Origin of the sequence: Rhodococcus sp. NPDC060086 (assembly GCF_042730275.1) — a bacterium.
Lineage (GTDB): Bacteria > Actinomycetota > Actinomycetes > Mycobacteriales > Mycobacteriaceae > Rhodococcus.
In genome coordinates this window covers 1-57,321 of the sequence record NZ_JBHWWZ010000020.1, presented here as the reverse complement: position 1 = coordinate 57,321, position 57,321 = coordinate 1, and the positions used below count along the sequence as shown (strand labels likewise).

At 66.4% G+C, this 57,321-nt stretch carries 53 protein-coding genes and 2 pseudogenes (1 of these 55 only partly in view); 19 read left to right on the top strand and 36 right to left on the bottom strand.

Translation table 11 applies throughout. From position 1 onward, the window contains the following. From ACFWB0_RS13695 to ACFWB0_RS13675, 5 genes are all read right to left on the bottom strand, one after another. A protein-coding gene (locus tag ACFWB0_RS13695; protein ID WP_378490987.1) for a cysteine desulfurase family protein crosses the window boundary here: on the bottom strand, positions 1–218 show its 5' portion. 1,018 nt of this gene lie to the left of the window's left edge; the window shows 218 of its 1,236 coding nt (coding positions 1–218); the start codon lies at positions 216–218; its stop codon lies beyond the left edge, outside the window. A 42-nt stretch (positions 219–260) separates the two neighbouring features. Beyond that, positions 261–1,139, bottom strand: coding sequence for a lysophospholipid acyltransferase family protein (locus ACFWB0_RS13690; RefSeq protein WP_378490986.1), 879 nt, complete (start codon positions 1,137–1,139; stop codon positions 261–263). After that, positions 1,136–1,999, bottom strand: a complete 864-nt coding sequence (locus tag ACFWB0_RS13685) for a GNAT family N-acetyltransferase (RefSeq protein WP_378490985.1) — start codon at positions 1,997–1,999, stop codon at positions 1,136–1,138. Before ACFWB0_RS13685 ends, ACFWB0_RS13690 begins: the two co-directional genes overlap by 4 nt. Before the next feature lie 132 nt (positions 2,000–2,131). Continuing rightward, on the bottom strand, positions 2,132–3,088 hold the full coding sequence (locus ACFWB0_RS13680; RefSeq protein WP_378490984.1) for an electron transfer flavoprotein subunit alpha/FixB family protein: 957 nt from the start codon (positions 3,086–3,088) through the stop codon (positions 2,132–2,134). Between the two features lie 48 nt (positions 3,089–3,136). Beyond that, positions 3,137–3,922, bottom strand: a complete 786-nt coding sequence (locus tag ACFWB0_RS13675) for an electron transfer flavoprotein subunit beta/FixA family protein (protein WP_378490983.1) — start codon at positions 3,920–3,922, stop codon at positions 3,137–3,139. A 175-nt stretch (positions 3,923–4,097) separates the two neighbouring features. Between ACFWB0_RS13675 and ACFWB0_RS13670 the strand changes: the two genes are divergently transcribed. The 3 genes from ACFWB0_RS13670 to ACFWB0_RS13660 are packed head-to-tail and all read left to right on the top strand — an operon-like array spanning position 4,098 to position 7,749. Beyond that, positions 4,098–4,931, top strand: a complete 834-nt coding sequence (locus ACFWB0_RS13670) for a class I SAM-dependent methyltransferase (RefSeq protein ID WP_378491015.1) — start codon at positions 4,098–4,100, stop codon at positions 4,929–4,931. A 26-nt stretch (positions 4,932–4,957) separates the two neighbouring features. Next, positions 4,958–6,481, top strand: coding sequence for a 1,4-alpha-glucan branching protein domain-containing protein (locus tag ACFWB0_RS13665; RefSeq protein WP_378491014.1), 1,524 nt, complete (start codon positions 4,958–4,960; stop codon positions 6,479–6,481). A 20-nt stretch (positions 6,482–6,501) separates the two neighbouring features. Continuing rightward, complete coding sequence (locus ACFWB0_RS13660) at positions 6,502–7,749, top strand: glycosyltransferase family 4 protein (protein WP_378491013.1); 1,248 nt, start codon at positions 6,502–6,504, stop codon at positions 7,747–7,749. Position 7,750: 1 nt separating this feature from the next. On the opposite strand, the gene ACFWB0_RS13655 is transcribed toward ACFWB0_RS13660, so the two are convergent. From ACFWB0_RS13655 to ACFWB0_RS13645, 3 genes are read right to left on the bottom strand one after another with little or no spacing between them, the layout of a single operon-like run. Continuing rightward, positions 7,751–8,317: a GNAT family N-acetyltransferase gene (locus ACFWB0_RS13655; protein ID WP_378490982.1), complete on the bottom strand. Its 567-nt coding sequence runs from the start codon at positions 8,315–8,317 to the stop codon at positions 7,751–7,753. A 31-nt stretch (positions 8,318–8,348) separates the two neighbouring features. Beyond that, positions 8,349–9,854 carry an amidase gene (locus ACFWB0_RS13650; protein ID WP_378490981.1) on the bottom strand — a complete coding sequence of 502 codons (1,506 nt, stop codon included), beginning with the start codon at positions 9,852–9,854 and terminating at the stop codon, positions 8,349–8,351. A gap of 23 nt (positions 9,855–9,877) precedes the next feature. Further along, positions 9,878–10,642: an acyltransferase gene (locus ACFWB0_RS13645; RefSeq protein ID WP_378490980.1), complete on the bottom strand. Its 765-nt coding sequence runs from the start codon at positions 10,640–10,642 to the stop codon at positions 9,878–9,880. 117 nt (positions 10,643–10,759) lie between these two features. Here ACFWB0_RS13645 and ACFWB0_RS13640 point away from each other — a divergent pair, with 117 nt between their 5' ends. After that, positions 10,760–12,076, top strand: coding sequence for a PQQ-binding-like beta-propeller repeat protein (locus tag ACFWB0_RS13640; RefSeq protein WP_378490979.1), 1,317 nt, complete (start codon positions 10,760–10,762; stop codon positions 12,074–12,076). A gap of 9 nt (positions 12,077–12,085) precedes the next feature. Here ACFWB0_RS13640 and ACFWB0_RS13635 read toward each other — a convergent pair whose 3' ends face one another. From ACFWB0_RS13635 to ACFWB0_RS13615, 5 genes are all read right to left on the bottom strand, one after another. Further along, the gene (locus ACFWB0_RS13635; protein WP_378490978.1) at positions 12,086–13,243 is read right to left on the bottom strand and encodes a class I SAM-dependent methyltransferase; all 1,158 of its coding nucleotides are present in this window, start codon (positions 13,241–13,243) and stop codon (positions 12,086–12,088) included. Beyond that, positions 13,244–14,221 (bottom strand): class I SAM-dependent methyltransferase, encoded by a 978-nt coding sequence (locus tag ACFWB0_RS13630; RefSeq protein WP_378490977.1) that lies wholly within the window; start codon positions 14,219–14,221, stop codon positions 13,244–13,246. A 52-nt stretch (positions 14,222–14,273) separates the two neighbouring features. Continuing rightward, a complete protein-coding gene (locus ACFWB0_RS13625) occupies positions 14,274–15,053 on the bottom strand; it encodes an enoyl-CoA hydratase-related protein (RefSeq protein WP_378490976.1) in 780 nt (259 codons plus the stop codon). A 66-nt stretch (positions 15,054–15,119) separates the two neighbouring features. After that, positions 15,120–15,956: an NUDIX hydrolase gene (locus tag ACFWB0_RS13620; protein WP_378490975.1), complete on the bottom strand. Its 837-nt coding sequence runs from the start codon at positions 15,954–15,956 to the stop codon at positions 15,120–15,122. Between the two features lie 43 nt (positions 15,957–15,999). After that, a complete protein-coding gene (locus ACFWB0_RS13615) occupies positions 16,000–16,833 on the bottom strand; it encodes an ABC transporter ATP-binding protein (RefSeq protein ID WP_378490974.1) in 834 nt (277 codons plus the stop codon). Positions 16,834–16,875: 42 nt separating this feature from the next. Between ACFWB0_RS13615 and glgX the strand changes: the two genes are divergently transcribed. Beyond that, complete coding sequence (glgX, locus tag ACFWB0_RS13610; RefSeq protein WP_378490973.1) at positions 16,876–19,035, top strand: glycogen debranching protein GlgX; 2,160 nt, start codon at positions 16,876–16,878, stop codon at positions 19,033–19,035. Positions 19,036–19,078: 43 nt separating this feature from the next. Here glgX and ACFWB0_RS13605 read toward each other — a convergent pair whose 3' ends face one another. The 3 genes from ACFWB0_RS13605 to ctaD form a co-directional block, all read right to left on the bottom strand. Next, positions 19,079–19,843, bottom strand: coding sequence for a peptidyl-tRNA hydrolase (locus tag ACFWB0_RS13605; RefSeq protein WP_378490972.1), 765 nt, complete (start codon positions 19,841–19,843; stop codon positions 19,079–19,081). Continuing rightward, positions 19,836–21,125 (bottom strand): phosphoserine phosphatase SerB, encoded by a 1,290-nt coding sequence (serB, locus tag ACFWB0_RS13600; RefSeq protein WP_378490971.1) that lies wholly within the window; start codon positions 21,123–21,125, stop codon positions 19,836–19,838. The genes ACFWB0_RS13605 and serB overlap by 8 nt, the downstream gene beginning before the upstream one ends. 127 nt (positions 21,126–21,252) lie before the next feature. Next, a complete protein-coding gene (gene ctaD, locus ACFWB0_RS13595) occupies positions 21,253–23,022 on the bottom strand; it encodes a cytochrome c oxidase subunit I (RefSeq protein ID WP_378490970.1) in 1,770 nt (589 codons plus the stop codon). A 322-nt stretch (positions 23,023–23,344) separates the two neighbouring features. Between ctaD and ACFWB0_RS13590 the strand changes: the two genes are divergently transcribed. From ACFWB0_RS13590 to ACFWB0_RS13580, 3 genes are read left to right on the top strand one after another with little or no spacing between them, the layout of a single operon-like run. Continuing rightward, a complete protein-coding gene (locus ACFWB0_RS13590) occupies positions 23,345–24,403 on the top strand; it encodes an ABC transporter substrate-binding protein (RefSeq protein ID WP_378490969.1) in 1,059 nt (352 codons plus the stop codon). Continuing rightward, positions 24,387–25,490 carry an HtaA domain-containing protein gene (locus tag ACFWB0_RS13585; protein WP_378490968.1) on the top strand — a complete coding sequence of 368 codons (1,104 nt, stop codon included), beginning with the start codon at positions 24,387–24,389 and terminating at the stop codon, positions 25,488–25,490. Before ACFWB0_RS13590 ends, ACFWB0_RS13585 begins: the two co-directional genes overlap by 17 nt. Before the next feature lie 20 nt (positions 25,491–25,510). Further along, entirely contained in the window at positions 25,511–25,987 is a 477-nt protein-coding gene (locus ACFWB0_RS13580; RefSeq protein ID WP_378490967.1) for an NUDIX domain-containing protein, read from the top strand. Positions 25,988–26,080: 93 nt separating this feature from the next. Here the strand turns inward: ACFWB0_RS13580 and nrdF are convergent, their stop codons facing one another. The 7 genes from nrdF to ACFWB0_RS13545 form a co-directional block, all read right to left on the bottom strand. Next, positions 26,081–27,082, bottom strand: coding sequence for a class 1b ribonucleoside-diphosphate reductase subunit beta (gene nrdF / locus ACFWB0_RS13575; protein WP_378490966.1), 1,002 nt, complete (start codon positions 27,080–27,082; stop codon positions 26,081–26,083). A 55-nt stretch (positions 27,083–27,137) separates the two neighbouring features. Then, entirely contained in the window at positions 27,138–29,219 is a 2,082-nt protein-coding gene (nrdE, locus tag ACFWB0_RS13570; RefSeq protein ID WP_378491012.1) for a class 1b ribonucleoside-diphosphate reductase subunit alpha, read from the bottom strand. Between the two features lie 169 nt (positions 29,220–29,388). Continuing rightward, positions 29,389–29,853 (bottom strand): class Ib ribonucleoside-diphosphate reductase assembly flavoprotein NrdI, encoded by a 465-nt coding sequence (gene nrdI / locus ACFWB0_RS13565; protein WP_378490965.1) that lies wholly within the window; start codon positions 29,851–29,853, stop codon positions 29,389–29,391. An 80-nt stretch (positions 29,854–29,933) separates the two neighbouring features. Further along, a complete protein-coding gene (locus tag ACFWB0_RS13560; RefSeq protein WP_378490964.1) occupies positions 29,934–30,164 on the bottom strand; it encodes a redoxin NrdH in 231 nt (76 codons plus the stop codon). A gap of 328 nt (positions 30,165–30,492) precedes the next feature. Further along, positions 30,493–32,583 (bottom strand): xanthine dehydrogenase family protein molybdopterin-binding subunit, encoded by a 2,091-nt coding sequence (locus tag ACFWB0_RS13555; RefSeq protein ID WP_378490963.1) that lies wholly within the window; start codon positions 32,581–32,583, stop codon positions 30,493–30,495. Then, positions 32,580–33,581, bottom strand: a complete 1,002-nt coding sequence (locus tag ACFWB0_RS13550) for an FAD binding domain-containing protein (protein WP_378490962.1) — start codon at positions 33,579–33,581, stop codon at positions 32,580–32,582. The genes ACFWB0_RS13555 and ACFWB0_RS13550 overlap by 4 nt, the downstream gene beginning before the upstream one ends. Next, positions 33,578–34,156 (bottom strand): 2Fe-2S iron-sulfur cluster-binding protein, encoded by a 579-nt coding sequence (locus ACFWB0_RS13545; protein ID WP_378490961.1) that lies wholly within the window; start codon positions 34,154–34,156, stop codon positions 33,578–33,580. Before ACFWB0_RS13545 ends, ACFWB0_RS13550 begins: the two co-directional genes overlap by 4 nt. 181 nt (positions 34,157–34,337) lie before the next feature. Between ACFWB0_RS13545 and fepB the strand changes: the two genes are divergently transcribed. Next, positions 34,338–35,372, top strand: coding sequence for a Fe2+-enterobactin ABC transporter substrate-binding protein (gene fepB, locus ACFWB0_RS13540; protein WP_378490960.1), 1,035 nt, complete (start codon positions 34,338–34,340; stop codon positions 35,370–35,372). A gap of 99 nt (positions 35,373–35,471) precedes the next feature. Here fepB and ACFWB0_RS13535 read toward each other — a convergent pair whose 3' ends face one another. Further along, entirely contained in the window at positions 35,472–36,035 is a 564-nt protein-coding gene (locus tag ACFWB0_RS13535) for an NAD(P)H-dependent oxidoreductase (RefSeq protein WP_378490959.1), read from the bottom strand. 107 nt (positions 36,036–36,142) lie between these two features. Here ACFWB0_RS13535 and ACFWB0_RS13530 point away from each other — a divergent pair, with 107 nt between their 5' ends. Continuing rightward, positions 36,143–36,766: a TetR/AcrR family transcriptional regulator gene (locus ACFWB0_RS13530; RefSeq protein WP_378490958.1), complete on the top strand. Its 624-nt coding sequence runs from the start codon at positions 36,143–36,145 to the stop codon at positions 36,764–36,766. A 9-nt stretch (positions 36,767–36,775) separates the two neighbouring features. Beyond that, positions 36,776–37,570 carry an META domain-containing protein gene (locus ACFWB0_RS13525; RefSeq protein WP_378490957.1) on the top strand — a complete coding sequence of 265 codons (795 nt, stop codon included), beginning with the start codon at positions 36,776–36,778 and terminating at the stop codon, positions 37,568–37,570. A gap of 47 nt (positions 37,571–37,617) precedes the next feature. Here the strand turns inward: ACFWB0_RS13525 and ACFWB0_RS13520 are convergent, their stop codons facing one another. Beyond that, positions 37,618–38,166 (bottom strand): nucleosidase, encoded by a 549-nt coding sequence (locus ACFWB0_RS13520; protein ID WP_378490956.1) that lies wholly within the window; start codon positions 38,164–38,166, stop codon positions 37,618–37,620. A gap of 120 nt (positions 38,167–38,286) precedes the next feature. Here ACFWB0_RS13520 and nadE point away from each other — a divergent pair, with 120 nt between their 5' ends. Then, entirely contained in the window at positions 38,287–39,126 is an 840-nt protein-coding gene (nadE, locus tag ACFWB0_RS13515; RefSeq protein ID WP_378490955.1) for an ammonia-dependent NAD(+) synthetase, read from the top strand. A 3-nt stretch (positions 39,127–39,129) separates the two neighbouring features. Here nadE and ACFWB0_RS13510 read toward each other — a convergent pair whose 3' ends face one another. Beyond that, the gene (locus ACFWB0_RS13510) at positions 39,130–39,393 is read right to left on the bottom strand and encodes a MoaD/ThiS family protein (RefSeq protein WP_378490954.1); all 264 of its coding nucleotides are present in this window, start codon (positions 39,391–39,393) and stop codon (positions 39,130–39,132) included. 4 nt (positions 39,394–39,397) lie between these two features. Continuing rightward, on the bottom strand, positions 39,398–40,456 hold the full coding sequence (gene moaA / locus ACFWB0_RS13505; RefSeq protein WP_378490953.1) for a GTP 3',8-cyclase MoaA: 1,059 nt from the start codon (positions 40,454–40,456) through the stop codon (positions 39,398–39,400). 88 nt (positions 40,457–40,544) lie between these two features. Here moaA and glp point away from each other — a divergent pair, with 88 nt between their 5' ends. The 4 genes from glp (at position 40,545) to ACFWB0_RS13485 (ending at position 44,872) form a co-directional block, all read left to right on the top strand. Continuing rightward, positions 40,545–41,738, top strand: a complete 1,194-nt coding sequence (glp, locus tag ACFWB0_RS13500) for a gephyrin-like molybdotransferase Glp (RefSeq protein WP_378490952.1) — start codon at positions 40,545–40,547, stop codon at positions 41,736–41,738. Continuing rightward, the gene (gene moaCB, locus ACFWB0_RS13495; RefSeq protein ID WP_378490951.1) at positions 41,735–42,739 is read left to right on the top strand and encodes a bifunctional molybdenum cofactor biosynthesis protein MoaC/MoaB; all 1,005 of its coding nucleotides are present in this window, start codon (positions 41,735–41,737) and stop codon (positions 42,737–42,739) included. The genes glp and moaCB overlap by 4 nt, the downstream gene beginning before the upstream one ends. After that, complete coding sequence (locus ACFWB0_RS13490; protein ID WP_378490950.1) at positions 42,732–43,148, top strand: molybdenum cofactor biosynthesis protein MoaE; 417 nt, start codon at positions 42,732–42,734, stop codon at positions 43,146–43,148. The genes moaCB and ACFWB0_RS13490 overlap by 8 nt, the downstream gene beginning before the upstream one ends. A 284-nt stretch (positions 43,149–43,432) precedes the next feature. After that, positions 43,433–44,872, top strand: coding sequence for a DEAD/DEAH box helicase (locus tag ACFWB0_RS13485; protein ID WP_378490949.1), 1,440 nt, complete (start codon positions 43,433–43,435; stop codon positions 44,870–44,872). Positions 44,873–44,973: 101 nt separating this feature from the next. Here the strand turns inward: ACFWB0_RS13485 and ACFWB0_RS13480 are convergent, their stop codons facing one another. The 3 genes from ACFWB0_RS13480 to ACFWB0_RS13470 form a co-directional block, all read right to left on the bottom strand. Further along, on the bottom strand, positions 44,974–45,996 hold the full coding sequence (locus ACFWB0_RS13480; RefSeq protein ID WP_378490948.1) for a CobW family GTP-binding protein: 1,023 nt from the start codon (positions 45,994–45,996) through the stop codon (positions 44,974–44,976). Positions 45,997–46,131: 135 nt separating this feature from the next. After that, positions 46,132–46,770: an MBL fold metallo-hydrolase gene (locus ACFWB0_RS13475; RefSeq protein WP_378490947.1), complete on the bottom strand. Its 639-nt coding sequence runs from the start codon at positions 46,768–46,770 to the stop codon at positions 46,132–46,134. Next, positions 46,767–47,852 (bottom strand): S-(hydroxymethyl)mycothiol dehydrogenase, encoded by a 1,086-nt coding sequence (locus ACFWB0_RS13470; RefSeq protein WP_378490946.1) that lies wholly within the window; start codon positions 47,850–47,852, stop codon positions 46,767–46,769. The genes ACFWB0_RS13475 and ACFWB0_RS13470 overlap by 4 nt, the downstream gene beginning before the upstream one ends. 259 nt (positions 47,853–48,111) lie before the next feature. On the opposite strand from ACFWB0_RS13470, the gene ACFWB0_RS13465 reads away from it, so the two are divergent. Further along, entirely contained in the window at positions 48,112–49,911 is a 1,800-nt protein-coding gene (locus ACFWB0_RS13465) for a cutinase family protein (protein WP_378490945.1), read from the top strand. Between the two features lie 17 nt (positions 49,912–49,928). Here the strand turns inward: ACFWB0_RS13465 and ACFWB0_RS13460 are convergent, their stop codons facing one another. After that, positions 49,929–51,206 (bottom strand): LuxR C-terminal-related transcriptional regulator, encoded by a 1,278-nt coding sequence (locus ACFWB0_RS13460; protein ID WP_378490944.1) that lies wholly within the window; start codon positions 51,204–51,206, stop codon positions 49,929–49,931. A gap of 62 nt (positions 51,207–51,268) precedes the next feature. Here ACFWB0_RS13460 and ACFWB0_RS13455 point away from each other — a divergent pair, with 62 nt between their 5' ends. Continuing rightward, complete coding sequence (locus tag ACFWB0_RS13455; protein ID WP_378490943.1) at positions 51,269–52,798, top strand: AMP-dependent synthetase/ligase; 1,530 nt, start codon at positions 51,269–51,271, stop codon at positions 52,796–52,798. A 67-nt stretch (positions 52,799–52,865) separates the two neighbouring features. On the opposite strand, the gene ACFWB0_RS13450 is transcribed toward ACFWB0_RS13455, so the two are convergent. Continuing rightward, positions 52,866–53,810 carry a cupin domain-containing protein gene (locus ACFWB0_RS13450; RefSeq protein ID WP_378491011.1) on the bottom strand — a complete coding sequence of 315 codons (945 nt, stop codon included), beginning with the start codon at positions 53,808–53,810 and terminating at the stop codon, positions 52,866–52,868. Between the two features lie 135 nt (positions 53,811–53,945). Between ACFWB0_RS13450 and ACFWB0_RS13445 the strand changes: the two genes are divergently transcribed. Further along, positions 53,946–54,881 carry an SDR family NAD(P)-dependent oxidoreductase gene (locus ACFWB0_RS13445; protein ID WP_378490942.1) on the top strand — a complete coding sequence of 312 codons (936 nt, stop codon included), beginning with the start codon at positions 53,946–53,948 and terminating at the stop codon, positions 54,879–54,881. On the opposite strand, the pseudogene ACFWB0_RS13440 reads toward ACFWB0_RS13445, so the two are convergent. The 4 genes and pseudogenes from ACFWB0_RS13440 to ACFWB0_RS13425 form a co-directional block, all read right to left on the bottom strand. Then, positions 54,878–55,902: pseudogene (locus ACFWB0_RS13440) on the bottom strand (methionine synthase). The gene ACFWB0_RS13445 and the pseudogene ACFWB0_RS13440 sit on opposite strands and share 4 nt — an antisense overlap. 26 nt (positions 55,903–55,928) lie before the next feature. Next, complete coding sequence (locus tag ACFWB0_RS13435) at positions 55,929–56,540, bottom strand: putative oxygenase MesX (protein ID WP_378491010.1); 612 nt, start codon at positions 56,538–56,540, stop codon at positions 55,929–55,931. After that, a complete protein-coding gene (locus ACFWB0_RS13430; RefSeq protein WP_378491009.1) occupies positions 56,437–56,679 on the bottom strand; it encodes a putative oxygenase MesX in 243 nt (80 codons plus the stop codon). Before ACFWB0_RS13430 ends, ACFWB0_RS13435 begins: the two co-directional genes overlap by 104 nt. Positions 56,680–56,911: 232 nt before the next feature. Next, positions 56,912–57,199: pseudogene (locus ACFWB0_RS13425) on the bottom strand (LysR family transcriptional regulator); the annotation flags it as partial. Positions 57,200–57,321 lie beyond the last annotated feature (122 nt).

Sequence of the window (57,321 nt, the reverse complement as noted above, 5' to 3'; positions counted from 1 at the left end):
GAGGGCCGTGCACCGAGATCGGCCGCGATCGACTCGCGGGCCTCCTCGATTCGGCGCCTGGCTGCACGACCGGAACCGTGCAGTGAAGACGCATTACCGACGGTCGCGAACACCTGCGTCATCGCCTCGATCGCCGCAGGCAACATGGGTGTGGTCGCGGCGTGGTCGAGGTAGACGGTCTTCGAAATGCCGGACGGACCGGCGGCGGGCAAGGTCATGACCGATCCAGGATAGCGGGTCCGCTGGGGTGAGCGTCGGGGTCACCCGGGTGACGGTGCGCTCACCTCCGGAAGCCGGGTCGGCGCCGCCGCCGGACCCACATGCCGGACGGCTACTCCTTCGGTCGACCTCGCCGCCCGCTCACACCGTGCAGCGAGGTCGCGACGATCGGCACCCGGCCACTCAAGCGGGGCGAGAGTCACCGACGCGACCAACCCTCGCGAACGCACGAGCCTGGCTATCGACGCCCCGATCGCTTCCTCGCCGACGAATGCCGGACCGGTAGTCCGAACACCGGTGTGATCGAGGTAGGCGAACCCGATGGGCTGCACCGGGCATTCCGCATCTATCGCTGCCTCGAACAGTGCTGAGCGGAACCCACCGTAGGCACGGCCACACCAGGTCGTCCCTTCGGGAAAGACTGCGACGCGCTCGCCTTCCTTCAACCGTGTCCGGACGGTATCGACGACTCCGGGCAGAGCACGCAGGCGTTCACGTTCGATCGGGATCACTCGCATCCGCCGCGCCAGCGATCCGAGCGTGCCCCGGTCGAGCAGATCGGCGCGCGCGACGAATCCCGCAGGGGCCACGGCCATGATCACCAGCACATCGATCCATGACACGTGGGGAGCCACAACGAGGAGTCCTCCGTCGTATCCGCGCCGGTCGCGTAGGTCGGTGACGGCGATCCTCATCCCCACGCACCGGAGCAGACCCCGGGCACCCGCGCGCAGCAGGGCCTCCCGCGCCGGGACGGGAACGCGCCGGGCCGCGACGAGGATCGGCGCGCAGGCGAGGACGGCCACGACGGTGAGGACGCGCATGGCGACCGTCGGCCACGCGACCCGGAGCGACGTCGAGGGGAGACAGCCGTCGCCACACGGGCTCGCGGGCATCCATGCGTGCGGGCGCGTGGTCATGCCGGAACCGCGGTTCCGCTCGGAGCCGTCTCGCCGCTCACCGCTTCGCTACTCTCGGCAGCGCCGCGCAGGCGCTCCAGGTAGCGCGTGTTCGCGTCGTGCAGGCTCAGCATCGCGACGAAGTCCGCGACCCCGAATTCGGGGTCGTGGGCAGGTTCACCACAGATCCGAGCACCGAGCCGCAGGTATCCGCGCATGAGAGGCGGAACGACGAGCCGCGCGGGCCGCGCGATTTCGTCGAGGCATCTGCCGTCGACCACCACCGGGTTCAGCGGGCGGACCTGCCGTTCCTGCTCGATACCGTGGCGCGCGAGCACCATGTCGCGGACGCCGCGGACGTCGACTCCCGCAGTATCGCCGGGATGCATCCGCATCGGCACCGATACACAGCCGATGACCCGATCGTGGCCGGTCAGTTCCAGGTAGCGCAAGATTCCGGCCCACATGAGGGTCAGGACGGATCCGGAGCGGTGCGCCGAATCGACACACGCGCGACCCATCTCCACAGCACGCAGACCGTGGGGGTCGAGTGCCGAGAGGTCGAACTCGGTGTCGGTGTAATAGCCACCGGCCGCGAGCGCCGCGCTCGGCGACAACATCCGGTAGCAGCCGACGAGTTCGCCGGTACCGATCTCGTGTGCGAGCAGATGGTCGCAGAATTCGTCGAACGGGTCGGCGTCGAGGTCGCTTCCGTCCGCGGGGAGTGTGAAGCCGGGTTCGGTAGCGAACACCCGGCGGCGCAGCCGCTGCGCTGCTTCCCTGTGGTGTGCCTCGGTGGAGATGCTCAGGGAGTATCGCGGGCCGGACAGCACCGGAACCGTGAATTCTCGTGTGTGTGACAGCACCGCTGATGTGGTCATGCTGCAGGTGTAGCGCGGCGGTGCGGCACCACGGCAGCGATGCGGTGTCTCGTTCGTGAACAGGGTGGAACAACCGCGCGGCCCCACCCCGGAAGTCCGGAATGGGGCCGCGCGGAGTACGCGAAGGGCCGATCAGCCCTTGTGCTTCTTGACGGCCTCGGTGAGCTGCGGTGCGACGTTGAACAGGTCGCCCACGACGCCGTAGTCCGCGATCTCGAAGATCGGGGCCTCTTCGTCCTTGTTGACCGCGATGATGGTCTTCGAGGTCTGCATGCCTGCGCGGTGCTGGATGGCACCGGAGATGCCGAGCGCGACGTACAGCTGCGGCGAGACGGTCTTACCCGTCTGACCGACCTGGAACTGGCCCGGGTAGTAGCCGGAGTCCACGGCGGCGCGGGATGCGCCGACTGCTGCACCGAGCGAGTCTGCGAGCTCCTCGACGACCGAGAACTTGTCGGCGCTGCCGACACCGCGGCCACCGGAGACGACGATCGACGCCTCGGTGAGCTCCGGGCGGTCGCCACCGGCGACGGGCTCACGCGAGGTGACCTTGACGGCGTTCTCCTCCTGCGCCGGAACCTCGACGTCGACGCGTTCCGCGGCACCGGCCTGCGGCGCGGCCTCGATGGCACCCGGGCGAACCGAGACGACCGGAACCTCACCGTTGGCCTTGGCGTCGACGGTGAACGCGCCACCGAAGATCGAGTGGACGGCCGAGCCGTCGCTCTTGACGTCGACGACATCGACGAGCAGGCCCGAACCGATACGCGCGGCGAGACGGCCCGACACCTCCTTGCCCTCGACCGATGCTGCGGTGAGAACCGCTGCGGGGCTGGTGGACTCGACGAGGGCGGCGAGGACGTCGACCTTCGGGGTCACCAGGTAGCCGTCGATGACGTCGGACTCCGCTGCGTAGACCTTGGCGGCACCGGCCGCGGCGAGCGCGTCCTGCAGCTTGTCTGCGGTACCGGCGGGGCCTGCGACGACGGCGGACGGCTCACCGAGTGCGCGTGCAGCGGTGATGAGCTCGACGCTGACCTTCTTCAGTGCACCCTCGGCGTGCTCGACGAGCACAAGTACTTCTGCCATTGCTTGCTTCTCTCCCTAGATATGTCTGCTGTGTGCCGTGGGGCGCGATCAGATGATCTTGTGGCCGACCAGGTAGCTGGCGATCTGATTGCCGCCCTCACCCTCGTCCGCGACGCGCTCACCCGCGGTACGCGGGGGCTTCGGCGTGACACCGGTCACGGTGCTGGCGGCGTTGGCGACACCGAAGATCTCGGGGTCGAGACCGATGTCGGCAAGCGTGAGGGTCTGCACTTCCTTCTTCTTCGCGGCCATGATGCCCTTGAAGGACGGGAAGCGCGGCTCGTTGATCTTCTCGGTGACCGAGATGATGGCAGGCAGCGGCGCTTCGATGCCGAAAAGGCCCTCGTCGGTCTCACGCTCGCCGGAAGCCTTGCCGTCGGCGATGGTCAGCTTGCGCAGATGGGTCAGATGGGGCAGACCCAGGTACTCGGCAATGATCGCCGGCACGGCGCCTACGCGGCCGTCGGTGGCCTCGTTACCTGCGATGACCAGCTCGACGCCCTCGATCTGACCGAGCGCGGCAGCAAGCGCGTACGAGGTCTGGATGGCGTCCGATCCGTGGAGAGCGGGATCGTTGAGGTGGATGGCCTTGTCTGCACCCATCGACAGCGCCTTGCGGATCGCATCGGTAGCGCGGTCGGGACCGGCCGTGAGGACAGTCACCTCGCCGCCGTCGCGCTCCTTGACGAGCAGGGCTTCTTCGACGGCCCGCTCGTTGATCTCGTCGAGCACGGCATCGGCTGCTTCACGGTCGAGGGTGAAGTCGCCGTCGGTGAGCTTGCGCTCGGACCACGTGTCGGGGACCTGCTTGATCAAAACGACGATGTTCGTCATGGGTCTACGTCGACCTCCTGTGTGTAGCTGCTTCGGATCGGAGCGGCGATGCCTGAACCGACTACTCGTGCCTGTCGCACGGCGTGTGCGATAGATTACCAAACGCTAAGTTACCCATTGGTAACTTAGCGAATTTCCCGGTTCACCATAACCGCAGACGAGGAGAGAAATGGCTGTGATCTGGACCACCGAGGCCGACACCACAGGCAGTGGGTCTACTCTCGGGGCGGTGAGCGACTCCACCGTCCGCGCCGACGGCGCGCAACAGCTGCCACTTACCGGCGAACGGACCGTCCCCGGCATCGCCGAGGAGAACTACTGGTTCCGGCGCCACGAGGTGGTCTACCGCGACCTGCTGCATCGATGCGCCGGCCGCACAGTCCTCGAGGCAGGCGCCGGCGAGGGCTACGGAGCCGACATGATCGCCGACATCGCCACGCGCGTCATCGGACTCGACTACGACGAGAGCGCGGTCGCCCACATCCGCGCCCGCTACCCGCGCGTCGACATCCGCCAGGGCAACCTCGCAGCACTGCCCTTGGACGACGCGTCCGTCGACACGGTGGTGAATTTCCAAGTCATCGAACACCTCTGGGACCAAGCGCAATTCCTTCGTGAGTGCCACCGTGTCCTGACACCCGGGGGCGAACTGCTCATCAGCACCCCCAATCGCATCACCTTCTCCCCCGGACGCGACACCCCACTCAACCCGTTCCACACCCGCGAACTCAACGCTTCCGAACTCACCGAACTCCTCGTCGACGCGGGATTCCGGGTCGAGCTCGTCACCGGCGTCCACCACGGCTCCACGCTGCGTGCACTCGACGCCAAGTACGGCGGTTCATTCATCGACGCACAGATCGAGCGTGCCCTCGCGGGCGAACCGTGGCCCGATGCGCTGACTTCCGACGTCGCGGCCATCACCTCCGACGACTTCGCTCTCTTCCCCGAAAACATCGACGACAGTCTCGACCTGGTCGCGATCGCGGTGAAAGATCCCGCGCCGTGACCTCCGAATCGACACGCGAACCGGGGATGTTCGCACTGGTCCTGCACTCCCACCTCCCGTGGCTCGCGAACCACGGGAGGTGGCCGGTCGGCGAAGAATGGTTGTATCAGTCCTGGGCCGCGACCTACCTGCCCGTCGTCGACGTCCTGAACCGCCTCGCCGACGAGGGGCGCACGCGGCTGCTGACCCTCGGCATCACGCCCGTGCTCGCCGCGCAGCTCGACGATCCGCACAGCCTCACCGGTATGCACCACTGGCTCGGCAACTGGAAGCTGCGCGCACACGAGGCCGCAGGAATGACAGAACCGTCCTATCGCGCACTCGGCGCCCGTGAGCATCGGGCCGCCGACCGGGCACTCGAAACCTTCGAAACCCAGTGGCGGCACGGCGGATCGCCCGTCATCCGCACCCTCATCGATGCCGACACCATCGAACTCCTCGGCGGACCGCTCGCGCATCCGTTCCAACCGTTGCTCGATCCCCGACTGCGCGCGTTCTCGCTGTCCGAAGGACTCGCGGACGCTCACCAGCGATGGCATCACACTCCGCGTGGAATCTGGGGACCCGAATGCGGATTCACCCCGGGCATGGAAAAAGGTTACGCTGCAGCGGGTGTCGAGCATTTCATGGTCGACGGCCCGGCACTGCACGGCGACACCGCACTCGGGCGCACCGTCCACGAGTCGGACGTGGTGTGTTTCGGCCGCGACCTGAAGGTCTCGTACCGAGTGTGGTCCCCGAAGTCCGGATACCCGGGTCATTCCGCATACCGCGACTTCCACACCTATTGCCACGACACGGGGCTCAAGCCCGCGCGGGTCACCGGACGCACCGTCGCATCGGAGGACAAGGCCCCGTACGACCCCGACCTCGCGTCGGCGGCTCTCGATCGGCACGTCGCCGATTTCGTCGACACCGTACGCGGGCGCCTGCGCAGCGAATCGACCCGTATCGGGCGCGACGCTCTCGTCGTCGCCGCGTTCGACACCGAACTGTTCGGGCACTGGTGGTACGAGGGGCCGATCTTCCTCGAACGCCTGCTGCGGGCGCTACCTGAGGCGGGAATCGAGGTCGGCACGCTCTCGGACGCACGCGACCGCGGATTCGTCGGCGGACCGGTGGAGCTCGAGGACTCGTCGTGGGGTTCGGGCAAGGACTGGCGCGTGTGGGCCGGCGATCAGGTCGCCGATCTCGTCCAGCTCGACGACGAGGTCGTCGCCACCGCACTCGACACCATCGACAAGTCCCGCGAGGCACTCGGATCGAGTGCACCGATCCTGCGCAACCGGGTGCACGACCAGATTCTGCGCGAAGCACTGATGACCGTCTCGAGCGACTGGGCATTCATGGTCAGCAAGGACACCGCGGCGGGCTATGCACGCGACCGCGCCCACAAGCACGCCCACGCGACACGCGAGATCGCTGCCGCGGTCGCCGCCGGTCGCGACGCAGCAGCGACACAACTCGCCGACGCGTGGAACCGAGCCGACAATCTGTTCCCCGGGCTCGACGCACGGCGTCTTCCCGGACGACACGGAGGCCCCCTGTGACATCGACGATTGCCCCGCGTCTGAAGATCCTTCTGGTGTCCTGGGAGTACCCCCCGGTCGTGGTGGGTGGGCTCGGTAGGCACGTCCATCATCTGGCCACCGAGCTCTCCGCCGCCGGGCACGAGGTGGTGGTGCTGTCGCGGCGCCCCACCGGTACCGACGCATCGACCCACCCGACCATCACCCACATCGCCGAGGGTGTTCTCGTCGTCGCGGTCGCCGAAGACGTGCCGCACTTCGAGTTCGGCACGGATATGCTCGCCTGGACCCTCGCGATGGGACATGCGATGGTTCGCGCCGGCGTCGGGCTCAGCCGCGGCGGAATCGGCGACGGCTGGTACCCCGACGTCGTGCACGCACACGATTGGCTCGTCGCGCATCCGGCGATCGCACTCGCCGAATTCTTCGATGTCCCACTTGTTTCCACCCTCCACGCCACCGAAGCGGGCCGCCACAGCGGATGGCTGTCGGGTCGCATCAACCGGCAGGTGCACTCGGTCGAGTGGTGGCTGGCGAACGAATCGGATGCGCTCATCACGTGTTCGGCATCCATGCGCGACGAAGTCACCGAACTGTACGGCCCCACGCTGCCCAAGATCTCGGTCATCCGCAACGGCATCGACATCACCACCTGGTCGTACCGGGAACGGCAACCCCGGGCTGTGTCCGCACAACTGCTGTACGTCGGCCGACTCGAGTACGAGAAGGGTGTGCAGGACGCGATCGCGGCGTTGCCGAAGATCCGGCGCTCGCATCCGGGCACCACGCTCGTCGTCGCGGGTGAGGGTACCCAGTTCGAGTGGCTTCGCGAACAGGCCCGCCTGCACAGGGTCGCGAGATCGGTGACCTTCGTGGGCAACCTCGACCACACCGAACTGCTCGGATGGCTGCACGGCGCCGACGCCATCGTCCTGCCGAGCCGCTACGAACCGTTCGGGATCATCGCCCTCGAAGCGGCGGCAGCGGGAATCCCGCTCGTCACATCGACCGCGGGTGGTCTCGGTGAAGCCGTGGTCGACGGCGCGACAGGACTGTCGTTCCAGCCAGGCGATGTCGCAGGCCTGGTGTCTGCGGTACGCGAGACCCTCGACGATCCTGCCGCAGCCCAGGATCGGGCGCGTGCGGCCCGCGAACGACTCACCGACGACTTCGACTGGGGCGTGGTCGCCGAGGAGACGGTCCAGGTCTACGCAGCCGCGAAACGCCGGGTCCGGCATCCGATGGCCCGGCCGACAATCCCGCAGCGTCCTCTGCCGGACCGCGGCTGAACTACCGGACGTCCTCGTCGATGCACAGATCCTTGCGGTATCTGTCGACCTCGCACGGCACGGCGAGCATCTCCACGAGCTCCGGGTGCGCCGCATCTACGGGGGCGGTGCCAACCGGCCGATAGCCGACCGCGGAGTACCACTGCGCGAGGAACTGCTTCGGCGGCAACTCGACGTCGCGGGGGCGGATGACCTCGAGTTGCATCACGCCGCAGCCCTCCGCTGCACACCGCTGCTCGGCGAAACGCACCAGCCTGCGGCCGATGCCGAGACCGCGGAAGCGAGGCGGGGTGGCGAGCATCCCGAACTCCGCCGTGTGCTCGTCGAGTCGGACCACCCGGATACACCCGACGAGTGTGTCGCCGAGCCATGCCGCGACGATCTCACCGGCGCGGATCATCCCGTCGATCTCGGAGACACTCGTGCGCATCGTTCCGCTCACCCACATGCCGTCCTCCGCGACGGCGTAGACGGAGTTCACGATGTCGGCGACCGCAGCGCACACTTCGGGCCCGTCACCGGCGGCCAATTCGGTGATGCGCACCGCATCGCTCATCGTCCCTGTCATCACACACCTCGATCCTGCTCGTCGTCCGGGCCTACTTCGACGACACATCCGGCGCAGGTAACAACGGCGGCTGCTTGTCGAACCACGGCCTGGCCTGTTCGAGTTCACCGGCGAGCGAGAGCAACAGCGCCTCACCGCCGAGCGGTGCGACGAACTGCACTCCCAGCGGTACCCCCTCAGCGGTCCAGTGCAGGGGAACCGAGATCGCCGGGCGTCCCGTGATATTCGCGAGTTGCGTGTAGGGGGTGCGGCCGAGGTTGTCGTCGATCACCTTGTCGATCAACCCGCCCCAGCGCGCGAGTCGCCCCAACCGCGCCGTCATGAGTACCGATCCGAGTGTCCGCATCCACGTGGGTGTGGTCAGCTCACCGACCCGCGCCGGCGGATACGCCAGCGTAGGGGTGAGCAACAAGTCGTAGCGCTCGTGGAACGCAGACAGGTCGCGGACGTAGTCGGCCCATCGAGCATGTGCAGCAAGGTAGTCCGGGGCCGATACCGACCGGCCGAGCGCGGCCATGATCCGGGTGTCGAACTCGAAGCCGTCCGATCCACACCCGGTACGCCGGCGAGTATCGTCGACTTCGAGGGCAAGCGATGCGAACCACATCGTCAGAAAGTCGGCAGCGAGACGACGCTCGTCGATTCCGGTGTCGGCCGGTTCGACCCGGTGGCCGAGCTCGTCGAGCAAGACCACCGCACGCTCGACCGCCGCGACGGCTTCGGGGTCGACGCCGGTACCGATCGGAGAGGCGGTTGCGTAGCCGATCCGCAGTCGACGCGGTGGCGTATTTGCCTCCGCGGCATAGGAACTCGAGACACGATCTACCGAATACGGTGCCGCCGGGTACGGACCCGCCATCACGTCGAGCATCGCGGCCGAGTCGCGTACCGTCCGGCTGATCACACCGTTGGAGACCGCGCCATGCAACGGCTCCCCACCGACCGGCCCCGTGGGCACCACACCTCGACCGGGTTTGAGACCGACCAGACCGCAGCATGCCGCCGGGATACGGATGGAGCCACCTCCGTCGTTCGCACCCGCCGCCGGAACGACACCGGCGGCCACGGCCGCCGCGGAACCACCCGAAGAACCGCCGGGGGTGAGCGCACGATTCCACGGATTACGGGTTATGCCACCCGATTCCGGCTCGGTGATACCCTTCGCACCGAACTCGGGCGTGTTGGTCTTGCCGAAGATGACGAGACCTGCGTCGACCCAGCGGTCCACCACCACAGCGTTCTGCGCAACCGGAAGATCGGCGAGGGCTCGGGAGCCGCTCCCGGTGGGCGTTCCGATCACATCCTGCAGGAGGTCCTTGACCAGGAACGGCACGCCCGCGAACGGCCCCGTCAGCGGGCCGTCCGCGCGTACCCGGGCCCGATCGTCGAGTCGCTGCACGACCGTGTTCAGTGCCGGGTCGACGGCGTCCAGGCGCGCGAGCGCCGTGTCGAGCAACTCGACCGGCGATACTTCGCCCCGGGCCACGAGTCCCGCGAGCCCCACCGCGTCGTAGCGGCGATACTCGGCATACTCCACCGTCGTGTCCTTCCAGAGGCCCGTCAGGGTGCAGTGTTCGCGTCGACGGGCGGGTCGCCCGCCTTCTTGCGTGCGATGTCCTCGAGTGCCGCGACATAGGCCGCGCGGTCGGCCGCGCCTGCCTCCCAGGCGTCCTTGCGATTCTTCACGACCCGGGCGGGGGACCCGACGGCGATGCCGTAGTCGGGGACATCGCCCTTGACGACAGCGTGGGCACCGAGTACGCACCCTCGACCGACCCGGGTACCGCGCAGCACAGAGACCTTCGCCGCGATCCAGGTGTCGGGGCCGATCCGGACGGGGCTCTTCACGATGCCCTGGTCCTTGATCGGGTAGGTGATGTCCTCGGTGCGATGGTCGAAGTCGCAGATGTAACACCAGTCGGCGACCAGAGTCGACGCGCCGATCTCGATATCGAGGTAGGTGTTCACCACATTGTCCTTGCCGAATACGACCTTGTCGCCGATGCGCAGGGATCCTTCGTGGCACCGGATGGCGTTGCCGTCGCCGATGTGGACCCATTTACCGATCTCGAGTCGCGCCAGTTCCGGTGTCGCGTGGATCTCCACATTCTTGCCCAGGAACACCATCCCGCGCAGCACGACGTGTGGATTCGCAAGCTTGAACTTCGCCAGCCGGTAGTACCGTACGAGATACCACGGGGTGTACGCCTTGTTCGACATCACCCACCGCAGCGAGGACGGTGTCAGAAATCGGGCCTGGTCCGGATCGCGACGCCGCGAACCACGCCACCTGGTGCTCAACGGTGCACCCCACATGCTCGTCATGGCACGCAAGCCTACGGTGTCGGAACACACAGCCTACGGTCTGCCTCGCCCGGAGCGTGAAACACCCGGCCCGATACGCTGGCGACTCGAATCCGAAAGTCGTGAAGGAGTTGAGCGATGCGGGGTGCCCGGCGGGCTGCGGTGCTGACGGCAACGGCAGCACTTGCGTTGAGCGGGTGCGGTGGCGGTAGCGGCGATACCGATGGACCGTACTCGGCGGGCGCATGGCCCGGACGCCATTCGGATGCGCGCAACAGCAACACGACCGTCAGCGAGGGTCTCGACGATGTCACGTCGTCGTGGACGCGGGCGACCGGCAGCGCTGTCGGGTCACCGCCAACGGTGGCACCGAACGGCCAGATCACCATCACCTCGGCCACGGACGCCGGCTGCAACATCTTCTCGTACCAGATGGACAACGGGCGCAAGCGCTGGTGCACTCGTCTCGGTCCCGGGGTTGCGGACATCAGCCCGGTGGCCGACAACGTCGCCAACGTCTACGTCGGCGAGGCCGGTGGTCTGTTCTCGTTCAACGAGCACGGTCAGCGCCGCTGGCGGATCCCGGTGAGCGGCACTCCCCGCACGGCACAGTTCGCTGGCGACGGAAGCCTCGTCGTGGTCACACATTTCGGCCAGGTCAACATCGTCGATCCGCAGACCGGGATGCTCCGTGCGCCCCTGTTCGATCTGGTTCCGATCCCCACGATCGCCGACGGCACCGACATCCCCCGCCTGGACCCCGACCACGGACTGGCCGGTTGTTTCGGCGGCTCCCCCGACTGCCCCGTCGCCACCACCCCCGCCATCGACCAGGACACCGGCCGGATCTTCACGACGGTGTGGCGTTCCGGCGCCGACCGCGCGGCGCTGGTCGCCTTGCGGTACCCGGGTGGCGACAACCCCGTGATCACCGAGGAGTGGTCGAACGTCGATCTTCCGGGCGGCGCGACCACAAGTCCCGTGCTCTCGTCCGATGCCACGACCGCGTACGTCCACGACGGCGAGGGCGCGTTGTGGGCCGTCGACGCCGAGACCGGACGGCCCCGCTGGAGTCACGACCTCGGATACACCCCCGCGACCGGCCCTGCCGTCACCGAGGACGGGCTGCTCGTCGTGTCGGCCGGTGGCCCATCGGGCGCGCTGTTCGCACTGCGCGACACGGGCGACGGCGTCGAGTCCGCATGGGAGCGCGACGATGTCCGGCAGGCCGGTGTCCCGGCGCTGACGGCGAACGGTCGCGGCTACACGGTTGTCCAGGGCGACGGCGGCCTCACAGCGCTGGTGTTCGATGTAGCCGACGGACGGACCCTCGACGAAGAGACACTTCCCGAGACGACCGGATTCTCGGTGGGAACGGCGGTCGGGCCCGACGGCCAGCTGATCGCCACCACCGTCCGGGGAGAGATCCACGTGCTGGACGGACCCGAGGACTGAGTACGCCTGTCAGCGGCTCGCTTCACACACGAACGCCACAGGTGTGCGGCCGACGCGGGTGAGCACCACGCTCAGCGCGCGGTTGCCGCGCAGCTTCAATCGGGGACGTAGCTGCGCGGGGTCGACGTCGACCCCGCGCACGAGGATCTCCGCCGAACCGCACTCGAGGCGGGTCAGAATCTGCCGCAGATTCTTCTCCGAATACTTCAGCTGTTCGAGGATCCGGAAACCGCGCACGCCGTCGGGAAGTGCGTCGCCGGTGAGATAGGCGATGCGCGGGTCGAGTTGCCACAGTCCGTGTGCGGCCGCATAGTGCCGGACAAGGCCCGCGCGTACGATCGCGCCGTCCGGGTCGATGATCCACTCCCCCGGCGCCTGCTCCGGGATGTCGTCGTCCATCGCGTCGGTGACCTCGACGGCCGTCCCACCCGACCTCAGGACTGTGGCGCGACGGCGGATCCCTGGTTCGCTCAGGCCGGGTGAATAGAGACAGGCCTCCCGCACACCCGAGTCGAGCGAGACGATCTCGACCTCGCCGTCCCAGCCGAGCTTGTCGAAGTCGAGGCCCGGAGCGCACTTCACAGCCAGATCGCGGCCGGAGTAGACGGCGAGGAGGTCGGGCAGCGGCGGCTGCAGTGCGGCCGGATCGTGAGTGCGCCGGCCGCCGGAGCGTCGCGCCGGATCGGCGATCACGGTGGTTCCGCGTGTCACCGGCCGCAATGCGTCGGCTCGCACCACGTGGGCGGCGGGAACGTTGTGGACCGCCATCGCGAGGCGCACCTCGTCGAGGTCGCTTCCCACCACGGTGGTGGCCACATCGACCAATGCGGCCAGCTCGGCGCCCACCGAACAGGTCACGTCGTGGACCTGCCGACCCGCGAGCCGGTGCGCCCGATGAGCGGCGACCGGGGAGGGAGTCGCCTGCTGCACCGCGTCGTCGGTCAGCAACCATCCTCCGGCGCCCGCGAGCTTGGCTGCGGCCTTGCGACGCGCCAGCACAGTCTCGACGAGCGATGCCGCACGGTCACCGAAACGCGTACGCGCCCAACCGATATCGGAGAGGTGCGTACGCGTCGACAGTTCGCGGCCGTCGACAGCGGCCAACGCTGCGACGCCCGGATCCGACGCAAGATACCCCACGTCGGCGAGCGTGAACTCGTAGCCCAACTACTTGCCGGGCTTCACGCCGGTGATCATCACGTTGTAGAAGAAGCTGCGCGGCACGACATGCTTGAGCACGTTCTCGTCGACCCAGCTCAGCGTCTTCCAGCCACCGAACGCGAACCTCGCCCAGTTCCAGCCCAGCTTCTCCTCGGGCACCGCGGCCTCGAACGTACGGACCGGCCACCCGAGCAACGCAGCGGCGAACTCTTCGCTCGACGCCTTGACCTCGACTGCGCCCGCCGACGCGGCGAGCTTCTCGAGGTCTGCGGGATCGAAGGTGTGCAGGTCGACGACCGCTTCGAGCGCCGCAGCGCGTGAGGACTCGTCGAGTTCGGTCTGCGGGCGACGCCAGTCGCTCAGGAACGGCAGCTTGGTGACGGTGGTGGTCGCCTCCCACGTGGCGCGACCGAGCCAGCGCGCGTAGAAGTTGCCGACGGTGCTCGGCTCACCCGCGAAGACGAAACGCCCGCCCGGCTTGAGCACGCGCAGCACCTCCCGCAGCGACTGCTCGACGTCGGGAATGTGGTGCAGCACCGCGTGCCCGACGACGAGGTCGAAGGTGTCGTCCTCGTAAGGGATGGTTTCGGCGTCGGCGACCCGGCCGTCGACGTCCAGGCCGAGGTGCTCCGCGTTGCGCAGTGCAACCTTGACCATGCCGGGCGACAGATCGGTGACCGACCCACTCGACGCGACTCCACCCTGCATCAGGTTGAGCAGGAAAAATCCCGTGCCACACCCGAGTTCGAGGGCGCGCTCGTACGGCAGCTGCTGCTCACCGGCGGCGAGGTCGAAGCGACCGCGTGCGTAGTCGATACAGCGTTCGTCGTAGGAGATCGACCACTTCTCGTCGTAGGTCTCGGCTTCCCAGTCGTGGTAGAGCACCTGGGCGAGCTTGGAGTCCTCGAGAGCAGCCGCAACCTGTTCGGCGGTGGCGTGCGGGTTCGGCGCGGGGTCGGTCCCGTCGGTCCTGCTTGCAGTCATGACGCAGATCCTACCCGGCAGTAAGCACTCGACAAGTGTCCCGTCCCGACGACTATTTTCCCAGGAATTCGGCCTTGCCCGGCCCGTTCTCGATGAACGACTGCATGCCGATCGTACGGTCCTCGGTGGCGAACAACCCGGCGAACACATGTTGCTCGATCTTCAGGCCGGTGTCGAGATCGGTATCGAGTCCCTGGTCGATCGCGGCCTTCGCTGCTGCGAGCGCACGGCTCGCGCCCGTGGCGAACTGCGAGGCCCACGTGCGTGCGGCGTCGTACACGGCGTCGGGGGCGACCACCTCGTCGACGAGCCCGATCGCAAGGGCTTCGTCGGCGCCGACGAAGCGACCGGTGAAGACGATGTCCTTGGCCTTCGAAGGCCCGACGAGACGTGCCAGACGCTGGGTTCCGCCGCCGCCGGGGATGATTCCGAGCAGCACTTCGGGGGTACCGACCTTGACGTTGTCGCCTGCGATACGGCGATCGGCGCCGAGTGCAAGCTCGAGGCCGCCACCGAGTGCATACCCGGTGAGCGCTGCGACCGTGGGCTTCGGGATGTCGGCAACCGAACCGAGGGCCGACTGCAGGTCGTCGACGATCTTGCTCATCTGCACGAAGTTCAGGTCGGCCATTTCCTTGATGTCGGCGCCGGCGGCGAAGACCTTCTCACCGCCGTACACGATCACAGCCTTGACGTCGTCGCGCACGGTGGCTTCACGCGCGGCGTCCCGGATCTCCTCCTGAACCTGCCGGTTGAGGGCATTCATCGGAGGACGGTCCAGCCGGATCGTGCCGATGCCGTCGGAAACCTCGAGTGTCACGAATTCAGCCATGGCCTCAGCCTAGAGGTCCCCGGGTGCGCCGTCTCGACAAGGCCGAGGCAGTCTCGGCGAGCCGAGTCAGATGTCGTCGCGATTCGCCCAGGGGTGCGGGCCGCCGTCCTCGTAGTAGCCCTCGTCGCCGTCGAACGCGATATGGATCCCGGTGTCGGTCCTGCTCATGATGGGCGCGATGGTGGGGATCTCCGGGTCGCCCGCCAGGATCTCGGCGACCGTCGCGTATTTCGACAGATCGGTGAGCTGAGCCCACGTGGGAGGAAGCAGCACCGACCGACCGGACTTCCAGTGCGCGAGGGCTTCCGCCGGGGTCTGCCAGAGCACCTGTTCGGCCTCGCTGGTCGCGCCGTCCGCGTTCTGCCCTTCCGGGGCGGCAGCCACGAAGAAGTGCGTGTCGTAGCGTCGCCGCTCCCCGAGCGGAGTGATCCACCGCGCCCACGGGCGCAACAGGTCAGCGCGCAGAACGAGTCCTTCACGGGTGAGGAAATCGCTGAACGACAGCTCACGGTCCTCGAGTTGCCGGCGCGCCTGCGCGTGCGGTGCGGTGTCGGCGAGCACCGAATCGGGGTCTCGGCCCGCGAGCAGGACACCGCACTCTTCGAATGTCTCGCGCACCGCGGCCAGCACAAGTGCCTGCGCCCGGGCCGGCGTGACATCGAAGCGCTTCGCCCACCACTCGACGTCCCGCCCGGTCCACCGCAGCGATGCTTCGCTGTCGCTGCGGTCGACCCCGCCGCCCGGGAACACGGTCATGCCACCCGCGAAGTCCATCCCCACGACACGTCGGAGGAGGAAGACTTCGATCCCCCGCACCGAGTCCCGGACGAGCATGACAGTGGAGGCGTCCTTGACCGGCACGGACGCGGGATCGAAGGCACTTGCCGAGCGTTCGTCAACCATGCTCCGAGCGTAGTTGACCAGGCCGGCCCGAACCGTCCGGGTCTCACCCGCGGCGGTGCCGCCCCGGCTCACTGGTGCGGCGGGCGAAGAAGCGGTCGTCGACCTTGTCCAGAGTGATCGACTGACTGAATGCCGCGCTGAGGTTCTCCGCCGTGATCACATCCTCGATCAGTCCCTGCGCGACGACCCCGCCCTCTTTGAGGAGCATCGCGTGGGTGAATCCCGGCGGGATCTCTTCGACATGGTGGGTGATCAGGACCGTCGCCGGAGCATCGGGGTCGGCGGCGAGTGTCGCGAGTCGTGCCACCAGCTCTTCACGCCCACCGAGGTCCAGGCCCGCGGCCGGTTCGTCGAGGAGCAGCAACTCGGGGTCGGTCATGAGGGCGCGGGCGATCAGCACCCGCTTGCGCTCCCCTTCGGAGAGCGTTCCGTAGGTGCGCTCGGCCAGGTGCTCGGCGCCGAGACCCTCGAGCATCTCCACCGCGCGGGCGTTGTCGACGGCGTCGTATTGCTCCCGCCACCGGCCGAGCACGCCGTACCCGGCGGAGATCACCAGATCGACGACCTTCTCGTCTCGGGGGACGCGGTTGGCGAGCGCGGACGATGACAGTCCGATGCGAGGTCGTAGCTCGGACAGGTCTGTGCGGCCGAAAGTCTCGGCCAGCACATGCGCGGTGCCGGACGTCGGGAAGTCCTCGGCAGCCGCGACACGCAGCAACGATGTCTTACCCGCGCCGTTCGGACCGAGCACCACCCAACGCTCGTCGAGTTCCACCTTCCAGGTCACGGGCCCGACGAGGACATTTCCGCCTCGCCGCACCACAACGTCTTCGAATTCGATGAGCAGATCGGGATCAGGTTGTGCCACGCCGTCCATCTTCGCTCACGCCCGGACTCGGGACACGGCAGGATCTCTTTCGTGTCGTCATCCACTCGTGTACACACCACCGACCACGCGGCCGAGCCCGATCGGTCGCCGTTCCCTCTCGGTGCCACGCCTACTTCGTCCGGTACCCGCTTCGCTGTCCACGCTCCGCAATGCGATCGTCTGCAGGTGTGTCTGATCGACGAGGACGGTCATGAAGACCGCGTCGATCTGCCCGACCGCACATTCGGTATCTGGCACGGCACCGTTCCCGATGTCGGTCCCGGCCGGCGATACGGCTATCGCGCGTACGGGCCGTGGCGTCCCCGCGACGGTCTGCGTACCAATCCGCACAAGATCCTGCTCGATCCATGGGGGCGGCAGGTGATGGGAACCGATCTTCGGACCAGCTCTGCCGACGCCGCCCGGCTGCTCGCATACGACGACGATCCTTTCGGCTCCATGTCCACGGTCGATTCGCTCGGGTACACGCCTCTGTCCGTCGTCACTGCCGGCACCCCGTTCGACGCGACGCGGCACCGGAAACCGCGTACCCCATGGGAGAACACCGTCATCTACGAACTGCACGTCGGATCGTTCACCGCCACGCACCCCGGCGTGCCGACTGCCCTTCGTGGTACCTATCTCGGACTGGCCCACCCGGCGGTGATCAGCCACCTCGTGCACCTCGGCGTCACCGCGGTGGAACTCCTTCCGGTGCATGCATTCGTGACCGAACCTCCGGTGCGGTCGCGGGGAATGCGCAACCACTGGGGGTACTCGACCGCGTCGTTCTTCGCGCCGCACCCCGGCTATGCCGCGACACCCGGCAACGAGATCGCAGAGTTCCGCACGATGGTCGCGGCACTCCACGACGCGGGGATCGAGGTGATCCTCGACGTCGTGTTCAACCACACGTGTGAGTGGTCGGTCGCGGGACCGAGCCTGTCGTGGCGCGGGCTCGACGCTCCCGGCTACTACCTTCTGGACGACGACGGCCACGACATCGACCTGACCGGGTGCGGAAACACCGTCGACAGCACCTCACCGATCGCGGTACGGATGGTGTGCGACAGCTTGCGTTACTGGACGACACAGATGGGTGTCGACGGGTTCCGGTTCGACCTCGCCAGCGCCCTCGGCCGCCCCGGCGGCGGCGCCTTCGATGCGCGCGCCGCGCTGTTCACCGCCATCACCACCGACCCCGTGCTCACCGAATGCAAACTCATCGCCGAACCCTGGGACGCGACGGCGGAAGGCTACCAACTCGGCCGGTTCGGGGTGCAGTGGTCGGAATGGAACGACCGCTACCGTGACGCCACGCGACGCTTCTGGGCGCGCAACTCCGGGGTGCGTGAGATCGCGTCGCGCCTGACCGGGTCGGAGGACCTGTACCGGCGCCACGAACGCCAACCGTGGATGTCCGTCAACTACGTCACCGCGCACGATGGGTTCACCGTCGCCGACGCCGTCTCGTTCTCCCACAAACACAACGATGCGAACGGTGAGGAGGGCCGGGACGGGTCCGACCACAACGAGTCGGTGAATCACGGCGTCGAGGGGCCGACCGACGACCCCGCCATCATCGCTGCGCGCGCCCGCCATGTCCGCGCGCTGCTTGCCACGCTGTTGCTCTCGACCGGCACTCCGATGCTGCTCGCCGGCGACGAGTTCGGACATTCCCAGGGCGGCAACAACAACGCGTACTGCGTTCCCGCCGGGACACCGGTGTCCGAGGCGTGGCCCCTCGACTGGGAGCATGCCGACCATCAGCACATCGAGTTCGTCCGTTCCCTCTTGGAACTGCGGCGGAAGGTACCGGTACTCCGGCAACGCAGATTCTTCGAAGGCAGGGCCCGCACCGTCGGCTATCCCGATCTGGTGTGGTTCGGAAGCGAGGGCATCGAACTGCAGGATTCGGACTGGCACGACGACGGCCGCCACACGCTGCAGGCGTGGCTGGACGGCTCGGAACTGGGCACGGTGACGCCGGCGGGAATTCCGTTACCCGACAGCAGCGGACTGTTCGTCCTGCACGCCGGTGACGCGACAGCGGTGACATTGGCGGGCCCCGAGTGGTATCACGGCGACATCCGGTGCGTGTTCGATTCTTCCGCTCGGGGCGGTCGGCCGGTCGATTCCGCGGTCTACCGCGTGGGCTCGTCGTTCTCGCTGACCGGCCCGACCGTGTTGGTTTTCCGGACCGCGAACTGAGAGCCGCGGTTGCGAGACCCACGGTGTCAGGACGAACACGGTGTCAGGACGCTGTTGCGATCACGGTCACCGAGCCGGGCTCGACCTCGGTGAATCCGGCGTCGCGCACCGGGACTGCGGTGCCGTCTCCGACTCGCGCGAGGAGTCCGCTCCACCGGTCCCGGCCTGCGTCCCGGACCGCACACCGAAAACCTGTCGCCGCCCACGCCCGCGCCGAGTCGGCGTCGAGCGCGCCCGCCAGCAGCATCGAGGCGTGGCCGACCTGCGCGGCGGCCTTTCCGACGGTCATCCCCAGTGCCGCATTCACCCACAGGACCGGCACACCGTCCGGAATCTCGCCCGGGTCGTCGTCCGGAAGGTCCGTGCCGCCGATCTGCAGCCGCGCGATACGCGGATCGAGTCCGCCGACAGGGCCCGGCACGAACGCACGGGCCTGCGCGCCACCACGGTCGACCGTCACGCCGTCGATGTCCTGCGCGGCACGCCAGTGTGCCCCGCGGGCACGACGGCTCACCTTGCGGATCCGGGCGTCGTTCCACGAGAGGAACGCGTCCCGCCACACTCCGGGTTCGCCGTCCTCCCCCGTACCGACCCGGGGGTCCAGGCACAGTGCCACCGTCGCGACGGCTGCCGCCTCGAGCAACGCACTGCGGGCGGGAGGCTCGCCCTTGGGGATGTGCAGGACGAGGGGCATCGCGAGCACCGCGGACGGATCCTCCGGGTCTTCGCGGTGTCCGTATCCACGGGCGAGCACGCCGTGCCGGGATTCGAATCCCGGATCGGCGAAGACCGGATACGACTCAGGCACCGTGCTCGAGCGGCACACGCCGGAGTGTTCCGTCTCCGCGGTCGGCGGCTTCGATTTCCTCGCGGGTCACACCGAGTACGAACAGCACGGCGTCGAGGTAGGGGTACGACAGCGCGGTGTCGGCGACCTCGCGCAACGCGGGCTTCGCGTTGAACGCGATGCCGAGACCGGCCGCGCTGAGCATGTCGATGTCGTTGGCTCCGTCGCCCACCGCCACCGTCTGTTCGATGGGGACGCCTGCGTCGTCGGCGAATTCGCGGAGGGCCCGTGCTTTCGCGGCGCGGTCCACGACTTCTCCGACGACCTTGCCGGTGAGCTTGCCATCGACGATCTCGAGGGTGTTGGCGCGCACGAAGTCGAGTTCGAGATCGTGTGCGAGGCCTTCGATGACCTGACGGAATCCACCCGAGACGACGCCGCAGCGGAATCCGAGACGACGCAACGTCCGGATCGTGGTGCGGGCGCCCGGCGTCAGTTCGATCTGGTCGGCGACCTCGTCGATCACACTGGCGGGCAGACCTTCGAGGGTCGCCACCCGCTGCTCGAGCGATTCGGTGAAATCGATTTCGCCGCGCATCGCTGCTTCGGTGACGGCGCGGACCTTGTCTTCGACACCCGCATGTGCGGCGAGCATCTCGATGACCTCGCCCTGGACGAGGGTCGAGTCGACGTCGAACACGATCAGGCGCTTCGAGCGACGCGCGAGGCCACCGCGTTCGACGGCGATGTCGATGTCGAGTCCCGCCGCGAGCTCAGCGAGCGCCTTGCGCAGTGCCGCGTCGGCGTCGGTGCTCTGGTCGGTGGCGGTGACCATCAACTCGAGTCCGGTGAGGGGGTAGTCGGCGATGCCGCGGATCGAGTCGATGTTGGCACCGAGCGACGCGAGGGTGCGGCCGACGGAGCGCATGGCGCGGGCGCTGACGGGGCTGCCGAGCACAACGACTGCGTGGGTGGAGACCTCGCGGCCGTTCTCGGGGCGGGCACCGACCTCGACGTCGGCGTACATGCCGATGGTTGCCATCGCGGCCTCGACTTCGTCCTGCATGGCTTCCGGGTCGCCGGGGCACACCACCACGACGCCGAGGGTGAGCCTGTTCTTGATGACGACCTGTTCGACGTCGAGCAGGTCGACGTCGTGGCGGCTCAACGCGGCGAACAGCACCGAGGTCACACCGGGGTGATCCGGGCCGGTCACCGTCACAAGCACCGTGGTCTCAGACGCCACTACGTCTCCGATCTTCGTCAGTCGAATCGTGCACGGTCGAGGCACGTGCGTATCCATTGTTGCAGTCGCGCGTGCCCCTGACGTGCGGGGGTCGCGCCGGGAACCGGGTTCGGAACCCGACCGACGAAGGCCCCACCCGTGGTCACGAGTGGGGCCTTCGTCAGTGCTTCAGTTGCGCGGGCGTCTAGCCTTCACCGGCGCGCGGGTGGTCGCCGGGAGTACGGTCTGCACCCTCGAGCACGTTCACGTTGTGCTTGTGGCTGCCCGGTCCGACATGCGCCTCGGCGCGCATCCGCTCCACCATGTGCGGGTAGTGCAGCTCGAATGCGGGCCGCTCCGACCGGATTCGCGGCAGCTCCGTGAAGTTGTGACGCGGCGGCGGACACGTGGTGGCCCACTCGAGCGAGTTGCCGTAACCCCACGGATCGTCCACCGTGACGACCTGACCGTAGCGGTAGCTCTTGAAGACGTTCCACATGAACGGCAGCGTCGAGGCGCCGAGGATGAAGGCACCGATCGTCGACACGATGTTCAGGTAGGTGAACCCGTCGGTCGGAAGGTAGTCCGCGTAGCGACGCGGCATGCCCTCGTTACCGAGCCAGTGCTGCACCAGGAACGTCAGGTGGAAGCCGACGAACGTCAGCCAGAAGTGCCATTTGCCGAGACGCTCGTCCATCATCCGGCCCGTCATCTTCGGGAACCAGAAGTAGATGCCGGCGTAAGTGGCGAACACGACGGTGCCGAACACGACGTAGTGGAAGTGCGCGACGACGAAGTAGGTGTCGTGAAGGTGGAAGTCCAGCGGCGGGCTCGCGAGGATGACGCCGGACAGACCGCCGAAGAGGAAGGTGATCAGGAAGCCCACCGAGAACAGCATCGGCGTCTCGAACGTGATCTGGCCTCGCCACATGGTGCCGATCCAGTTGAAGAACTTCACGCCCGTCGGCACCGCGATAAGGAACGTCATGAACGAGAAGTACGGAAGCAGCACAGCGCCGGTGGCGTACATGTGGTGCGCCCACACTGCGATCGACAGGGCCGCGATGGCGATCGTCGCGTAGACGAGGCCGGTGTAGCCGAAGATCGGCTTACGGCTGAAGACCGGGAAGATCTCCGACACGATGCCGAAGAACGGCAATGCGATGACGTAGACCTCGGGGTGGCCGAAGAACCAGAACAAGTGCTGCCACAGGAGCACACCACCGGTGGCCGGGTCGTAGATGTGGCCACCGAGGTGGCGATCGACGAACAGACCGAAGAACGCGGCGGTCAGCAGCGGGAAGACCAGCAGGATCAGGATGCTGGTGATCAGGATGTTCCAGGTGAAGATCGGCATCCGGAACATCGTCATGCCGGGGGCACGCAGGCAGACGACGGTGGTGATGAAGTTGACGCCACCGAGGATGGTGCCCAGACCCATGACGCCGAGGCCCAGGATCCAGAAGTCTGCGCCGACGCCCGGGGAGTGCAGCTCACTGGTGAGCGGCGTGTATGCCGTCCAGCCGAAGTCGGCAGCACCGCCGGGGGTGACGAAACCGAGCATCACGATCGTCGCGCCGAACAGGTACAGCCAGTAGCTGAACGCATTCAGTCGCGGGAACGCCACGTCGGGTGCGCCGATCTGCAGCGGCAGGATGTAGTTCGCGAATGCGAACACGACCGGGGTCGCGTACATCAGCAGCATGATGGTGCCGTGCATGGTGAACAGCTGGTTGAACTGCTCGTTCGACAGGAACTGCAGGCCCGGGACTGCGAGTTCGGTGCGCATCAGCAGGGCCATCAGGCCACCGATGAGGAAGAACGAGACCGAGGTGATCAAGTACATGATCCCCAGATCCTTCGGATCTGTGGTGGTGATCATCTTGTAGATGAACGAACCCTTGGGTCCCTGCCGCGGCGGGTATGGCCTTGCTGCAGCTATCTCTGGGACTGGCTGGGGCGCTACGGCAGTCACTAATCCTCCTGAATGCGCGCTCGACTCGGGCTGGAGGCGAACGGTCTCTCTGGCTTGCGCTCATCGAATCGTAGACCGTGCGCCCACCACTCGTTAACCGGGTCCTACTCGCTGTCGTACTCGGGCGTCACACTACCGCTGAACCGGCAATCCGTGCATGAGCGCATCACCCCTCCGCATGTCACGGAGCCCCGAGTGACGCACATCACCGCGCACCGGATCCACCGCGCAGAGGCCCCCTTTCCACTCGGCCCGCTGTGGCAGGATCGCCGGAGCCGATCTGCACAGGCGATAGCATGATTCGTCCCCTCTACAGGAAGTGGTGGAATTGCCCGCGCACCGTGTCCGCATTGCCGCTCTCGCTGCCGCCACGGCCGCCCTCACTCTCGCCGGCTGCTCTGCGCCTACCGACGACCCTGCCTCCGAGATCGTGCGCACCACCACCCGCATCGCCGGAGCAGCGGTGGTCGGCATCGAACGCGACACGACATCGGCGTGTGCCCTGCCGAGTGCCACCGATCCCGGTCTGCCCGCCGGTGGCACGCACGGCGTCATTCATACGGCCGGCGTGTCCGAGGTCCCGAACGATCCGCAGCGGATCGTCGTCCTCGACATCGCCTCGCTCGACGCCGTGTGCGCGCTGGGACTGTGGGAACGTGTCGTCGGCGTGGGCATCGCCCCGGACGAACGCCCCGAGTACCTCGGCACCGGTGTCACGGAGATCCCCGCGATCGGACCCCCCGGTTCCCCCGACCTCGCTGCGGTCGAGCAGGGCCGACCGGACCTCATCGTCGGCGCGTCGGCGGACGCCGACCTCTACGAATCGTTGTCGTCCGTCGCACCGACCGTGGTGGTCGGGGGCGACCAGGTGTTCTGGCGGCAGCAGTTCGAACGTGTCGGTGAGTCCCTGGGTCGGTCCGAGGCGGCGCGCCGGGCGCTCGAGGAGTATTCCGTCGCGGCGAGTGAACTCGGACGCGAGCTCACCTCGTCCCAGACACAGGCGTCGCTCGTGCGGTTCACCGGTGACGGGCCCACGATCGACGGTACCGCCTCGTTCGCCGGTCAAGTCCTCGCCGACGTCGGGGCCGAACGTCCTGCCCCGCAGAGGTTCGGAGTCGAGGACGGCCGTTCGTACCGGCCGCTCGACACCGAGGACCCGGCCGCCGCCGACGGAGATGTGATCTTCGTCCGGTTCGCGGGACAGAGCGGCCTCGATCGGGGTACCGAGTACATGAAGCGGGACGAGTGGCTCGACCTCGGCGCCGTCACCGACAACCGGTTGTTCTCGGTCTCGGACGAGGTGTGGTCCACGCCCGGCCCGGTCGCGGCCCACGCGGTACTGACAGATCTGAGGCACTCACTCAATGGCTATTCGAACTGACATCACTGCAGCTACCCGGCGGGTCGGGATCGCTCTTGCGGGCGCACTCACGTTGGGCACCCTGGCCGTCGCGCCGGCCACTGCCCAGCCCGTGGCGCACGCGGACATCGAGGTGTTCGCCGCCGACGGTGTGACCCCGCTCGGCGACACTCCCGTCCACGAGGGCGACACGGTGGTCGTTCGCGGTACCGGGTTCGACCCCGAGGCCAACCGCACCGGTGGACTGCCGCTGCCGGTGCCGCCCGGTGTTCCGCACGGCACATTCGTCTCGTTCGGCGGTTTCTCCGAGCATTGGCGACCGTCCGAGGGTGCGCCCACCGAGAGTCGCGCCACGGTGCGTTCCACCAATGCGTGGGTGTTGTCGGAACGTGCACTGAACCAGGTTCCGGATCGGCCGTTCGACCTGCGGCGCACGGTGCGGCAACAGTGGGTTCCGCTTGCCGACGACGGCTCCTTCACGGCAGCAGTCACCATCGACGCACCGGAGACCGTTCCCGACGACGCCCGGTACGGCATCTACACATTCGGGGCGGCCGATGCGGTCAACGCCGAGCAGGAACTGTCGGTACCGGTGAACTTCGACCCCTCCCCCGGACCCGGACGGAACGCCCCGGTGGCACCACCTCGGGACCTCGTGTGGGGCTTCGCGCCCGGGTACAGCGACCTGGTCACGGGAACCACGCAGGGCTCGGTCGTCGGCAGCGAGGGCGCGTCGGTCCGCGACGACGGGACGATGACCTTCGAGCTCTCCGACGCACGGATCGATCCGGCCACCGGCCTCGGTCGCATCGAATACCACGGCACGGTCGTGTCGTTCACGCGCTTCCATCTGCTCGAGATCGCACTCGCGAACCCGTGGGTCGAGTTCACCGCCGACGGAACCTATCTCACGGCGGAGTCCTCGACCGGTGACCAGGTGGGCACCGACTCGATGAGCCGTATCACGCTCGCCCGACTCGACACTGCCGCCGACGGTGGACGCACCGAGTGGAGCAACGTGCCTGCCAGGTTCTCCGTCCCACTGCAGCCGACGATCCTGCTGCCCTATTCGGGGCAGACCGCCGCTCCGGTGTCGTTCCGGTACTGACCTCGGGTAGGGATGGACTCATGCCCATACCGGATTTCGTCTCCAAGCTCCGCGCTCACGTCGGACACGACCCGCTGTGGTTGTCGGGGGTGAGTGCGATCGTCCTCGACGACGACGGTCGGGTCCTGCTCACCCGCCGCGCCGACAACGGCAAGTGGGCGGTGGTGTCGGGCATTCTCGAGCCAGGTGAGGAACCGGCGGTCGCCGCGGTACGCGAGGTTGCCGAGGAGACGGGCGTCGACGCCGAGGTGCTGCGGCTCACGAGCGTCGATGTCACCCAACCGATCACCTATCCCAACGGTGATGTCGCGCAGTATCTGGACGTGTCCTTCGTGATGCGCGCGACCGGGGGTGCGGCGCGGGTCGCCGACGACGAAAATCTCGAGGTGGCGTGGTTCGCACCCGACGACCTACCGACCCCTCTCACTGCAACGTCGGCCCTGCGGCTGGAGAAGGCGCTCGCGGCCCGCACGGAAGCGTGGTTCCGCTACCCCTGACAACGCTCGGGACGACTGCAACCGATACGGACATGCACCCCGCGCTTCCAGGAAGGGGGGTGCATGTCCGTATGTGGAGCTTCTACACGGGAATCAGAAATCCCAGTCGTCGTCTTCGGTGACGACAGCCTTGCCGATCACGTACGAGCTTCCCGATCCCGAGAAGAAGTCGTGGTTCTCGTCGGCGTTGGGCGACAGTGCCGACAGGATCGCCGGATTGACGTCGGTCTCGTCCTTCGGGAACAGCGCCTCGTAGCCGAGATTCATCAGCGCCTTGTTGGCGTTGTAGCGGAGGAACTTCTTGACGTCCTCGGTCAGCCCCGCTTCGTCGTACAGGTCCGAGGTGTAATGGGCCTCGTTGTCGTACAACTCGAGCAGCAGGTCGAAGACCCATTCTTTGAGTTCGTCCCGCTCGGCCTGGGAAACCTTCTCGAGGCCCTTCTGGTATTTGTAGCCGATGTAATAGCCGTGCACTGCCTCGTCGCGGATGATCAAGCGGATGACGTCGGCGGTGTTGGTGAGCTTCGCCCGCGACGACCAGTACATCGGCAGGTAGAAGCCCGAGTAGAACAGGAACGACTCGAGCAGCGTCGAGGCGGCCTTGCGCTTGAGCGGATCGTCGCCCTGGTAGTAGTCCAGAATGATCTGCGCCTTGCGCTGCAGATTCTCGTTCTCCTCCGACCACCGGAACGCATCGTCGATCTGCCGGGTGGAGCAGAGCGTCGAGAAGATCTGCGAATAGCTCTTGGCGTGCACCGACTCCATGAACGCAATGTTCGTCAGCACCGCTTCCTCGTGCGGCGTGACCGCGTCGGGGATCAGCGAGACGGCACCGACGGTGCCCTGGATCGTGTCGAGCAGGGTCAGACCGGTGAACACCCGCATGGTGAGCTGCTGCTCGTATTCGGTGAGCGTGCCCCACGACGGGATGTCGTTGGAAACCGGCACCTTCTCGGGCAGCCAGAAGTTGCCGGTGAGGCGATCCCACACCTCGGCGTCCTTGTCGTCGGGGACGCGGTTCCAGTTGATCGCCGACACGCGGTCGATCAGTTTGATCCGCGCCCCGTCTGCGGGCGAGTGCGATACAGAGGTCATCGGTTACCTACCTGAATGTCTTCGTGGGACGAGAGCTGCCGGGGGACGTGGTGGGTCAGAGCATGCAGGAGACGCAATTCTCCACCTCGGTGCCTTCGAGGGCCATCTGCCGCAGGCGGATGTAGTACAGCGTCTTGATTCCCTTGCGCCACGCGTAGATCTGCGCCTTGTTGACATCACGAGTGGAGACGGTGTCCTTGAAGAACAACGTCAGCGACAGTCCTTGATCGACGTGCTGCGTGGCCGCCGCGTAGGTGTCGATGATCTTCTCGTACCCGATCTCGTACGCGTCCTGGTAGTAGTCCAGGTTGTCGTTGGTCAGGTACGGCGCAGGGTAGTAGACGCGGCCGATCTTGCCTTCCTTGCGAATCTCGACCTTCGACGCCACCGGATGAATGGAGCTGGTGGAGTTGTTGATGTACGAGATCGACCCGGTCGGCGGGACGGCCTGCAGGTTCTGGTTGTAGATGCCGTGCTCCTGCACGGACGCCTTCAGCTCGCGCCAGTCACTCTGAGTGGGGATGGCAACGCCGGCGTCGGAGAACAAGGCGCGCACACGGTCCGTTTCCGGCTCCCACGCCTGCTCGGTGTATTTGTCGAAGAACTCACCCGACGCGTACTTCGACTCCGGGAACCCCTTGAAGTGGGTGCCGCGCTCGATGGCGATCCGGTTCGACGCGCGCAGCGCGTGGAACAGCACCGTGTAGAAGTAGATGTTCGTGAAGTCGATTCCTTCGGCCGAGCCGTAGTAGATGTGCTCGCGGGCCAGATACCCGTGCAGGTTCATCTGTCCGAGGCCGATGGCGTGGGACTCGTTGTTGCCCTTCTCGATCGATGGCACCGACGCGATGCTCGTCTGATCGGAGACCGCGGTCAGGCCGCGGATCGCGACATCGATGGTCTGGGCGAAGTCCGGCGAATCCATGGCCTTCGCGATGTTGAGCGAGCCCAGGTTGCACGAGATGTCCTTGCCCACGTGGCTGTAGGACAGGTCGTCGTTGAACTCCGACGGCGTGGAGACCTGAAGGATCTCGGAGCACAGGTTCGAGTGGGTGATCTTGCCCGCGATGGGATTCGCCCGGTTGACAGTGTCCTCGAACATCACATACGGGTAGCCGGATTCGAACTGCAGTTCTGCGACCGTCTGGAAGAACTCGCGGGCCTTGATCTTCGACTTGTGGATGCGCTTGTCGTCGACCATCTCGTAGTACTTCTCGGTCACGTCGATATCGGCGAACGGCTTCCCGTAGACACGCTCGACGTCGTACGGCGAGAAGAGGTACATGTCCTCGTTCTTCTTCGCCAACTCGAAGGTGATGTCGGGGATCACGACGCCGAGAGAAAGCGTCTTGATGCGGATCTTCTCGTCGGCGTTCTCACGCTTGGTGTCGAGGAAGCGGTAGATGTCGGGGTGATGGGCGTGCAGATACACCGCACCGGCACCCTGACGTGCGCCGAGCTGGTTGGCGTACGAGAACGAATCCTCGAGCAGCTTCATGATCGGGATGACGCCCGAGGACTGGTTCTCGATCTTCTTGATCGGGGCACCGTGCTCACGAATATTGGTGAGCAGCAGTGCAACTCCACCACCGCGCTTCGACAGCTGCAGTGCCGAGTTGATCGAGCGACCGATCGACTCCATGTTGTCCTCGATGCGCAGCAGGAAGCACGACACGGGCTCGCCGCGCTGCTTCTTGCCGGAGTTGAGGAACGTGGGGGTCGCGGGCTGGAATCGACCGGAGATGATCTCGTCGACGAGGTGCCGGGCAAGAATCTCGTCGCCGTCGGCCAGGGTCAGCGCGACCATGCAGACGCGGTCCTCGAATCGCTCGAGGTAGCGCTTGCCGTCGAACGTCTTGAGGGTGTACGAGGTGTAGTACTTGAACGCACCGAGGAACGTCGGGAACCGGAACTTCTTCGAATATGCCTGCTGGAACAGCGATTTGACGAACTCACGAGAGTACTTGTCCAGAACCTCCGGCTCGTAGTACTTCTCTTCGACGAGGTAGTCGAGCTTCTCGTCGATGTTGTGGAAGAACACGGTGTTCTGATTGACATGCTGCAGGAAGTACTGGCGCGCGGCGGCCACGTCCTTGTCGAACTGGATCTCGCCGTTCGGGCCGTACAGGTTCAACATCGCGTTGAGTGCGTGGTAGTCGAGCGACTCGTCTGCCGCTGCGCTCGTGGTCCGAGCGGGATCGGTAATGGTCACAGTGCTGCCCCTACATATCGGAAGGTATGAAATCAGCCGCGCTGCCGGCGGGCGCGCGGTCCTGGAGAACTGCGGGCCGAGACCCGCCTGTGCGTTATGCCGTCTGGAGGCCCGTCCGGAGGCTCTGCCCCCAGAACTGCGCGAGACCATCCCGGACACGCTCGACGTCGTCGGCCGTGCCCATCAGTTCGAACCGATACAGATACGGCACCTTGCACTTTCGCGAAACGATGTCGCCCGCGAAACAGAACGATTCACCGAAGTTGGTGTTTCCCGCTGCGATCACACCGCGGATCAGGCTACGGTTGTGCTCGTTGTTCAAGAAGCGGATCACCTGCTTGGGCACGAAATTCGTGTCGCGGCCGGTGACGGTGGTCCCGCCTCCATAGGTGGGCAGGATCAACACGTACGGATCTCGGACCTCGAACGCGCCCTCACGGTCGTGCAGCGGGATCCGGGCGGCCGGAATCTCGAGTTTCTGCACGAATCTGTGGGTGTTCTCGGATGCGCTCGAGAAGTACACCAGAGACGTCCCCCGGGTAGACCCCTGCGAGGTCATCGGTATTCACCAACTTTTCGGTCGATTACGAAGGCCGGCCCGTCGTACGATGCCGTACTGCTACAGCGATCCGAGTGGGATCAGGCTGCGACCGCGAGAGCCTTGATGCGATCGGGACGGAAACCCGACCAGTGATCCTCGCCTGCCACGACGACGGGCGCCTGGAGGTAGCCCAGAGCCATGACGTAGTCGCGGGCTTCGGGATCCTCGGAGATGTCGACGATCGAGTACTCGATTCCGGCCTTGTCGAGGGCCCGATAGGTGGCGTTGCACTGGACGCAGGCAGGCTTGGTGTAGACGGTGATGTTCATGGGGTTCCCCTCTTCAACACGGCCGTGACAGGCCGGACGACTGACTGCTGCGCGATGCTCGAATGCCCATCGAACCCGACCCGATCTCACTTCCCCGAGAGATCCCTGCCGTATGGGCTTCCAACGGTCTAGACACTACACCTTGTGCCCGACGGATACATAGAACCCAGGATGTTGTGACTTACATTCTTGATATTCCCAGGTCGCCTCACTTTCGCGCTGCAGATCGGGCTCTTCTGCGGCGTGTCGGGGGCCGCGTTCCGGGCGCGGTTCCACACAGTGTGACGCGACCCACCGACAAGTCCGGTGGGTCGCGTCACCATCGCAGTCAGGGCAGCGCGCCGGACACGTCCTCCAGGCGCACCGGCAGATCCCTCACCCGCACTCCAGTCGCGTGCCACAACGCGTTGACAACGGCCGCCGCGCTTCCGACGGTGCCGATCTCACCCACGCCCCGTGATCCTGTCGGCGTGGCCCGCAGATCCTCCTCGTCGAGCCACCCTGCATCGACATTGCCGATGTCCGCGTGCGTGGGCACGTGATACTCGGCCAGATCGTGATTCACGACATGACCGAAACGGCCGTCCCGAATGCTCTCCTCGAACAGCGCCATGGAGATCCCGAAGCACATCCCCCCGATGAATTGTGAACGGGCGGTGCGTGGATTGATCACTCGCCCCACGGAGAAGATCCCCAGCATTCTGGGCACCCTGATCTCACCGGTATCGGAATCGACCCGGACCTCCGCGAAATGTGCACCGTACGACTGCGCGCGGAAATGCTCGAGCTCTCGATTCTCCCCGGCGGCCGCCGACACTTCGGCACCTGCCTCGGGGGCGTCGCCGAATCGTTTCCGGAACTCCACCGCCGCAGCGACGATCGCAGTGCCCCACGACGAGGTGCCCGACGAGCCACCGGCGACCGTGGCAGTGGGCAGCGCGCTGTCGCCGATCTCTACGCGCACATCGTCGACGCCGCACCCGAGAGCATCCGCGGCGATGAGGGTCAGGGCAGTCCATGCTCCTGTCCCCAGGTCGGCGGCACCGATCTGCACGGCGAACCGGCCCGCTCCCTCATGCCGGATCGTCGCTTCGGAGCCGGGGTTCACCATGTGCGGATAGGTGGCGACCGCGACGCCCGTCCCGATCAGCCACCGACCGTGACGCCGGAGCCCCGGCGTGCGATCGTGCGCATCCCAGCCGAACCGTCGTGCACCTTCACGGAGGCATTCGACCAACTTCCGGGACGACCACGGCTTCCCCGACTCCGGGTCCACGTCGGGTTCGTTGCGAATCCGCAGTTCGATCGGATCGATCCCGCAGGCCTCCGCGAGTTCGTCCATCGCAACTTCTCCGGCGTACATGCCGGGAGCTTCTCCTGGCGCGCGCATCCAGAACGGCGCAGGTACGTCCAAGGCCACCACGCGGTGTGTAGATCTCAGGTTCGGTACCCGATACAGGTTTCGGGACGACACCGCGGCCTGCTCGACGAACTCCGAGACGTGCGACGACTGCGTGTATGCCTCGTGGATCAGTCCCGTGATGGTCCCGTTGCGGTCGGCGGCGATGCGTACATGCGACGCCGTCGGCGCGCGATAGCCGACGTAGCCGAACATGTCCTGCCGCGAGACGGCGAACTTCACCGCGCGTCCGGGTAGCGCCCGGGCAGCCATGGCGGCGAGCACGTCGTGCGCATGAGGCGCGCCCTTGGAGCCGAATCCTCCGCCGATGTACGGGCAGATCACGCGGATCTTCGAGGGGTCGATCCCGAGGACCGGCGCGAGCGCCTCGACCACACCGTGTGGATGCTGAGTCGAGTCGTAGAGCGTCAACTCGTCGTGTTCCCACAGTGCCACCACGGTGTGCGGTTCGAGCGGGTTGTTGTGCTCTTCGGGAGTGGAGTACCACTCGTCCACCAGCACATCAGCAGCGGCGACGGCAGCGTCGACCTCGCCACGCTCGCTGTCGGCCGGGTAGCCGCCATTGGCCTTCACCGGTGCATACATCGAAGGGTGATCGTGCCGGAAACCGACGTCGTGCGGCTGCTGGTCGTAGTCGATGGTCAGCAGATCGCACGCCTGCCGGGCCACCTCGGGCGTCTCCGCGATCACCGCGGCGACCATCTGCCCCCGATACGCGACATCCGGACTCTGAAGGACCACATACTCTCCCTCCGCCTCCGCTGTCAGACGCGGAGCGTCGAAGGGAGTGAGTACCTCGAGCACACCGGGGACGGCCAGTGCCGCTACCGTGTCGACCGCCCGAACCCGGCCGCGTGCGATCGTTGCGGTCGCGGGAACGAGATACGCAGGATCCGCGACGCGATGCTCGTACGCGTACGGCGCGGTGCCGGTCACCTTTCTCGGTCCGTCCACCCGGGCGGTGGACATACCGATCGCGCGGCTTTCGTTACGACTCATACGGACTCCTCTCGAGGAACGCGGTCGGCGAGATCCCGCAGAACCGCGACGACGGTGCGTCGCAGCAGCGCCACCTTGAATGCGTTGCCCTCGAGCGGTCGTGCAACGGCAAGTTCGGCGTCCGCTGCCGCGGCGAACACCGAATAGCCCGGGGAATGCCCGAGCAGCGCCTCCTCTGCTCGGTGCGCACGCCACGGCCGGTGAGCCACCCCACCGAACGCAAGTCGGCAACCGCTGATCGCGCCGTCGGTCACAGTCAGTTCCGCCGCCACCGATACCAGGGCGAACGCGAACGCGGCGCGATCTCGAACCTTGCGATAGGTCGAGACACTCCCCTGCGGGGCAGGAATGTGTACGCCGACGACGAGGTCGTCGCGCGCAAGAGTGGTGTCGAGTTCGGGTGTGTCCCCGGGCAAGCGGTACAACTCCTCGAGCGGGACCGTTCGTTCACCTTCCGATCCGAGAATCACCGCTTCCGCATCGAGCGCGAGCATGGCGACCGCCATATCGGAAGGGTGGGTCGCGACGCATCCCTCGGACGCACCGAACAGCGCGTGATACCGGGTATAGCCCTCGAGCGCTGAGCACCCACTGCCGGGCTCGCGCTTGTTGCACGGGGTCGATACGTCGCGGAAGTACACACAGCGGGTGCGCTGCAAGAGGTTCCCGCCGGTGGTTGCCGAATTCCGCAGTTGCGCCGACGCGCCCGACAGCAACGCACGGGACAGCATCGGATAGCGCCGGCGCACAACCGGGCGCGCGGCAAGGTCACTGTTGCGCACGTTGGCACCGATCCTGACACCGCCGTCCGCGGCGTCGACGATGTCGTCGAGCGGCAAGTGCGAGATGTCGACCAGCAGGTCCGGGGTCTCGACTCCGAGCTTCAGATTGTCGACGAGATTGGTGCCGCCGGCAAGGAATGCCGCGTCGGGATTGTCGTGGACGAGCGCGACCGCAGTTGCCGGATCCGGCGCCCTCTCGTATCGCAACGGTTTCATCGGCCGACCCCTCCGGTCGGAGCAGATCTGCCGCCGTTTGCGACGGCGGAGATCGCCGCCACGATGTTCGGGTATGCGGCGCAGCGGCACAGATTGCCGCTCATGCGTTCGCGGATCTCGTCACCGTCGAGAGCAACGGCCGAATCGAGATCGTCGGTGACGTAGCTGGGGTCTCCCTGTGCAACCTCGTCGAGCATGCCCACCGCAGAACAGATCTGCCCCGGTGTGCAGTATCCGCACTGGAACGCATCGTCATCGATGAACTGCTGCTGGAGTGGATGCATCTCGCCGTCCGACGACAGTCCGTCGGCGGTGACGATATGCGCCCCGTCGTACGAGACTGCAAGCGCGAGGCATGTCACGACACGACGGCCATCGAGCAACACGGTGCACGACCCGCACTGGCCGTGATCACATCCTTTCTTCGGGACAGTGATGTCGAGGCGGTCGCGTAGGGCGTCGAGAACGGTGGTGCGTACATCGACCGTGACCCGGCGTCGAGCACCATCGACGTGGAGCACTATGTCGCGCTCGTATTCGTTCACGACAGAGGTCGACGCGTTTTCCGTTGCCATGGGTGGACCTCCGAACGGTGGCCTGTGTCCTGGGCATTCCCGTTGGCGGGTCGATCCAATCGTCCTCCGGCGGAATCGCCGAAGCCGAGCCGCGACATCCACCTCGAACTTAGGGCATGCTGCCCTAACCGTAGGATCGCTCGATGATGCCGTTTCGGCAGCACTATGCAGGAGGAAGATCTTGTCCACTACATTGCTTCGTCGTCGCCCCCGGGGCGTGCGCCTGATGGCAGCCGTCGGCGCCCTGGCCCTCGGAGTCACCATGACCGCGTGCTCGTCCGACACCGGGTCGAGTGACGACGCGCCGACGACTGCCTCCGAATCCGACGCGTCGAGCGGGGAATGGCCGCGCACCGTGGAGACGGCCGACGGCCCGGTAACCCTCGACTCTCAGCCCGAACGGATCGTGTCGACGAGTGTGACTCTCACCGGCACCCTGCTCGCCCTCGATGCGCCGCTGTACGGCACCGCGGCACAGCCGCCGAGCACCGTGACCGACGAGGACGGCCTGTTCACACAGTGGGCCGACGTGGCAGCCGAGCGTGATGTCGAAGTCCTCTACCAGGGCGAGCCGAATCTCGAGGCGATCACCGCCGCGACGCCGGATCTCATCGTCGTCTCGTCCAGTGATGCCGATTCCACGCTCGATCAGGTCGAACTCCTCTCCCAGATCGCACCGACCCTCGTCTACGACTACTCGGACAAGTCGTGGCAGGACCTGACCACACAGATGGCCGAGGCGGTCGGTGCAGAGGAACGGGCGACCGAACTGCTCGAGGAATTCGACAACAAGGTCGACGATGCGAAGAACGCGATTTCCCCTGTTCTCGCGGAGGACGACACGGTGAGCATCCTCACCTACAATTCGCCCGAGGATTCCCGGATCTTCACCGACGAGTCCGCTCAGGGGCGACTCGCCACCCGGCTGGGCTTCACGGTCACGTCCGTTCCCGAGAATGCAGGAGCGGCCGCTGCCGGACGCTCGGACATCATCGCCGTGGCAACCGAGAACCTGTCGCTGGCGCTCACCGGGGGAACCACTTTCATCATCAACGCCCTGCCGGAGGACGCCGACCGATTGAAGGCCGACCCGACACTGGCAAACACGAAGTCCGTCCAGGACGACTCGGTCTACGCGCTGGGTTACGACAGCTTCCGCCTCGACTTCTACAGCGCGAACAACGTCGTCGATCGCATCCTCGACGCGCTCGGCTGATCCCGCACATATCCGTGCGTGAACGTCTCCGACATCGCGCACGCGACGGGGCCGGAAACCTCAGCGGTTTCCGGCCCCGTTCGCACGTGACAGTCGCGATCAGGCGCTGGCGAGAGCTGCCTTCGCATCGGCGAGAGCGGTCACGACGGCAGAGATCTGTCCCGCAGTCTCGGCGTGCTCCTTGGCGTGGGCCTCGCCGAACTTGCCGAAGGTCTCTCCGACGGTGAGCGACCCACCCTCGATGACCTTGCCGCCGGCGATACCGGCGGCCTTCACCGTGTCTTCGAGAGCCCACTTGCCTGCGTTCCGGCTCGGCGACTGGCTGACGACGGCAACCGGCTTGCCCGTCATCGCGCCCACGCCGTACGGGCGGGAGAGCCAGTCGATGGCGTTCTTCAGGACAGCGGAGATGGTGCCGTTGTACTCCGGCGTGACGAGCAGGAACGCGTCGGAGTCTGCGGCCGCGTCCCGCAGTGCAGCAGCGGCGGCCGGAACGGTCTCGCTGTCGAGATCTTCGTTGTAGAACGGAATGTCTGCGAGCCCCTCGTACACGATGACCTCCACTTCGCTGGGCGACACCTCCACTGCGGTCTCCGCGAGCTGACGAGTGATGGCGGCGGAGCGCAGGCTGCCGACGAGGGCGAGAACTCGGGTCTGGGCCATGTTCGAATCCTTGAGGTCTGGGGACGGGAAGTCCGGGTCGAAGCAACTACACGAGCATAAACGGACCGCAGTCCACTTCAATTCCCCGTCCGTTAAAGTGTGACCTTGTGAACACTCCCATCCCTATCGTCGGCGAGAGCGTGGAACGAGGTGATGCCGCGCGCAACCGGCAACGGCTCCTCGACGCCGCGGCGCTCCTCGTCGCCGAGCGCGGACCCGACGCGGTGACCATGGACGCCGTCGCAGCCCGCGCCGGCGTCGGTAAGGGCACGGTGTTCCGCCGGTTCGGCTCACGCGCGGGGCTCATGGCCGCTCTCCTCGATCACAGCGAGTCCGCGTTCCAGCATGCCTGCATGTACGGCCCTCCCCCGCTCGGGCCCGACGCCGAGCCGATCGCGCGGTTGATCGCATTCGGCCGGGCACGCATCGAACTCGTCGAAGTCCAGGGCGAACTGCTCCGCGCAGCGGAGAGCTCCGCCGAGACTCGCCACGGCAACGCTCCCCGGCAGGTCTCGCTCATCCATCTCGAGATACTGCTGCGCGCGACCGGGATGGGCAACCACTCCCGACTGCTCGCCCACTCACTGCTGGCATCGCTCGACCCCGGCCTGATCCTGTACCAGTGGCACGAGCTCGGCTATCCACTGAAACAACTCGCCGACAACTGGGCCGACCTCGCCCATCGTGTCGTCACCGGCCACAGCGCCCCGAATACGGGTTACTCCACGTAACGTGAGCGGATGACTCGTATCCTCGGCGTCCTGGCCCTGTTCTCCGTAGCGGTTGCCGTCTCTGCATGCAGCACCGATGCTTCCGAGGTATCCGACTCCGGATCGGCAGACGATCTCACCGGCCGCACGTTCGTGTCGACGGAGGTGATCGGTCAGGCGATTCCCGGCGGCGGGCCCCTCATCATGGAGTTCCCGGAGCCCGGACACATCGCCGCAACCGCGGGCTGCAACCGCTTCGTCGGGTCGGTCGACCTCACCGACGGCACCCTGATCGCGCCGAATCTCGCCAGCACGATGATGGCGTGCCCGCCCCCTCTCGACGCCGTCGACGGATGGTTGAGTTCCCTCTTCTCCGGGTCTCCCGAGTGGAGCCTCGACGGCGACGATCTCACGCTCACCGGCGGTGAGACCACAGTCTTTCTGACCGACAAGAAGGTCGTCGACCCCGATCGGCCGATCACCGGAACCGAATGGGCCGTCACAACCGTGCGCACCGCCGACGCGGTCATGTCGTCGGTCGCGCTCGAGAACGCCGCTCCGACCCTGACGGTCGCCGAGGACGGGCAGGTCTCGGGCAGCACCGGATGCAACCGTTTCACCGGAACCGCCCAGGTGGGCGACGGCACCCTGACGTTCGGTCCGCTGGCGACCACCCGCGCCGCGTGCACCGACCCCGAACTCACCGAGATCGAAAACCACGTCCTCGCGGTCCTCTCGGGTGAGACCACCTATGTCGTCGACGGGACGGAGATGACGCTCACGGCGTCGAACGGGGTCGACGGTCTGGGCTACACGGCACGTTAGCCACCAGGCACGTCAGGCAGTGGAACCCGTCAGTACCGCCACCCCCGTCAGTACCGCTCCTCGAGCCACCGAGCGAGTGCTCGTGCCGCAGCGTCGATCTGCTTCGGCCAGTCCATCGCGGTGTCATCGGCGTGGTCGCTCACATACTTGACCAGCCGAATCCCCGCTCCCATATAGGCGGCGGCGTGGGCGATCGCGAAGCCTTCCATGTCGACGAGGTCGGCGCGCGCAGCCAACGCGTCACGGACCTCGGCCTCGGAGACGAACGTGTCGCCGGTCGCGAGAACGGTGCCGTCGCCGTCGCCGATCGCGAGCGTGTCCTGCACCGGATGCCCCAGACTGCGCAGCACGTTGCTGCTGATGTCGTGATTGATCACCGTCGACGGCACATACAGCCCACCGTGGTGATCGTGCAATGCACCCGCGGTACCGATGTTGACGACGAGCGGCCGCGCGTCCTCCGGGTGTCGTGCGAGCGCCGCGGTGACCGCCACCGCGGCCGTGACCTTCCCGATGCCGGTGATGAGGACGTCGTACCGATCGGGCACATGCGCCGCTTCGGCCTTCGTTGCGGATACGACGAGAATCCCGTTCACATGCAGCCTTTCTCGATCCGGTGGGGTCGCCGGCGCACCACCCGGTGCAGTGCACGACCCGCGTCCCGCACCGTATCGCGGCACGCCGCATACCCGTGACGTGCCCGGTAGAGTTCCCGCATGGAAAATCTTCGCGATCGCATCATCGATGAACTCGGAGTCCGGCCCACTATCGATCCGCGCGCCGAAATCGACACGCGTGTCCGGTTTCTCACCGACTACCTGCGCAGTACGCCCGCAAAGGGCTTCGTGCTCGGAATCAGCGGGGGCCAGGACAGCACTCTGGCGGGCCGCCTCGTGCAGCTCGCGGTGGAGGCACTGCGCGTCGACGGGGACGAGGCCGAGTTCGTCGCCGTCCGCCTCCCCTACGGTGAGCAGGCCGACGAACACGATGCGCGGATCGCGCTCGACTTCATCGCGCCCGACCGCGAGTTCCGCGTCAACGTCAAGCCCGGTGCCGACGCAACCGCCGCCGAAGCCGCCCAGGGCATCGGCGAACTCCTCGGCGGCGACGCCACGCTCCGCGATTTCGTGCGCGGCAACATCAAAGCCCGCGAACGGATGGTTCTGCAGTACGCCATCGCCGGCCAGCTCGGTCACCTGGTGGTCGGCACCGACCACGCGGCGGAGGCCGTCACCGGCTTCTTCACCAAATTCGGGGACGGCGGTGTCGACATCACCCCGCTCACCGGCCTGACGAAGCGGCAGGGCGCGGCGCTCCTCCGTGAGCTCGGGGCCCCGGAGAGCACGTGGAAGAAGGTCCCGACGGCGGATCTCGAAGACGACCGGCCCGCCCTGCCCGACGAAGTCGCACTCGGAATGACCTACTCCGAGATCGACGACTATCTCGAGGGGAAGGCCGTCACAACGGAGGTTGCAGAGAAGGTCGAGCGCGTTTTTCTGACCACGAGGCACAAGAGGACCGTGCCGGTCACTCCGCTCGACACCTGGTGGCGCTGAGCGCTATCCGCCGGCGAAGGGTGGCAGCACGTCCACCTTCGCCCCCGCGGGGTAGGTCAGATCGCGGGTGAGTTCGCCACCGCCCGAATCCGGTTCGACGAGATAGGCGGCAACCGTCAGGACCCGTTCCATGTCTGCGCCGTGTCGCTCGATCAAGGCCGCGCGCAACGCGGCCAGGTCGGAACCGGCAGCGAGGTCGACGGTCTCCTTCTCACGCCCCGCGGCGTCGGCTGCTGCCGCGAAATACCGCACCTCGATCCCGGTCATCTGATCAACCACCGATAGCTCCCATACTGCGTTCCGGCGGCACGAAATCCGCCGCATCGATGCCGTGTCCGGCCCACTTGTTCCACATCGCACCGCGCCACAACGCGGCAAGCTCCTCATCGGTCGCGCCACCGCGCACCGCCGCCCGCAGATCGGTCTCCCTATCGCTGAACAGGCACGACCGGACGGTGCCCTCCGCGGTCAGGCGGGTGCGGTCGCAGTCCGAACAGAACGAACGGGTCACCGACGCGATGATCCCCACGGTCGCCGGTCCACCGTCGACGGACCACCGCTCCGCCGGCGCCGACGGATCCTCCCGCGGTGCTTCGGTGAGCGTGAACCGGGCACCGAGCACCTCGAGCAGACGCTGGGCGGTGACCATGTTCGCGCGTGCCCACTCACCGTCGGCGTCGAGGGGCATCTCTTCGATGAACCGCAGTTCGACGCCTTCGTCGAGGCACCACTGGAGCAGATCGGTGGCGCCGTCGAGGGTTTCCGGCATGAGCACCGCGTTGACCTTGACCCGGGCCAAGCCCACGGTCTTGGCGGCGCGGATACCGGCGAGGACCGAGTCGAGGCGGTCGCGGCGGGTCAGCCGGGCGAAATGGTCGCGGTCGACGGTATCGAGGGAGATATTGATCCGCGAGAGGCCTGCGTCGCGTAGGCCTTGGGCGCGGTGGGCGAGTCCGACGGCGTTGCTGGTCAAGGCCAGCGGCACATCGGGTGCGGCTCGGCGGCAGCCGGCGATGATGTCTTCGAGGTCGCGTCGCATCAGGGGTTCGCCACCGGTGAAGCGCACCTCGCGGACGCCGAGGAGGTCGGTGGCGACGCCGACGAGTCGCACGATTTCGTCGGTGGTGAGCAGTTGCTCGCGGGGGATGGCGGGCAGGCCTTCTTCTGGCATGCAGTAGGTGCAGCGCAGTGAGCACTTCTCGGTGATGGAGACGCGCAGGTCCCGCGCGACGCGACCGAACCGGTCGAGCAGGTCGGGCGTCTCGGGACGGTCCGATACGTCGTCCGTTTCCGCGCGCACGGACGGCATTCCCACATTGACTGCTGTCACATGATCACCGGCCTCATATCGCCAGTATGCCTATCGATCGTGCCCGGCGACACGGATAGCCCCCACCGGCACCGGTACGGTAGGCGCCATGGCAGGCGGAAGACGGTCGGTGGAGGAACATGCACAGCACGTAGCGAAGCTTCTCGAGCCGCTACGGTCGATACCTCCGGTGCAGGTGCCGCTCGCGCGTGCGCTGGACCGGACGCTTGCGGAGCCGGTGCACGCACCGATCTCTCTCCCTCCGTTCCGTAACTCTCAGATGGATGGCTACGCCGTCGATGCCGCGTCGGTGACCACCGTGCCGGCGACTCTGCCGGTGAAGGCCGTCATCGCCGCCGGCGACGCCGTCTCGACCCTGACCGCGGGTACCGCTCTCAAGATCATGACCGGCGCCCCGATTCCCGACGGTGCCGACGCTGTCGTTCCGGTCGAGGACACCGAGATGGACGAGGCTTCAGGCACCGTCACCGTGCATCGCACGACCACACCCGGCACGTATGTGCGCGAGGCAGGCAGCGATGTGCGCGAAGGTGAGCTCCTGCTCCCCGCGGGTACCTTCCTGGCGGCCCGGCACATCTCGGTCCTGGCCGCAGTGGGCCTGACCGACGTCCTGGTTCGGAGCCGTCCCCGTGCCGCGGTGATCTCCACCGGAAGTGAGCTCGTCACCCCAGGCCACGAACTCGGGCCCGGAAAGATCTACAACTCGAACGGTCCTGCTCTTGCGGCGAGCGCCGCGGCGAACGGCGCCGAGGTTTCCTCTATCGCGCACTGCGAGGACGATCCCGAGGAGTTCGCGGACATGATCGCCCACGCGGTGGCGGTTGCCGACGTCGTCTTCACGTCCGGCGGTGTCTCGAAGGGCGATTTCGAGGTCGTCAAGGACACCCTCGAACCCCGCGGCGGCACCTTCGTGTCGGTGGCGATGCAACCGGGCGGACCACAGGGAACCGCGGTCGTCGACGGCGTGCCGATCCTGACGTTCCCGGGCAATCCGGTGAGCGCACTCGTCTCGTTCGAGGTGTTCGCCCGTCCGCTGCTGCGCGACATCGCGGGTCTGCCGGCGATCGCCTCCGGTACACGACCGCTGACGGCCGGGCTCGAGTCGATCCCCGGCCGACGTCAGTTCCTGCGGGCCCGTCTCGACGGTGACCGCGTGGTACCCCTCGCCGGACACGGCTCTCATCTCGTCGCGGGCCTGGCCACCGCCGATGCGCTCCTCGACATCGACCCCGACATCACCACCCTCGAATCCGGAGATCTCGTGAAAGTGCTTCCACTGTGAGCGAATTGAGCCACCTCGACGATCAGGGCCGCGCGCGCATGGTCGACGTCTCGACGAAGAGCGATACCCATCGGATTGCCGTCGCCGCAGGTGAGCTGGCGACCACCACCGAGGTGATCGCGCTCGTCCGCGCCGACGACATGCCGAAGGCCGACGTGCTGGCCACTGCCCGCATCGCGGGCATCGGTGCTGCCAAGCGCACGTGGGAACTCATCCCCCTCTGCCACCAGCTGGCCCTGTCGACGGTGAAGGTGACGTTCGGTTTCACCGACACGACGATCACGATCGAAGCCGTCGCGAAGACCACAGGCCCCACCGGGGTCGAGATGGAGGCGCTCACCGCCGTGGCCGTCGCAGGACTCACCCTGCACGACATGGTCAAAGCCGTCGATCCCGAAGCGGTACTCAACGGAGTACGCCTGGTGTCGAAGGAAGGCGGCAAGCGCGGGCGGTGGTTCCGTGCGGATGCGCCCGAGCAGGCCGACACATCGATACCGGAACCCACATCGATACCGGAACCGGCCGCCGCACGTTCCGCTGTCGTCGTGGTCTCCTCCACCGGCGTCGCCGCGGGCACCCGCGACGACAAGACCGGTCCGACCATCGAGCGGTGGCTCACCGAGCGCGGATTCTCCGTACGGGGACCGCTGATCTACGCCGACGCGCGGATCTCTTCGGGCCTGGCCGACGCCCTCACCGGTAGCCCCGCACTGGTCGTCACCACCGGCGGTACCGGCGCGTCTCCGACCGACGGCACGCCCGAAGCCACCCTTGCGGTCCTCGACCGCGAGTTGCCCGGCGTCGCCGATTCGATTCGCAGGCGCGGGCTCGATGTCACTCCGCACGCGGTGCTCTCCCGCGGTGTCGCCGGCCTGGCCGGGACCACCGTCGTGGTGAACCTCCCCGGATCACCGGGTGGCGTCAAGGACGGGCTCGCTGCGCTCGACCCGATCCTCGATCATCTGTTGGCGCAAGTGTCCGGAGGCGGAGCCCATGAGTGAGCTGTTGGCAAAAATTTCGTCGGAGCCGTTGGACCCCGCCTCGGTGGACGCCGCAGTGGCCGGCCCCGAGCACGGTGCCGTGGTGGTGTTCACCGGTGCGGTGCGCAACCACGACGGTGGTCAGGCGGTGACGGCACTCGAGTACAGGTCGCATCCGGACGCCGAGGCCTTCCTGCGGCGGGTCTGCGAGGAGGTGGCCGCGGACTCGGGCCTTCCGGTCGCCGCGATCCATCGGGTGGGCGAACTCACGATCGGTGATCTCGCAATCGTCGCTGCAGTTGCCGCACCGCACCGCGCAGAGGCTTTCGCCACATGTGCCGAACTCGTCGAACGCATCAAACATGAAGTGCCCATTTGGAAACGACAGCAATTCGCCGACGGGATCTCCGAGTGGGTCGGCGCCTGCTGACCACCCCACCCCCACCCGAGCGAATGTATCGTTCGTCTCGATAGATCGAATGAACGATACATTCGCTCGGCAGCGGGAACGCAGTTCGGCGACGGGTGAGGTAGGCTGATCCGGTTCGGGTGTCACGAAGACACTCACCGTCGTGGGATACCGGCGGCCCGGGATCGTGCCCGGCCCGCAAGCAAGAACAAGCATCGGCTTTCCTCGCGGCGATCACACCGCACCATCTCGGGATCACTTCCGTATGCGTGCACACACGCCGCAGTGAAAGGCAGCGCTGTTCTATGACTACATCCTTTTCCGATCTCGGGGTTCCCCGTCCTCTCGTCGCCGCATTGAGCGACTCGGGCATCACCAGCCCGTTCCCCATCCAGGCGGATACCCTTCCCGATTCCCTCGCCGGTCGTGACGTGCTCGGCCGCGGCAAGACCGGTAGCGGTAAGACCCTCGCGTTCTCGATTCCGCTCACCGCTCGCCTCTCCGGGGGTTCGACGCGCGCTGCAGGACGTCCCCGCGGTCTCGTGCTCGCGCCGACCCGTGAACTCGCGACCCAGATCGCCGCGGTCGTCGAGCCCCTCGCTCACACTGCGGGTCTGCGGGTCACCACCATCTTCGGTGGCGTGTCCCAGAACCGTCAGGTCGAGGCACTGCGACGCGGAGTCGACATCGTCATCGCATGCCCGGGCCGCCTCGAGGACCTGATGCGTCAGGGCTTCGTCAGCCTCGATTCCGTCGAACTCACCGTGCTGGACGAGGCCGACCACATGGCCGACCTCGGCTTCCTCCCCGGTGTCACCCGCATCCTCAACGCCACCGCCAAGGGCGGACAGCGTCTGCTGTTCTCCGCGACCCTGGACAACGGTGTCGACAAGCTCGTCAAGAAGTTCCTGCACAACCCGATCCTCCACTCGGTCGACGAGGCCAACTCCCCCGTTGCCGCGATGACCCACCACGTGTTCGATGTCGCCGGTGTCGACGCAAAGAAGGACCTCATCCGCACCCTCGCTTCGGGTACGGGTCGCCGAATCCTGTTCATGCGCACCAAGCATCAGGCGCGCAAGCTCGCCAAGCAGCTCACCGACTCGGGTATCCCCGCAGTGGATCTGCACGGCAACCTCTCGCAGAACGCACGCGACCGCAATCTGGCGGCGTTCTCGTCGGGCGAGGCACGCGTACTGGTCGCAACGGACGTCGCAGCACGTGGTGTGCACGTCGACGACGTACAGCTGGTCGTACACGTGGATCCGCCGGCCGAGCACAAGGCTTACCTGCACCGGTCCGGCCGTACCGCACGCGCGGGCAGCGCCGGCGACGTGGTGACCCTCGTACTCCCGGATCAGCGCAAGGACCTCGCGATGATCATGCGTAAGGCGTCGATCAACGTCACGCCGGTGAAGTCCACCGCCAACTCCGAGCACGTCCTCGCGCTCGTCGGTGAGATCGCAGCGCACGTACCGCCGGCTCCGGCCCAGGCTGCGGCGTCGGGTTCGAACAGGCCGGCGCGTAGCGGTGGTGCACGTCGCAGCGGCGGGTCCCGACAGGGCTCCGGTGCGCGCAGCGATGGCGGCGCACGCCAGGGCGGTTCGGCTCGGCAGGGATCGGGTGCGCGCAGCGGTTCCGCCGCTCGTCAGGGTGGCACGGGTGGCCGCCGCACGGCGGCCGGTCAGGGCGCCACAGGTGGCGCCCAGCGTCGGGCGCCGCGCAGCAGCGCAGCTGCTCGTTAAGCACAGCAGCGCAGCTGCTCGTTAACACAGCAGCGCGGCTGCTCGTTAAGCACAGCAGCGCGGCTGCTCGTTAAGCACAGCAGCCCTCCGTAGGAGGATTTTCAGCGTGGCGTGAACCGGTGGACGGCGTACATTGCGTCCGCCGACACCGGTTCACCGGCCACGCACCGACTCAGCTGCTCGCGCACCGAGTCGGATTCCAGATCAGCACCGATGACGACGAGCTGGGTTGTGCCCGGAACGTCGTCGCCGCGACCGGGTGTTTCGAATCGGATGTGGTCGCCGACCGTCTGCAGCAGATAGGTCGTCGAGCGCAGTCCCGCGGTGACCGTCACATAGCCTTTGATCCGGAAAACTCCCGCGGGCTGATTCTCGAGCAGATCGACGAGTGCGCGCGGATGCAGTGGGGCGTCGCTTTCGAACGTGATCGAGTCGTATCCGTCGTGCAGGTGCCGATGGTCGTGCTCGTCGTGTTCACGCAGCAGATCGTCGAGGGTGAGCTGTTGGCCGGGCCGCGGCTCGGCACGCTCGGAGAAGTCGAACAGTAGTCCGGGGTCTACCCGTCCGTGATCGGTCGAGACCACCGCCGCGCGGGCATTGAGTCCGCACAGGCGACCGAGCAGGTCGTCGTGTGTGTCGGTGTCGACGCGATCGGTCTTGTTGAGCAGAATCAGGTCGGCCATCGCGACGTGCTGGTCGAGTTCGGGATGCCGCTCCCGGGTGGCGTCGAACTCGTATGCGTCGACGACGAGCACCAGTCCCCCGTAGGTGATGTGTTCGTTCTCGGAGCTCACGACGAGCCGGATCATGTTGCGCGGTTCTGCCAGCCCACTCGCTTCGACGACGATGACGTCGAGGTCGGATCGTGGGTGCGCAAGCTTGTCGAGCATCGCGTCCATGTCGCTGACGTCGACCACGCAGCACAGGCATCCGTTGCTGAGCGACACCATCGAGTCGACCTGACCCGCGACCATCATGGAGTCGATGTTGACGGAACCGAAGTCGTTGACTATCACTCCGATCCGAGCGCCACGGGTGTTGCGCAGCAGATGGTTCAGTAGCGTGGTCTTTCCCGACCCGAGGAAACCTGCAACTACGACGACCGGAATCTTCCGTTTCGCCACGCGCTCTCCTCCTCGACCGTCGTTCGCCCGGGCAACCCATGCTAGGACGTGCTTGCCTCGGCCGAGGCACTCGCCCTCGACACGCCGGTGCGCGGTTCCGGTATCGAGTACTACCGGAACCGCGCACCGATGATGTCAGCTGCCTCTCTTGATCCACTCCTCGAGGTGGGGCGATTCGGTACCGATGGTGGTGCCGTCGCCGTGCCCGGTGTGCACCGTCGTCTCCGCGGGCAAGCTGAACAGCTTGTCGCGGATCGACCCGATGATCGTCGGGAAATCCGAGAACGAGCGCCCGGTCGCGCCCGGTCCGCCGGAGAACAGGGTGTCGCCGGTGAACAGTTCTCCCGCCTCCGGCACGTACAGGCATGTCGACCCCGGCGAATGGCCGGGCGTCGAGATCGCCTGGATGTCGGTGCCCGCAACCGAGATTCGCTGCCCGTCCTCGAGCGTGCCGTGCGCGACCCCCGGATGGGTGGCTTCCCACAGCATGTTGTCGGCCGGGTTGAGCAAGATCGGCGCGTCGAGCTTCTCGGACAGTTCCGGTGCCACCGTGATGTGGTCGTTGTGCGCATGCGTGCACACGATCGCCACGACCCTGCGGTTGCCGACGGCGTCGATGATCGGCTGCGCGGTGTGCGCCGCGTCGATCACCACCACCTCGTCGTCGTTGCCGACCAGCCAGATGTTGTTGTCGACCTCCCACTCGCCACCGTCGAGCGCGAACACGCCCGAGGTGACGACCCGATCGATCCTGATGGGGCTCGTGGCGCTCACAACACCACCACCGAACGCAGAACTTCACCGCGGTGCATCGTCTCGAACGCCTTCTCGACGTCGTCGATCCCGATGCGTTCGGTGACGAACTTCTCGAGCGGAAGACGTCCCTGTTGGTAGAGGTCGACGTAGATCGGGAAGTCACGTTCGGGCAGGCAGTCTCCGTACCAGGAGCTCTTGAGGGAGCCGCCGTGTGAGAAGAAGTCGATCAGCGGCAGCTCGAGGGTCATGTCGGGGGTGGGCACACCGACGAGAACGACGGTGCCCGCGAGGTCGCGGGCGTAGAACGCCTGCTTGTAGGTCTCGGGACGACCGACGGCGTCGATGACGACATCGGCGCCGAATCCGCCGGTGATCTCCCGGATGCGCTCTACCGGGTCGACGCTCGTCGCATTGATCACGTGGGTGGCACCGAGGTCGGTGGCCCACGCGAGCTTCTTGTCGTCGCGGTCGACGGCGATGATCGTGCCTGCACCTGCGAGCCGCGCGCCCATGATGGCGGCGTCGCCGACACCGCCGCAGCCGATGACGGCGACGGACTGCCCGCGGGTGACTCCGCCGGTGTTGACGGCGGCGCCCAGACCGGCCATCACGCCGCAGCCGAGCAGCCCCACGACCGCGGGATCGGCTGTCGGGTCGACCTTGGTGCACTGCCCTGCGTGGACCAGCGTCTTGTCGGCGAACGCGCCGATGCCCAGTGCGGGCGACAGCTCCGTGCCGTCCTCGAGGGTCATCTTCTGGGTCGCATTGAACGTCGAGAAGCAGTACTGCGGCTGCCCGCGTTTGCACGCGCGACACTGGCCGCACACGGCGCGCCAGTTCAGGACGACGAAGTCGCCCACCTCCACCGAATCGACGCCGTCACCGACGGACTCGACGACCCCTGCCGCTTCGTGGCCGAGCAGGAACGGGAACTCGTCGTTGATACCGCCTTCGCGGTAGTGCAGATCGGTGTGGCACACGCCGCACGCCGCGATCGCGACGACGACCTCGCCCGGTCCCGGGTCCGGAATGACGATGGGCACGACCTCGACGGGAGCACCCTTTGCGCGTGCGACGACTCCGCGGACTGTCTGCGACATGTGGTTTCTCCTTCGTGACGTGGCCGGCTCGTGAGGTACCAAGCGCGGCCGGTGGTACCGACCCTATCGCCCGCACACCGTCCGTGTACCTGGTCGAACGAGGGGAAGCACCCATCCGAACGGCCAGGCGCCCCGGCTGCGTTCTCAGTTGTCCGGGCCATACACGTGTAACGCACAGGTCTGTTTATGCGACGTGTGTGATGACCCGCCTGCGTCGACACAGGGATGTTCGACAGGTGAGAACGGATTGGAAAAGCCCATGGCATTTGGAAAGTCGTCCTCACGCCGCAGAATTCTTGCCGGTGTGCTTGCGCCCACTGCTCTCGGAGTTGCGGCGGCAGTCGCGATCGCGTGGCCTCAACCTGACGTACCCACCGTCGCAGACCCCGCCCTCGCGGGTATGGCATCGACAGCCGACTGCCACGACATGGTCAGCATCGGCATCGGTGGTCGCGGAGACACCCCCCGCGACCAGACGAAGATGCTCGTCGACGCCAACGGAAACAAGCTTCCTGCCGCGCAGCAGGGTGCATACAAGAGCCACTGGGTCGACCCGGTGATCAACGCACCGCTGAAAGACCACGAAGGCGAGAATGGATATGCGGCGATCTATGTCGAGTATCCCGCCGACCTCGCGAGCTACGACGACGCCGTGAACACCGGTGCCGCCAATACCATCAAGGTCATGCAGGCGATTCAGGCCTCGTGCCCCGACACCCAGTTCGCCATCGTGGGCTTCAGCGAAGGCGCCGACGTCGCTCGGCGCGCAGCGATGCAGATCGGTAACCAGGAGAAAGGCGAAGACGGCTCCTGGGCCATCCTCGATCCCGATTCGGTCAGTGGTGTCGTGATCCTCTCCGATGCCGGCCGCGATGCAGGCGGAGGCTTCTTCCCGGGCGCGAAGGGCGACACCCCCGACGGCTTCGACCGCACCTACGATCCTGCCAAGGGCGCTGCTCCCGGAGGCGGAGTGCTGCCCGGAACCGGTGGCGCTTTCGGCCATCTCAACGGTAAGGTCGCCTCCTTCTGCTCCGAGGGCGACTTCGCATGCTCGACACCGGAGAACATCGCGCTGATCGAGCTTCTCGTCAACGTCGGCCGTCAGGTCAACGGTGATGCGTTCGAACGTGAGGGACTGACGCCCGCCACCGGCGCGGACCTCGCCCAGGTCGTCGGTCGCGTCGCGCTGCTGGCGCTCGCCGACATCGACGCCAACGAGAACTGGATGCGCTCGGACGAGACCTTCCTCGACGTCCTGATCAAGGTGTCCGACCCCGCCTACGACCCGGCTGCCGTCGCAGTCACTCCCGTCGCAGCCGACGGTACCGAGCCTATCCCCGCGGACCGCCTGGCCAACCTCGCGTATCTCCCGGAGAAGTTGCTCAAGGAAGTCGTCGGATTCGTCACGAGCAACCAGAACACCCTCGCGGTGATTCTGAGCGACCCGTACGACCAGACCTTCGGCTACAACGAGGAAACCCGGGATCACTACGGTCACCACTTCGACTACTGGGACGACGACGTCGACGGCAAGGGCACGACCACCGTCGAATATGCGGCCGCCTGGCTCAACCACCTTGCCGAACAGGCCAAGCAGGGCAAGCCTGTCTCCAAGGACGCCGAAGCGAAGGCCGTGCGCATGATGGCCGCTGCGGAGGCCGCCGAGACCGCAGAGACATCTGCGACCACGGAGACATCCGAGACCACGCCGACGTCGGAGACCCCGGCGGGAACGGACGCACAGGCGCCCATCGAGGCGGGCATCGCACCGGCACCCTCGGAGCTCGCACCGGGCGCTCCCGCACCGGTCGTCGATCCGGCCCTCACCGCTCCGGCGGCCACGCAGGCACCGATCGTCCCGGCAGCTCCGGGACCTGTCGCCGGCACCGATGGTGCAGTGACACCGGGGACACCGGGGACACCGGGGACACCGGGGACACCGACCGCAGAGTCGACGACCGGGACCCCTACCAGCGAGCCCACCACCGGCGAACAGACGGGCACCACCTCGCCGACCACCACCGCTACGACGACCCCGTCGGCGCAGCCGGTCTCCTGAGAACCGAGAACTCGGCGTCAGCTCGCAGCTTTGACCCCGGCCTCCGAACCGAGCGCCGCGGCCTCACCGCGAGTACTGGCGCCGAGTTTTTTCAGCACACCCGCCACATGGAATTTGACGGTCGATTCGCTGACACCCAGGCGTTCGGCGATCGCGCGGTTGCGTCGTCCCGCGACGAGGTGCTCGAGCACCTCGATCTCGCGAGCACCGAGCATGGCCAGGGCGTCGAACGCAGCACCGTCCGTCGCCGGGATCGGAAGAACCAGGGGCAGTGTCGCGCTCACGCGACACCCCCATCCAGTCGTCGACTCGGAGTCGATGGTGCCGCCCATGGTTTCGACCCGGTCACGTAGCTGACGTTCGAGTTCGACCGCGTCTATCTCACCGCGGCCGTCGTCGCGAATATCGACACCGAGTTGCGCCCCCTCACAAGTCCACGCCACCCGGATCCGCGTGATCTCGCTCTGCGCCGACATTGCGAGGACCGCTCCGCGGGCCAGCGCGCGGGCGGCATGCGCGACCTCACCGGGGAGAGCTCGTCCGTGGAGGGGCGGGGCCACCATCTCCAACTCGAGGTCACGGTGGCGAACGAGCGACCGTAGCTCGCCGTGCATCCGGGCGAACGCCGTCGTCACCGCTTCCTCCGCCAGCTCTCGGTGCGCGTCGACGGCCGAGCGCAGGGCGATCAGCGCGCTCGTCGCGGTGTCGCGTGCTGTGGTGCGGGCGCGGCTGTCGTCGAGGTCCTTCGAACGCAGGGTCGCCAGGATCGTTTCGAGTGTGACGGCGTGTGCTTCCGTGAGCTCGGCGACGGTACGCGCCCGCTCCGCGGATGCTGCCCTCGATTCCGCAAGGTATGCGGGGCTCGCGCTGTGCACCTGCAGCTGAATGCCGGTCGCGACAACCGTGAACAGCGACCGCACCAGCTCGAGGGACGCAGCGGATGCCCGTGCCCCTCTCGGTACCACCACGAGAAGGGTGTCGGTGCGGTCCAGCATCACGCACACGTCCCGATCTCGTCCCGCAACCCGAGCCGGGCCCCTTCGGATCTCTCCTGCCGTCAGGTCGGTGCGGATACGGTCGAGCTCCGCAACGGTGACCCGATCGACGATCGTGGGATCGCCCGCCACCTTGCGTGGCCGTCCGGTGCATTCCCGCGTGAACACGACGAGTGCGCTGTGCGGAACGAAAGCATCGATCAGCACCGAGAAGCGCTGACCCATCTCGGTGAGCGGGCCTACCAGCACGTCCCTCAGGTCGGTGATCAGAATGTCGGGACGAGGCGGTGCAGTACTCACGGACTCACGATGTCGGCCGGTATCATCCGATTCAGCCCCGGTCGCAGTAGGAGGTGTTCGGTATGGACACCGGCGTCGCGTCGAACACCGACCGCGGGCCCGACACCGTCCCACACCTGTTCCTCGACCGAGTGCGTCGCTCTCCCACCGGGGAGGCGTACGCGTACCCGGCTGGTGACGGGTGGCGTCGTGTCACGTGGTCCGGTGCGTACGCCGCGGTCGTACCTCTGGCAGCAGGATTGATCGCCCGCGGTGTCGTTCCCGGCGCACGGGTCGCGATGTGCGCTGCCACGAGCTACCACGCCATCCTGGCCGATCTCGCCATCACGTGCGCCGGCGCCGTCACGGTCCCGATCTATCCGGCGACGCGGGACGACGAGGTCCGCACACAGATTCACAGAGCCGGGGCTGTGCTCACGTTCGCCGACCGGCCGGTTCTCAGCAGTCCCGTTCAACGACTCGATCGGCTCGACGACCTCGCAGCGGAAGGCAGAGTCCTGCTGTCGTCCGACCCGGAAGCGGTGTCACTCCGGATCGACGCACTGACCGCGGACGATCCGGCATGGCTGATCTATACGTCGTGCGACGACGGTCGGACGAAGGCCGCGTGTCTGACTCATCGCGCCGCGAGCTACGGCGCGGCCGCGGTGGCGCAGACCGGCATCGTCTCCCCTGCCGATCGCCAGCTACTGTGGCTCCCCCTCGCGCATGTGTTCGGTCGCGCATTGCTGCTGTTGGGTATACATGTCGGTTTCCCCACCGCAGTGGATGGTCGCGCAGACCGGGTCGCGGACAATCTGCGGGCCACCCGGCCGACGTTTCTCGGATCGGTTCCACACGTGCTCAGCAAGGTCTGCGCCCTCGACGAGGAGGATCTCGGAGGTCGACTGCGATTCGTCATCTCGGGTTCAGCGCGGTTGAGCAGCGAGGTGATCGACCGCTTCGACCGCCGAGGCGTCCCCGTCCTCGAGTGTTACGGGATCACCGAGACCGCCGGACCTTCATGCGCGAACCTTCCAGACGCCCGGCGGGTGGGTACCGTCGGTGTTCCGTTACCCGGAACACGGATCGGCATCAGTGAAGCCGGAGAACTGCTCATTCGAAGCCCCGGTGTCATGACCGGGTACGACAACGACCCGGAGGAGACGGCCGCGGCACTCGACGCCGAAGGCTGGTTTCACACCGGCGATCTTGCACGCGTCGATGCGGACGGGTTCGTCACGGTCACCGGACGCAAAAAGGAAGTGTTCAAGACCAGCACCGGAAAGTACGTGTGCCCGGGTGCGATATCCGAACGATTTCGCACACTACGGCCGGGTGCCGAACTCGTCGTCGACGGTGAATTGCGCCCGTACTGTGTAGGGCTCGTGTTCACTGCGCTCCCCGACCCGGTCGTCGATGCCGCCCTCGGCCACTTGAATTCGACCTTGAACCACTGGGAGCAGCTCCGGCGGTTCGCGGTGATCCGCACGCCGTTGGATACGCACGACCGGGACGAGGCAGGGAGGCCGATCCGCGACCGGGTACTCGCACGGTACGCCTCTGTCGTCTCCGGCCTGTACGAGCGCGGTCAGCTCCGAAATTCCGGTTGATCGAGCAGACGCAGCGGCGCTCGTCACCGCACTATCGTCGCTGGCCAGTGTCGGTAGCGGGTCCTGCTCACTGATCTGCGGCGCGCCGTCGGTAGTCCGAGGGCCTGACACCGGCAATTCGCGTGAACGCCTCGCTGAAGGAGAAGGCGTCGGCGTAGCCGACCTCGCGGGCGATGCCCGCGATCGTGGAGTCGGTGCAGCGCAACCGATCTTCAGCGAGGGCAATGCGACGCTGTGTGAGGTACCGGATCGGGGATTCGCCGACCAATTCGGTGAAGCGGCGTGCGAACCACGCGCGAGACACGCCCGCTTCGGCAGCGAGATCCGACACGGTCCACGGGTGGGCAGGATGCTCGTGGATCAGCGTCAACGCCCGTCCGACCACCGGGTCTGTCTGCGCGCGGTACCACCCGGAGACCGGGGCGCCCGGCCGCGAGAACCAGGCTCGCAACGCGACGATGAGCGTCAGGTCGAGCAGTCGGTCGAGCACGAGCTGCTGGCCCGGCACGTCCCGAACGACCTCGTCCGAGAGACGACGCACGACCCAGTCCGGGACCTCGTCGGTGGGCACCACCAGCACGTCGGGGAGTGCCGCGAGCACCCTGTCGTCGACGTCCCCTGCGACCTGGTACGTGCCGTAGACCACGATCGTCGCATCCGCGCCCGGTGTCGCCGATGCGGTCCGCCGACCGGTCTGCAACTGGTCGGTGACATCGACCCCGTCTGGTGTGGTGTAGCGATCGCCGGGCAGCGCGACGAGTTGCGGGGCAATGCCCGGCGCATCGGCCACCGTGTACGGCGACCGCCCGCTGACGATCGCGACGTCGCCCGGCCCGACTCGAACCGGCTCGGCGTCGTCGATGAGCACCCACATGTGACCTTCGATCACTGTGACGAGCATCAGCGGCGCGCCGTCGGCGATGCGGATCGACCAGCCACGGTCCATCCCGGCCCGATAGAGCACCGCACCGCGGGCCCGGACCCCGTCGAGGAGATCGGTGAGAAGGTCGATATGACCAGCCTAGAACGCCGAGCCCGTCGACTCCATGGACGCGCGCACATCGGTACGAGGGTCGCAGGGATGGATCGCGGACGGCAGGCGATGTCGACTGGTCATGGAACAACCCACCACTGGACAGGGAAACCCATGACCACCATCGTGATGACCGGCGGCAGTGCGGGATTCGGAGCGGTTGCCGTCGATCAGCTGTCCCGCGATTCGGACATGCACCTGCTCATCGGCGCACGCACGGCATCACCGGATTTCATTCCGGTGGATCTCGCGTGCTTCGACTCGGTCCGCGGCTTCGCCGGGGCAGTTCAGGAGCGCCTCGACGACACCGGTATCGACGTACTCGCACTCAACGCCGGGTCGATACTCCCGTCCGACGCCATGCGCACCGACGACGACATAGAAGCGACCTTCGCCGTCAACCATCTCGCGCACTATCTGCTGGTGCGCCTGTTGCTGCCTTCATTGGCAGAGGGATCCCGCATCGTGATCACCACGAGTGGAACACACGACCCTGCCCTCCGCACCGGGTTGGAGGCGCCGCGGCACGCCGACGCCGACCTGCTCGCACACCCGGACCGCGACCCCGAGCGACACCCGGCACCGAAGCGGGCCGGACAGCATGCCTACACCGCGTCGAAGCTGTGCAACGTACTGACCGTCCGAGCGCTGCGCGTACATCCCGACATCCGTGCCCGGCACATCACGGCGCTGGCGTACGACCCCGGGCAGGTCTTCGGTACCGGGTTGGCTCGAAGCCTGCCTCGTCCGCGACGTATCGCATGGTCGATATTCGGGACGGTCCTCGGCGCTCCGCTGCGGCGGTTCGACCGCACGATGAACACGCGCGTCGCTGCGGGAACAGCCCTGGCATCTCTCGTCTCCGGAAGCACGATTCTTCCACCCGGCCGCTGTTACGCGGCGCTGCGCAGCGGACGATTGATCTTCTCGGATCCGTCGACGCTCGCACGCAGGGACGACGTGGCGCGCGCGTTGTGGAACGACAGTGCGCGGATGGTCGGCCTGACGGTCGATCAGAGCGTCGGGACGCTAGGTCGGCGGAGTCGCTAGGACAATTCACGTCGCAGGAGTTCAGCCCCCGCGGCGAGCGCGACCATCTTGTCTCGTGCGACGCGTCGGCCCAGTGGCGCCATACCGCAATTGGTACCCGGGTAGAGCTTGTCTGCGTCAACAAACGGGAGTGCGCGACGAAGGGTTGCGGCGACCTCTTCGGGCGTCTCAATGGTGTCGCTCGCCACGTCGATCGCTCCCAGCATGACCTTCTTGCCCCGAAGCAGTTCGATCAGGTCAACAGGTACTCGCGAATTGTGACTCTCCAGCGACACGATGTCGATCGATGACTGTCGCAGCAGTGGAAACGACTCTTCGTACTGGCGCCACTCGGCCCCGAGCGTTGCCTTCCAGGCGGTGTTGGCTTCGATGCCGTAGCCGTAACAGATGTGAACGGCAGTTTCGCAACTCAGCCCTTCGGTCACACGCTCGAGCGCGCTACGCCCCAGTCTTTCAGTTCGTCGAAGAACACGTTGAACGCGGGCTCATCGATCTGGATGATGTCGACGCCGGCGGCTTCCAAGTCCTTTGCTTCTTGGTTCAGGATAGTTGCGAACTCCCATGCGAGCATTTCGCGACTCTTGTAGTGGTCGTCGTAAAGCGTGTCGATCATTGTCATAGGACCAGGCAAGGCCCATTTGATGGGCTGGTCGGTCGCTGCTCGAAGACGTGTCGCATCCGCTACGAACACTGACTTTTCGCGACTCACCGCGCCGACAACCGTCGGGACGCTCGCGTCGTAGCGTTCACGAATTCGCACGGTCTCGCGCTGGTCGAAGTCAACGCCACTGAGGTGCTCGATGAACGTGGTCACGAAATGCTGACGCGTCTGTTCACCATCGCTGATGATGTCGAGCCCGGCATGACGCTGCTCATGTGCTGCGAGCGTCTGGGCGTCGAGTTTCCCTTCGCGCAGTTCGTCGTCTCGCAACTTCCACGGCGACCAGAGCTTCTCCGGCTCCGAAAGCCACGAGGGCTTGGGCAGGCTACCGACGATCGAGGTGGGCAGGAGCGTGTTCATCTTTGGTGCCTTTCGGTCTCGGACGGTCAGGCGGATTGCTTGGTAGCCCACCGTTCAAGAACAGCGCCATACGGTTTCATGAGATTCACCTCGGTGAACTTTCCCTGTGTGGTCGCGAGCCGAGTGCGCTCAACACGGTCGTAGCTCACCTGCGGAAGTGAATAGTTGCCGTTGTCGAGACTCGGCTGGTACACCTCCGACGCCGCAGTGTTCGCGTTGTAGATCTCGGGACGATAAATCTTCTGAAACGTCTCCATCGTCGCGATCGTTCCCGCGAGTGCGAGCAACGAATAGTCATTGAGCAAGTCACCACGGTGGTAGAAGGCCAATGGAGCGACGGACCCCTGAGGCATGAAGTAGCGAGCCCTGAGCCCCATCTTCCCGAAGTACTGATCGGTGAGCGACTTCTCATCTGCCACATACTCCGCCCCAAGGATCGGGTGGCAATTCGTGAGCCGACGGTACGTCCTGGACGTCGAAACGCTGATGCAGATGACTGGAGGCTGCGAGAACCGTTCGCGATACTCGTCCGATTCAACAAAACGCTGAAAGACCTGTCCGTGCAGATAGCCGAAGTCGCTGGGGATTCCCGTCGCTTGGTGCCCCGGGAGCCGAACGCTGAAATCGTAGTCGCGAATGTATGAGGAGAAGTTGTTTCCGACGATGCTCGCCGCGTGCGAGATTCGCGAAATTTGTCGTGCCGCGCGAGTTGGTCGACGGGGTGTAGTCCTCATTGAAGCGCGTCGTGCCGATACTGAAAACACACTCGTTCGTCATGCTGATCAGTTGCCCCAATACTTGCGGTGAGTGCAGCGACGAGCGCGTCACCTCACGAGTTCACTGCCTGAGTTTTCGCAGCACTTCAACCGAATCTCCCGATCGTCCAGGGCCGATCTTTCGGGCCGAGAAGACCCGGGAGCCGACGGTCCGAAGTGGCGTGGAAGTCAGTGTAAGTAGACCCGACGGCATAGCCTAAGTACTTTTTACGATAGCTGGATATAGCCCATCCCTATGCCAGCAGATCAACTCCGAACCCCGAAACGACGTCGCGCATCTCCGCCACGAATCGCTGAGCCTGGCCGGTCAGAGACACCGAGGCATGACCGATCCAACCGATCTCGATGCGATCGTCCACGTCGAGAGGAACAGCGACGATAGACGGATCGAGATCGTCCGAGACGATACCGGTGGAGATGGTGTACCCACCCAGACCGATCATGAGGTTGAAGATGGTCGCTCGATCGCTCACCCGAATGTCTTGCTTCGATGAACGGGTGGAGAGGATCTCTTCAGCGAGTTGACTTCCTCCCCCGCGTGAACACGAAGGATTCCTACGCAGCCTCACCATCCGGCAAGATCTGTTCAGCGGGTTCCTGCTTCACCGGGTCCGCGCATGCAAGCACACGTCTTACGCTCCCT

Excerpts from the sequence above, each read along its gene's own strand:
- ACFWB0_RS13690 (WP_378490986.1), bottom strand. The coding sequence starts at position 1,139 with ATGACCACGCGCCCGCACGCATGGATGCCCGCGAGCCCGTGTGGCGAC.
- ACFWB0_RS13685 (WP_378490985.1), bottom strand. The coding sequence starts at position 1,999 with ATGACCACATCAGCGGTGCTGTCACACACACGAGAATTCACGGTTCCG.
- ACFWB0_RS13680 (WP_378490984.1), bottom strand. The coding sequence starts at position 3,088 with ATGGCAGAAGTACTTGTGCTCGTCGAGCACGCCGAGGGTGCACTGAAG.
- ACFWB0_RS13675 (WP_378490983.1), bottom strand. The coding sequence starts at position 3,922 with ATGACGAACATCGTCGTTTTGATCAAGCAGGTCCCCGACACGTGGTCC.
- ACFWB0_RS13665 (WP_378491014.1), top strand. The coding sequence starts at position 4,958 with ATGTTCGCACTGGTCCTGCACTCCCACCTCCCGTGGCTCGCGAACCAC.
- ACFWB0_RS13655 (WP_378490982.1), bottom strand. The coding sequence starts at position 8,317 with ATGACAGGGACGATGAGCGATGCGGTGCGCATCACCGAATTGGCCGCC.
- ACFWB0_RS13645 (WP_378490980.1), bottom strand. The coding sequence starts at position 10,642 with ATGACGAGCATGTGGGGTGCACCGTTGAGCACCAGGTGGCGTGGTTCG.
- ACFWB0_RS13640 (WP_378490979.1), top strand. The coding sequence starts at position 10,760 with ATGCGGGGTGCCCGGCGGGCTGCGGTGCTGACGGCAACGGCAGCACTT.
- ACFWB0_RS13630 (WP_378490977.1), bottom strand. The coding sequence starts at position 14,221 with ATGACTGCAAGCAGGACCGACGGGACCGACCCCGCGCCGAACCCGCAC.
- ACFWB0_RS13625 (WP_378490976.1), bottom strand. The coding sequence starts at position 15,053 with ATGGCTGAATTCGTGACACTCGAGGTTTCCGACGGCATCGGCACGATC.
- ACFWB0_RS13620 (WP_378490975.1), bottom strand. The coding sequence starts at position 15,956 with ATGGTTGACGAACGCTCGGCAAGTGCCTTCGATCCCGCGTCCGTGCCG.
- ACFWB0_RS13615 (WP_378490974.1), bottom strand. The coding sequence starts at position 16,833 with ATGGACGGCGTGGCACAACCTGATCCCGATCTGCTCATCGAATTCGAA.
- serB (WP_378490971.1), bottom strand. The coding sequence starts at position 21,125 with ATGGATACGCACGTGCCTCGACCGTGCACGATTCGACTGACGAAGATC.
- ACFWB0_RS13585 (WP_378490968.1), top strand. The coding sequence starts at position 24,387 with ATGGCTATTCGAACTGACATCACTGCAGCTACCCGGCGGGTCGGGATC.
- ACFWB0_RS13580 (WP_378490967.1), top strand. The coding sequence starts at position 25,511 with ATGCCCATACCGGATTTCGTCTCCAAGCTCCGCGCTCACGTCGGACAC.
- nrdF (WP_378490966.1), bottom strand. The coding sequence starts at position 27,082 with ATGACCTCTGTATCGCACTCGCCCGCAGACGGGGCGCGGATCAAACTG.
- nrdE (WP_378491012.1), bottom strand. The coding sequence starts at position 29,219 with ATGTTGAACCTGTACGGCCCGAACGGCGAGATCCAGTTCGACAAGGAC.
- nrdI (WP_378490965.1), bottom strand. The coding sequence starts at position 29,853 with ATGACCTCGCAGGGGTCTACCCGGGGGACGTCTCTGGTGTACTTCTCG.
- ACFWB0_RS13560 (WP_378490964.1), bottom strand. The coding sequence starts at position 30,164 with ATGAACATCACCGTCTACACCAAGCCTGCCTGCGTCCAGTGCAACGCC.
- ACFWB0_RS13555 (WP_378490963.1), bottom strand. The coding sequence starts at position 32,583 with ATGAGTCGTAACGAAAGCCGCGCGATCGGTATGTCCACCGCCCGGGTG.
- ACFWB0_RS13550 (WP_378490962.1), bottom strand. The coding sequence starts at position 33,581 with ATGAAACCGTTGCGATACGAGAGGGCGCCGGATCCGGCAACTGCGGTC.
- ACFWB0_RS13545 (WP_378490961.1), bottom strand. The coding sequence starts at position 34,156 with ATGGCAACGGAAAACGCGTCGACCTCTGTCGTGAACGAATACGAGCGC.
- ACFWB0_RS13535 (WP_378490959.1), bottom strand. The coding sequence starts at position 36,035 with ATGGCCCAGACCCGAGTTCTCGCCCTCGTCGGCAGCCTGCGCTCCGCC.
- ACFWB0_RS13525 (WP_378490957.1), top strand. The coding sequence starts at position 36,776 with ATGACTCGTATCCTCGGCGTCCTGGCCCTGTTCTCCGTAGCGGTTGCC.
- nadE (WP_378490955.1), top strand. The coding sequence starts at position 38,287 with ATGGAAAATCTTCGCGATCGCATCATCGATGAACTCGGAGTCCGGCCC.
- ACFWB0_RS13510 (WP_378490954.1), bottom strand. The coding sequence starts at position 39,393 with ATGACCGGGATCGAGGTGCGGTATTTCGCGGCAGCAGCCGACGCCGCG.
- glp (WP_378490952.1), top strand. The coding sequence starts at position 40,545 with ATGGCAGGCGGAAGACGGTCGGTGGAGGAACATGCACAGCACGTAGCG.
- ACFWB0_RS13490 (WP_378490950.1), top strand. The coding sequence starts at position 42,732 with ATGAGTGAGCTGTTGGCAAAAATTTCGTCGGAGCCGTTGGACCCCGCC.
- ACFWB0_RS13485 (WP_378490949.1), top strand. The coding sequence starts at position 43,433 with ATGACTACATCCTTTTCCGATCTCGGGGTTCCCCGTCCTCTCGTCGCC.
- ACFWB0_RS13470 (WP_378490946.1), bottom strand. The coding sequence starts at position 47,852 with ATGTCGCAGACAGTCCGCGGAGTCGTCGCACGCGCAAAGGGTGCTCCC.
- ACFWB0_RS13465 (WP_378490945.1), top strand. The coding sequence starts at position 48,112 with ATGGCATTTGGAAAGTCGTCCTCACGCCGCAGAATTCTTGCCGGTGTG.
- ACFWB0_RS13455 (WP_378490943.1), top strand. The coding sequence starts at position 51,269 with ATGGACACCGGCGTCGCGTCGAACACCGACCGCGGGCCCGACACCGTC.
- ACFWB0_RS13445 (WP_378490942.1), top strand. The coding sequence starts at position 53,946 with ATGACCACCATCGTGATGACCGGCGGCAGTGCGGGATTCGGAGCGGTT.
- ACFWB0_RS13430 (WP_378491009.1), bottom strand. The coding sequence starts at position 56,679 with ATGACGAACGAGTGTGTTTTCAGTATCGGCACGACGCGCTTCAATGAG.